This is a genomic window from Janibacter sp. YB324 (assembly GCF_014217915.1).
In the GTDB taxonomy this organism is placed as follows: domain Bacteria; phylum Actinomycetota; class Actinomycetes; order Actinomycetales; family Dermatophilaceae; genus Janibacter; species Janibacter indicus.
In genome coordinates this window covers 112,899-167,643 of the sequence record NZ_CP060120.1, presented here as the reverse complement: position 1 = coordinate 167,643, position 54,745 = coordinate 112,899, and the positions used below count along the sequence as shown (strand labels likewise).

General features: G+C 72.3%; 59 protein-coding genes (2 of these 59 only partly in view). 37 read left to right on the top strand and 22 right to left on the bottom strand.

Going from position 1 to position 54,745, the window contains the following annotated elements:
- A protein-coding gene (gene gdhA, locus H7A72_RS00860; RefSeq protein WP_223277717.1) for an NADP-specific glutamate dehydrogenase crosses the window boundary here: on the bottom strand, positions 1-115 show its 5' portion. The gene continues 1,241 nt to the left of window position 1, outside the view; only the first 115 of its 1,356 coding nucleotides appear in the window; it begins with the start codon at positions 113-115; its stop codon lies off the left edge, out of view.
- A 107-nt stretch (positions 116-222) separates the two neighbouring features.
- Between gdhA and H7A72_RS00855 the strand changes: the two genes are divergently transcribed.
- Genes H7A72_RS00855 through H7A72_RS00835 form a run of 5 tightly spaced genes read left to right on the top strand, consistent with a single transcriptional unit; the run spans position 223 to position 3,095 of the window.
- A complete protein-coding gene (locus H7A72_RS00855; RefSeq protein WP_185221322.1) occupies positions 223-537 on the top strand; it encodes a GNAT family N-acetyltransferase in 315 nt (104 codons plus the stop codon).
- Positions 538-539: 2 nt separating this feature from the next.
- Entirely contained in the window at positions 540-1,451 is a 912-nt protein-coding gene (locus H7A72_RS00850) for an exodeoxyribonuclease III (protein ID WP_185222241.1), read from the top strand.
- Positions 1,452-1,504: 53 nt separating this feature from the next.
- Positions 1,505-2,383, top strand: a complete 879-nt coding sequence (locus tag H7A72_RS00845) for a bile acid:sodium symporter family protein (protein ID WP_185221321.1) — start codon at positions 1,505-1,507, stop codon at positions 2,381-2,383.
- Positions 2,384-2,392: 9 nt separating this feature from the next.
- Entirely contained in the window at positions 2,393-2,749 is a 357-nt protein-coding gene (locus H7A72_RS00840; RefSeq protein ID WP_072623427.1) for an ArsC/Spx/MgsR family protein, read from the top strand.
- 25 nt (positions 2,750-2,774) lie between these two features.
- Entirely contained in the window at positions 2,775-3,095 is a 321-nt protein-coding gene (locus tag H7A72_RS00835; protein ID WP_035903762.1) for a putative quinol monooxygenase, read from the top strand.
- Positions 3,096-3,175: 80 nt separating this feature from the next.
- Here H7A72_RS00835 and H7A72_RS00830 read toward each other — a convergent pair whose 3' ends face one another.
- A complete protein-coding gene (locus tag H7A72_RS00830) occupies positions 3,176-4,420 on the bottom strand; it encodes a hypothetical protein (RefSeq protein WP_185221320.1) in 1,245 nt (414 codons plus the stop codon).
- 89 nt (positions 4,421-4,509) lie between these two features.
- Here H7A72_RS00830 and H7A72_RS00825 point away from each other — a divergent pair, with 89 nt between their 5' ends.
- Both H7A72_RS00825 and H7A72_RS00820 read left to right on the top strand, forming a co-directional pair.
- Positions 4,510-5,577: an App1 family protein gene (locus tag H7A72_RS00825; protein WP_185221319.1), complete on the top strand. Its 1,068-nt coding sequence runs from the start codon at positions 4,510-4,512 to the stop codon at positions 5,575-5,577.
- Positions 5,570-6,430: an Fpg/Nei family DNA glycosylase gene (locus H7A72_RS00820; RefSeq protein ID WP_084450777.1), complete on the top strand. Its 861-nt coding sequence runs from the start codon at positions 5,570-5,572 to the stop codon at positions 6,428-6,430. Before H7A72_RS00825 ends, H7A72_RS00820 begins: the two co-directional genes overlap by 8 nt.
- A gap of 3 nt (positions 6,431-6,433) precedes the next feature.
- Here H7A72_RS00820 and H7A72_RS00815 read toward each other — a convergent pair whose 3' ends face one another.
- The gene (locus H7A72_RS00815) at positions 6,434-7,162 is read right to left on the bottom strand and encodes a FadR/GntR family transcriptional regulator (RefSeq protein ID WP_223277716.1); all 729 of its coding nucleotides are present in this window, start codon (positions 7,160-7,162) and stop codon (positions 6,434-6,436) included.
- Between the two features lie 173 nt (positions 7,163-7,335).
- On the opposite strand from H7A72_RS00815, the gene H7A72_RS00810 reads away from it, so the two are divergent.
- The 4 genes from H7A72_RS00810 to H7A72_RS00795 are packed head-to-tail and all read left to right on the top strand — an operon-like array spanning position 7,336 to position 11,943.
- The gene (locus H7A72_RS00810) at positions 7,336-9,066 is read left to right on the top strand and encodes an L-lactate permease (RefSeq protein ID WP_185221317.1); all 1,731 of its coding nucleotides are present in this window, start codon (positions 7,336-7,338) and stop codon (positions 9,064-9,066) included.
- Complete coding sequence (locus H7A72_RS00805; RefSeq protein ID WP_370543546.1) at positions 9,051-9,827, top strand: (Fe-S)-binding protein; 777 nt, start codon at positions 9,051-9,053, stop codon at positions 9,825-9,827. The genes H7A72_RS00810 and H7A72_RS00805 overlap by 16 nt, the downstream gene beginning before the upstream one ends.
- Positions 9,824-11,293, top strand: a complete 1,470-nt coding sequence (locus tag H7A72_RS00800; protein WP_185221316.1) for a LutB/LldF family L-lactate oxidation iron-sulfur protein — start codon at positions 9,824-9,826, stop codon at positions 11,291-11,293. The genes H7A72_RS00805 and H7A72_RS00800 overlap by 4 nt, the downstream gene beginning before the upstream one ends.
- On the top strand, positions 11,290-11,943 hold the full coding sequence (locus H7A72_RS00795) for a lactate utilization protein C (RefSeq protein ID WP_185221315.1): 654 nt from the start codon (positions 11,290-11,292) through the stop codon (positions 11,941-11,943). Before H7A72_RS00800 ends, H7A72_RS00795 begins: the two co-directional genes overlap by 4 nt.
- 60 nt (positions 11,944-12,003) lie before the next feature.
- Here the strand turns inward: H7A72_RS00795 and H7A72_RS00790 are convergent, their stop codons facing one another.
- The 7 genes from H7A72_RS00790 to H7A72_RS00760 all read right to left on the bottom strand — a co-directional run bounded on the left by H7A72_RS00790 (position 12,004) and on the right by H7A72_RS00760 (position 19,136).
- Positions 12,004-12,852, bottom strand: a complete 849-nt coding sequence (locus tag H7A72_RS00790) for a hypothetical protein (RefSeq protein WP_185221314.1) — start codon at positions 12,850-12,852, stop codon at positions 12,004-12,006.
- A gap of 2 nt (positions 12,853-12,854) precedes the next feature.
- A complete protein-coding gene (locus H7A72_RS00785) occupies positions 12,855-13,547 on the bottom strand; it encodes a response regulator transcription factor (RefSeq protein WP_185221313.1) in 693 nt (230 codons plus the stop codon).
- Positions 13,544-14,833, bottom strand: coding sequence for a sensor histidine kinase (locus H7A72_RS00780; RefSeq protein ID WP_185221312.1), 1,290 nt, complete (start codon positions 14,831-14,833; stop codon positions 13,544-13,546). The genes H7A72_RS00785 and H7A72_RS00780 overlap by 4 nt, the downstream gene beginning before the upstream one ends.
- A gap of 85 nt (positions 14,834-14,918) precedes the next feature.
- Positions 14,919-15,698, bottom strand: coding sequence for a fructosamine kinase family protein (locus H7A72_RS00775; RefSeq protein WP_185221311.1), 780 nt, complete (start codon positions 15,696-15,698; stop codon positions 14,919-14,921).
- A 103-nt stretch (positions 15,699-15,801) separates the two neighbouring features.
- Positions 15,802-17,277 carry an NAD-dependent malic enzyme gene (locus H7A72_RS00770; RefSeq protein ID WP_185221310.1) on the bottom strand — a complete coding sequence of 492 codons (1,476 nt, stop codon included), beginning with the start codon at positions 17,275-17,277 and terminating at the stop codon, positions 15,802-15,804.
- A 43-nt stretch (positions 17,278-17,320) separates the two neighbouring features.
- On the bottom strand, positions 17,321-18,118 hold the full coding sequence (locus H7A72_RS00765; protein ID WP_084450795.1) for a nucleotidyl transferase AbiEii/AbiGii toxin family protein: 798 nt from the start codon (positions 18,116-18,118) through the stop codon (positions 17,321-17,323).
- The gene (locus H7A72_RS00760) at positions 18,090-19,136 is read right to left on the bottom strand and encodes a type IV toxin-antitoxin system AbiEi family antitoxin (protein ID WP_185221309.1); all 1,047 of its coding nucleotides are present in this window, start codon (positions 19,134-19,136) and stop codon (positions 18,090-18,092) included. The genes H7A72_RS00765 and H7A72_RS00760 overlap by 29 nt, the downstream gene beginning before the upstream one ends.
- Positions 19,137-19,251: 115 nt before the next feature.
- Here H7A72_RS00760 and H7A72_RS00755 point away from each other — a divergent pair, with 115 nt between their 5' ends.
- From H7A72_RS00755 to H7A72_RS00735, 5 genes are all read left to right on the top strand, one after another.
- Entirely contained in the window at positions 19,252-20,466 is a 1,215-nt protein-coding gene (locus tag H7A72_RS00755) for an ATP-binding protein (protein ID WP_084450799.1), read from the top strand.
- Positions 20,463-21,092 carry a hypothetical protein gene (locus H7A72_RS00750; protein ID WP_084450801.1) on the top strand — a complete coding sequence of 210 codons (630 nt, stop codon included), beginning with the start codon at positions 20,463-20,465 and terminating at the stop codon, positions 21,090-21,092. Before H7A72_RS00755 ends, H7A72_RS00750 begins: the two co-directional genes overlap by 4 nt.
- Before the next feature lie 33 nt (positions 21,093-21,125).
- A complete protein-coding gene (locus H7A72_RS00745; RefSeq protein WP_223277936.1) occupies positions 21,126-21,728 on the top strand; it encodes a TetR/AcrR family transcriptional regulator in 603 nt (200 codons plus the stop codon).
- A gap of 12 nt (positions 21,729-21,740) precedes the next feature.
- Complete coding sequence (locus tag H7A72_RS00740) at positions 21,741-22,838, top strand: alcohol dehydrogenase catalytic domain-containing protein (protein ID WP_185221307.1); 1,098 nt, start codon at positions 21,741-21,743, stop codon at positions 22,836-22,838.
- Between the two features lie 69 nt (positions 22,839-22,907).
- Positions 22,908-23,492 carry a dihydrofolate reductase family protein gene (locus tag H7A72_RS00735; protein WP_185221306.1) on the top strand — a complete coding sequence of 195 codons (585 nt, stop codon included), beginning with the start codon at positions 22,908-22,910 and terminating at the stop codon, positions 23,490-23,492.
- A 174-nt stretch (positions 23,493-23,666) separates the two neighbouring features.
- Here the strand turns inward: H7A72_RS00735 and H7A72_RS16550 are convergent, their stop codons facing one another.
- The gene (locus H7A72_RS16550; RefSeq protein ID WP_223277715.1) at positions 23,667-25,265 is read right to left on the bottom strand and encodes an HNH endonuclease signature motif containing protein; all 1,599 of its coding nucleotides are present in this window, start codon (positions 25,263-25,265) and stop codon (positions 23,667-23,669) included.
- Between the two features lie 249 nt (positions 25,266-25,514).
- Here H7A72_RS16550 and H7A72_RS00725 point away from each other — a divergent pair, with 249 nt between their 5' ends.
- Complete coding sequence (locus tag H7A72_RS00725) at positions 25,515-26,354, top strand: sigma-70 family RNA polymerase sigma factor (RefSeq protein ID WP_084450807.1); 840 nt, start codon at positions 25,515-25,517, stop codon at positions 26,352-26,354.
- 76 nt (positions 26,355-26,430) lie between these two features.
- A complete protein-coding gene (locus H7A72_RS00720; protein WP_185221305.1) occupies positions 26,431-26,667 on the top strand; it encodes a hypothetical protein in 237 nt (78 codons plus the stop codon).
- 21 nt (positions 26,668-26,688) lie between these two features.
- On the opposite strand, the gene H7A72_RS00715 is transcribed toward H7A72_RS00720, so the two are convergent.
- Positions 26,689-27,054, bottom strand: a complete 366-nt coding sequence (locus H7A72_RS00715; protein WP_223277714.1) for a DUF2809 domain-containing protein — start codon at positions 27,052-27,054, stop codon at positions 26,689-26,691.
- A gap of 140 nt (positions 27,055-27,194) precedes the next feature.
- Between H7A72_RS00715 and H7A72_RS16980 the strand changes: the two genes are divergently transcribed.
- The gene (locus H7A72_RS16980) at positions 27,195-28,859 is read left to right on the top strand and encodes a GMC oxidoreductase (RefSeq protein ID WP_185221304.1); all 1,665 of its coding nucleotides are present in this window, start codon (positions 27,195-27,197) and stop codon (positions 28,857-28,859) included.
- A 52-nt stretch (positions 28,860-28,911) separates the two neighbouring features.
- Here the strand turns inward: H7A72_RS16980 and H7A72_RS00705 are convergent, their stop codons facing one another.
- From H7A72_RS00705 to H7A72_RS00695, 3 genes are all read right to left on the bottom strand, one after another.
- On the bottom strand, positions 28,912-29,538 hold the full coding sequence (locus H7A72_RS00705; RefSeq protein ID WP_185221303.1) for a maleylpyruvate isomerase family mycothiol-dependent enzyme: 627 nt from the start codon (positions 29,536-29,538) through the stop codon (positions 28,912-28,914).
- Positions 29,539-29,646: 108 nt separating this feature from the next.
- The gene (locus H7A72_RS00700) at positions 29,647-30,519 is read right to left on the bottom strand and encodes a hypothetical protein (protein WP_185221302.1); all 873 of its coding nucleotides are present in this window, start codon (positions 30,517-30,519) and stop codon (positions 29,647-29,649) included.
- A 60-nt stretch (positions 30,520-30,579) separates the two neighbouring features.
- Complete coding sequence (locus tag H7A72_RS00695; RefSeq protein ID WP_185221301.1) at positions 30,580-31,896, bottom strand: alpha-hydroxy-acid oxidizing protein; 1,317 nt, start codon at positions 31,894-31,896, stop codon at positions 30,580-30,582.
- A gap of 92 nt (positions 31,897-31,988) precedes the next feature.
- On the opposite strand from H7A72_RS00695, the gene H7A72_RS00690 reads away from it, so the two are divergent.
- From H7A72_RS00690 to H7A72_RS00680, 4 genes are read left to right on the top strand one after another with little or no spacing between them, the layout of a single operon-like run.
- The gene (locus H7A72_RS00690; protein ID WP_185221300.1) at positions 31,989-32,279 is read left to right on the top strand and encodes a hypothetical protein; all 291 of its coding nucleotides are present in this window, start codon (positions 31,989-31,991) and stop codon (positions 32,277-32,279) included.
- Between the two features lie 15 nt (positions 32,280-32,294).
- Positions 32,295-32,426 (top strand): putative transporter small subunit, encoded by a 132-nt coding sequence (locus H7A72_RS16540; RefSeq protein WP_223277713.1) that lies wholly within the window; start codon positions 32,295-32,297, stop codon positions 32,424-32,426.
- 33 nt (positions 32,427-32,459) lie between these two features.
- On the top strand, positions 32,460-32,927 hold the full coding sequence (locus H7A72_RS00685) for a GNAT family N-acetyltransferase (RefSeq protein WP_185221299.1): 468 nt from the start codon (positions 32,460-32,462) through the stop codon (positions 32,925-32,927).
- Between the two features lie 5 nt (positions 32,928-32,932).
- Entirely contained in the window at positions 32,933-34,081 is a 1,149-nt protein-coding gene (locus H7A72_RS00680; RefSeq protein WP_185221298.1) for a hypothetical protein, read from the top strand.
- Between the two features lie 83 nt (positions 34,082-34,164).
- Here the strand turns inward: H7A72_RS00680 and H7A72_RS00675 are convergent, their stop codons facing one another.
- Positions 34,165-35,403, bottom strand: a complete 1,239-nt coding sequence (locus H7A72_RS00675) for an MFS transporter (protein WP_185221297.1) — start codon at positions 35,401-35,403, stop codon at positions 34,165-34,167.
- A 164-nt stretch (positions 35,404-35,567) separates the two neighbouring features.
- On the opposite strand from H7A72_RS00675, the gene H7A72_RS00670 reads away from it, so the two are divergent.
- The 7 genes from H7A72_RS00670 to H7A72_RS00640 are packed head-to-tail and all read left to right on the top strand — an operon-like array spanning position 35,568 to position 43,948.
- Positions 35,568-37,028, top strand: coding sequence for an aspartate aminotransferase family protein (locus tag H7A72_RS00670; RefSeq protein WP_185221296.1), 1,461 nt, complete (start codon positions 35,568-35,570; stop codon positions 37,026-37,028).
- Positions 37,025-38,449: a lysine N(6)-hydroxylase/L-ornithine N(5)-oxygenase family protein gene (locus H7A72_RS00665; RefSeq protein WP_185221295.1), complete on the top strand. Its 1,425-nt coding sequence runs from the start codon at positions 37,025-37,027 to the stop codon at positions 38,447-38,449. Before H7A72_RS00670 ends, H7A72_RS00665 begins: the two co-directional genes overlap by 4 nt.
- Positions 38,446-40,851: a GNAT family N-acetyltransferase gene (locus H7A72_RS00660; RefSeq protein WP_185221294.1), complete on the top strand. Its 2,406-nt coding sequence runs from the start codon at positions 38,446-38,448 to the stop codon at positions 40,849-40,851. Before H7A72_RS00665 ends, H7A72_RS00660 begins: the two co-directional genes overlap by 4 nt.
- On the top strand, positions 40,848-42,704 hold the full coding sequence (locus H7A72_RS00655; RefSeq protein WP_185221293.1) for a penicillin acylase family protein: 1,857 nt from the start codon (positions 40,848-40,850) through the stop codon (positions 42,702-42,704). The genes H7A72_RS00660 and H7A72_RS00655 overlap by 4 nt, the downstream gene beginning before the upstream one ends.
- Complete coding sequence (locus tag H7A72_RS00650; RefSeq protein WP_185221292.1) at positions 42,701-43,213, top strand: GNAT family N-acetyltransferase; 513 nt, start codon at positions 42,701-42,703, stop codon at positions 43,211-43,213. The genes H7A72_RS00655 and H7A72_RS00650 overlap by 4 nt, the downstream gene beginning before the upstream one ends.
- A 52-nt stretch (positions 43,214-43,265) precedes the next feature.
- Entirely contained in the window at positions 43,266-43,442 is a 177-nt protein-coding gene (locus H7A72_RS00645) for a hypothetical protein (RefSeq protein WP_185221291.1), read from the top strand.
- Entirely contained in the window at positions 43,439-43,948 is a 510-nt protein-coding gene (locus H7A72_RS00640; RefSeq protein ID WP_185221290.1) for a GyrI-like domain-containing protein, read from the top strand. Before H7A72_RS00645 ends, H7A72_RS00640 begins: the two co-directional genes overlap by 4 nt.
- A 56-nt stretch (positions 43,949-44,004) precedes the next feature.
- On the opposite strand, the gene H7A72_RS00635 is transcribed toward H7A72_RS00640, so the two are convergent.
- Entirely contained in the window at positions 44,005-44,856 is an 852-nt protein-coding gene (locus H7A72_RS00635) for an SDR family oxidoreductase (protein WP_185221289.1), read from the bottom strand.
- A gap of 12 nt (positions 44,857-44,868) precedes the next feature.
- Positions 44,869-45,183 (bottom strand): hypothetical protein, encoded by a 315-nt coding sequence (locus H7A72_RS00630; RefSeq protein WP_185221288.1) that lies wholly within the window; start codon positions 45,181-45,183, stop codon positions 44,869-44,871.
- 134 nt (positions 45,184-45,317) lie between these two features.
- Between H7A72_RS00630 and H7A72_RS00625 the strand changes: the two genes are divergently transcribed.
- Both H7A72_RS00625 and H7A72_RS00620 read left to right on the top strand, forming a co-directional pair.
- Positions 45,318-46,496, top strand: coding sequence for a thiolase family protein (locus tag H7A72_RS00625; protein WP_223277712.1), 1,179 nt, complete (start codon positions 45,318-45,320; stop codon positions 46,494-46,496).
- Positions 46,496-47,245, top strand: coding sequence for an enoyl-CoA hydratase/isomerase family protein (locus H7A72_RS00620; RefSeq protein ID WP_185221287.1), 750 nt, complete (start codon positions 46,496-46,498; stop codon positions 47,243-47,245). Before H7A72_RS00625 ends, H7A72_RS00620 begins: the two co-directional genes overlap by 1 nt.
- Before the next feature lie 87 nt (positions 47,246-47,332).
- Here the strand turns inward: H7A72_RS00620 and H7A72_RS00615 are convergent, their stop codons facing one another.
- Positions 47,333-47,839, bottom strand: coding sequence for a DUF4395 domain-containing protein (locus H7A72_RS00615; protein ID WP_185221286.1), 507 nt, complete (start codon positions 47,837-47,839; stop codon positions 47,333-47,335).
- Positions 47,840-47,913: 74 nt separating this feature from the next.
- Between H7A72_RS00615 and H7A72_RS00610 the strand changes: the two genes are divergently transcribed.
- Positions 47,914-48,306, top strand: coding sequence for a hypothetical protein (locus tag H7A72_RS00610; protein ID WP_084450834.1), 393 nt, complete (start codon positions 47,914-47,916; stop codon positions 48,304-48,306).
- 10 nt (positions 48,307-48,316) lie between these two features.
- Positions 48,317-48,784 carry an aminoacyl-tRNA deacylase gene (locus tag H7A72_RS00605; RefSeq protein WP_084450835.1) on the top strand — a complete coding sequence of 156 codons (468 nt, stop codon included), beginning with the start codon at positions 48,317-48,319 and terminating at the stop codon, positions 48,782-48,784.
- Between the two features lie 133 nt (positions 48,785-48,917).
- Here H7A72_RS00605 and H7A72_RS00600 read toward each other — a convergent pair whose 3' ends face one another.
- Positions 48,918-49,676 carry an SDR family NAD(P)-dependent oxidoreductase gene (locus H7A72_RS00600; RefSeq protein ID WP_185221285.1) on the bottom strand — a complete coding sequence of 253 codons (759 nt, stop codon included), beginning with the start codon at positions 49,674-49,676 and terminating at the stop codon, positions 48,918-48,920.
- Between the two features lie 80 nt (positions 49,677-49,756).
- On the opposite strand from H7A72_RS00600, the gene H7A72_RS00595 reads away from it, so the two are divergent.
- The 3 genes from H7A72_RS00595 to H7A72_RS00585 all read left to right on the top strand — a co-directional run bounded on the left by H7A72_RS00595 (position 49,757) and on the right by H7A72_RS00585 (position 52,687).
- Positions 49,757-50,716: a 5,10-methylenetetrahydrofolate reductase gene (locus H7A72_RS00595; protein WP_223277711.1), complete on the top strand. Its 960-nt coding sequence runs from the start codon at positions 49,757-49,759 to the stop codon at positions 50,714-50,716.
- 169 nt (positions 50,717-50,885) lie between these two features.
- Positions 50,886-52,049: an LLM class flavin-dependent oxidoreductase gene (locus H7A72_RS00590; protein ID WP_084450839.1), complete on the top strand. Its 1,164-nt coding sequence runs from the start codon at positions 50,886-50,888 to the stop codon at positions 52,047-52,049.
- On the top strand, positions 52,046-52,687 hold the full coding sequence (locus H7A72_RS00585; protein WP_185221284.1) for an FMN reductase: 642 nt from the start codon (positions 52,046-52,048) through the stop codon (positions 52,685-52,687). The genes H7A72_RS00590 and H7A72_RS00585 overlap by 4 nt, the downstream gene beginning before the upstream one ends.
- A 146-nt stretch (positions 52,688-52,833) precedes the next feature.
- Here the strand turns inward: H7A72_RS00585 and H7A72_RS00580 are convergent, their stop codons facing one another.
- Both H7A72_RS00580 and H7A72_RS00575 read right to left on the bottom strand, forming a co-directional pair.
- Positions 52,834-54,318 (bottom strand): hypothetical protein, encoded by a 1,485-nt coding sequence (locus tag H7A72_RS00580; protein WP_185221283.1) that lies wholly within the window; start codon positions 54,316-54,318, stop codon positions 52,834-52,836.
- Positions 54,319-54,349: 31 nt separating this feature from the next.
- A protein-coding gene (locus H7A72_RS00575) for a nitronate monooxygenase family protein (RefSeq protein ID WP_185221282.1) crosses the window boundary here: on the bottom strand, positions 54,350-54,745 show its end. The gene runs 525 nt beyond the window's last position; the window shows 396 of its 921 coding nt (coding positions 526-921); its start codon lies beyond the right edge, outside the window — the gene reads right to left on this strand; it ends in the stop codon at positions 54,350-54,352.

The window sequence follows — 54,745 nt, the reverse complement described above, 5'->3', positions numbered from 1 at the left end:
ACAACGACTGCATGACCTCGTAGACGGCCTGGTGGAACTCACGCTCACCGGGGTTGCGCGCGATCACCTCGTCGAAGTGCCCCTGGAAGTTGGGGTGCAGGGCCTGGGTGGTCACAGCCGATCTCCTTCGAAGGGGGGTGGGTCGCCTCACGCTAACCGGCGGGGGCGGGTGCAGGCCGAGCTGTCTCAGCGTTGTCCCCGTCACGTGCGAGGCTGGGTGGCATGAGCGCATCCGTGAGCAGAGAGACCGGGCCCGACCGCTTCGAGGTGAGCGCCGACGGCGTCGTCGCCGGCTTCGCCCAGTTCGTCGACCACGACGGCCGCCGAGTTTTCTTCCACACCGAGGTCGGCGAGGAGTTCGGCGGGCACGGCCTGGCCGGCATCGTCGTCGAGGAGGCCGTGCGGGCCACCCGCGAGGAGGGCCTGACCGTCGTGCCGGTCTGCCCCTACGTCAAGAAGTGGCTGACCAAGCACACCGACCACGGCGCCACCATCGCGCAGCCGACCCCCGACGACCTGGCCGCGATCCCGCAGTGACCCTGCGCGTCGCCACCTTCAACGTCAACGGCATCCGGGCGGCGCAGCGCCGAGGCTTCGAGGCATGGCTCGCCGAGCGCGAGCCCGATGTCGTCGCGCTCCAGGAGGTGCGCTGCCCGCCCGCGCAGCTGCCCCCTGGCGTCTTCGGTGACCACCACCTGACATACGAGCCGGGCCAGATCGCTGGCCGCAACGGCGTCGCCGTGCTCACCCGCACCCGCCCCGCGGCGGTGCGCACCTGGGACGGCGAGGTCCTCATGCGTGCACCCGGCGAGGAGCACCTGCACACCGAGCCGTCCCCGCCGGGCACGATGGCGCGCGGGTTGTCCCCCTTCGCCTCCGAGGGGAGATACGTCGAGGTGGACCTCTCCGACCAGCCGCTCACCGTGGCCTCGTTGTATCTGCCGAAGGGAGGTCTGCCGGGCCACCTGCAGAAGCCCGGCGGGCGCGAGGCCCCCGACGGCGGGGCGAAGTACGAGCGCAAGATGGGCTTCCTCGCCTCCTTCGCCCGCCAGCTCGACCGCTCCCGCAAGGCGGCACGGGCGGCGGGGCGCGAGTTCCTCCTGCTCGGCGACCTCAACGTCGCGCACACGCAGCTCGACGTCACCAACTGGCGGTCCAACCAGAAGTCCGAGGGCTTCCTGCCCGAGGAGCGCGAGTGGTTCGACTCGATCGTCTCGCCGCGCACCCTCGTCGACGTCGTGCGGCGCATGCACCCCGACACGACCGGCCCGATGTCCTGGTGGTCGTGGATGGGCGGTGTCTTCGACCGCGACACCGGCTGGCGGATCGACTACCACCTCGCCACCCCCGGCCTGGCGAAGCGCGCAGTCACCGCCGGCACCGACCGTCCGGCCAGCGGTCCGGAGCGGGTGAGCGACCACGCGGCCGTGGTGGTGGAATACGCCGACTGACCGTCCGGCGCGAGGGTCTACCACCGACGCCTACCGGCCGGTAACCTCCGCGCATGGACCAATCGCCGGCCCTGACCATCGGGCTCCCCATCGCCATCGGCATCGTCATGCTCGGACTCGGCCTGTCGCTCACCAGGGCCGACTTCACCCGGGTGCGCGAGGCCCCGCGCGCGGTGATCGTCGCCCTGGGGCTGCAGATGCTCTTCCTGCCGCTGCTCGCCTACGGGCTGATCCGGCTCTTCGACCTCGCGCCGCTCCTCGCGGTCGGCGTCATGCTCCTCGCCGCCTCGCCCGGTGGGACGACGGCGGGGATGTTCAGCTACCTCTTCCGCGGTGACGTCGCGCTCAACGTCACGCTCACGGCGGTCAACTCGGTGCTGACGATCGTCACCCTGCCCCTCATCACCGGCTGGGCGGTGAGCCACTTCAACGCGGAGAGCGAGGGGGTCGGCGTCCAGCTCGGCAAGTTCGGCGGGGTCGTCGTGCTCGTGCTGCTGCCCGTCGCCATCGGCATGTGGCTGCGCTCGGTCCGCCCGCAGATCGCCGAGCGCGCGGAGCGTCCGATCAAGGCCTTCGCCATCGTCTTCCTCGTCGTCGTCGCCTTCGGGGCGATCGTCGCCGAGCGGGACAACATCGTCGAGTACACCCGCTCGGCCGGACTGCTCGTCACCATCCTGTGCGCGCTGGCCCTGAGCGTCGGCTACGCCGTCGCCCGCGGTCTGCGCCTCGACCGCGCCCAGGGCGTGGCGGCCGCCTACGAGGTGGGCATCCAGAACACGACCCTGGCCATGACCCTCGCGCTCAGCGTCATGGGCAGCACCGAGATCGCCATCCCGGCCGCCGTCTACTCGATCGTCATGAACATCTTCGGCTTCGCCTTCGGCGTCGCGCTGGGCCGGATGCCCGAGCGGGCCGTGGCCCCGGCCGTCTAGGTTGACCCCATGAGCGATGTCACCGTGCTGCACAACCCGAAGTGCTCGACCTCCCGCGCCGCCGTCGAGACGATCGAGGGCGCCGGGGTCGCGGCCGAGGTGCACCAGTACCTCAAGCAGCCCCTCGACGAGGCGGCGCTGCGCGAGCTCATCGGCAAGCTCGAGGACGAGCCGACCGACCTCGTGCGCCGCGACTCCTTCTTCAAGGACCAGGGCCTGACCGACGCCGACGTCGCGACGGTCGACCAGGTCGTCGCCGTCCTCGTCGAGCACCCGCGCCTCATGCAGCGCCCGGTGGTCGTCAAGGGCGACCGGGCGATCATCGGCCGGCCCAAGGACCGGGTCGCTCCCTTCGTCCGGGGCTGACGCGTCCGAGGACTAGAGTGCAGTCATGATCCTCATCGTCGTGAAGTTCCGTACCAAGCCCGAGTACACCGAGCGGTGGCCGGAGATCGTGGACGAGTTCACCCGGGCCACGCGCGCCGAGCCGGGCAACATCTTCTTCGAGTGGTCGAGGAGCCTGGAGACCAAGGACGAGTGGGTGCTCGTCGAGGCCTTCCAGGACGACGCCGCCGAGGCCCACGTCGGCAGCGACCACTTCGCGGCGGCCATGGAGTCGATGCGCCCGGCGATCACCGAGACCCCGCGCGTCATCAGCCGCACCGTCGAGGGCAGCGGCTGGGACGAGATGGGCGAGCTGAAGGTCGACTGACCACTCAGCAGGACCTTCCCCGGCCTCGCAGGAGCTTCATCCTCGTGCGAGGCCGGGGATTTTTTTGCGTGACCCGGACGTCAGGGGGCGGGTGAGGCGACCCGCCGCAGTGCCCCGTGGTCGATCAGGTCGGCGACCGCCGCGCCCACGATCCGGTCTGCCTCGGGGTGCTCCCCGAGTTCCGCGACGACGGTCGTGGTGAGGTCGGCAACGGTGACCGGTTCGCGCGCAGCCCGCCAGGCCACGGCCCCCGGACCGGCCAGGCGAAGGGGGCGCGGCCCGGCGAGCACCAAGACCTCGCCGTCGCAGGCGATCGCGTCCGACCACGACGCCCGGACCACCCGGGGCGGGGCCTGATCCGTGCGCATTCCCCCGGGGGAATGCGGAGTCCGGGGGGTGGGCTCGGGTGCGGAGCCCTCGTCGTCGCGGGGCAGGCGCTCGTGCGCGGCCGGGGGCAGGTGCTCCCAGGTGGGTGCGGCGGGCGCGGCCTGCGCCAGGTGCTCCGCGACGAGCTCGTGGCAGGTGGCGACCTCGGCGTAGACGAGGCGGGCGGGGACGCCGCCGGCCGTCACGGCGCGGGCGAGCCAGTCGAGGCCGTCGTCGAGCCACCACGTCGACGAGGTCTCCGGGAGCACGGCGAGCAGCTGGTCGAGCAGGCCGACCGGCTCGATCCGCGGGTGCGCCTCGTCGGGGTCTCGGGCGAGGGTGAGCAGGGCGGCGATGCGCGGGGCGGCGGGCGTCGGCCCCAGCCCCACCTCGTCGGGCGCCGGCTCCGCCTTGTGCCACCGGTCGGCCGGGTCGATGACGAGCGAAGGGGGCTTGGGGTGCGGCGCGATCCGCCCGTCGGCGAGCAGCACGACCGACTCGTCGGTGACATAGCCCAGCCGTTCCCCGAGGACCCGCGTGGCCGTCGACTTGCCCCCTCCGGAGGGGGCGACGAGGACGACCGCACGCCCGTCGGCGTCGGTGAGCGCCGCGGCGTGCAGCAGGCTCGCGCGACCGCGCAGCCGGGTCAGGCCGAGCCGGGTGATCTCACGGGAGAGGACATAGGGCAGGCGCTCCGGGTCGCTCGCGGTGACGACCGACCCCACGACGCCCGACCCGGCCGCCTCGGTCGCGGGCAGGTCGCCGAGACCGACGCGCAGGGTCGTCGGCTCCTCGTCGAGGCGGATCGTGCCGGGGTCGATCGCGAGGTCGACGCACCGCGCCCACCGGTCACGGGTCTCGTCGGCGAGGCGGGCGTCGAGCGCGGTGAGGTCGAGGGTCCAGGCGCAGCCCATCGTCACGAGGTCGACCACCCCACCGCCAGCCACCTCGTCAACCACCGCGTGCGCTCCCTTCGCCGGGCGCCACTCTGCCAGAGGAGGGCCCGGTGGGGCACCGCACGCCCGCGACCGCGGACTAGGCTCGCCCCATGCCGAGACCGCACGCCGCCGCGATCTTCGAGGACGCCTGGAACCGTCAGGTGGCTGGCGCCATGCGCCGCCGGGGCTGGGGCACCCGCGTGCTCGCCCACACCGGCTACGGCAGCGCCGACCGCGTCCGCGTCCTCGGCCGGGTCCTGATGACCAGGCGCCCCTACGCCCCGGCCGCCGCCGATGCCCGCGCCACCTGGCTGGAGCTGCGCACCGCCGACAGCGAGCGAAGGGGGTGGCGCGTCTTCTTCACCACCCCGGCAGCGGGTGAGCCGGTGACGGTGACGATCGGCGAGCGCGAGTTCCGCACCCGCGTGGACCGCTCCGGTCTGCTCGACCTGACGATCACCGGTCACGGGCTCGAGCCGGGCTGGCACGACCTGCAGATCTCCTCGCCACGCGCCGCCGACACGACCGCCGCGGTCTTCATCGTCGCGCCGGACCAGACCTTCGGCATCGTCTCCGACATCGACGACACGATCATCACGACGACGATGCCGCGACCGATGATCGCCGCGTGGAACACCTTCTTCCGCCACGAAGGAACCCGCCGCGCCGTGCCCGGCATGGCGACGATGTACCGCGAGCTGCTCGCCGAGCACCCGGGCGCGCCGATCGTCTACGTCTCGACCGGCGCGTGGAACCTCGTGCCCGCCCTCACCCGCTTCCTGCGCCGCGCCGGCTACCCGCTCGGACCGATGCTCATGACCGACTGGGGGCCGACGAACACCGGGTGGTTCCGCTCCGGGCAGGACCACAAGCGCGCCGCGCTGCACCGGCTCGCGCGGGAGCTGCCCGAGGTGCGCTGGGTGCTCATCGGCGACGACGGGCAGCACGACCCGAGCCTCTACGGCGAGTTCGCCGAGCAGCTGCCCGAGCGGGTGCGCGCCATCGGGATCCGCGTGCTGTCGACGACGGAGCAGCTGCTCAGCCACTTCACCCCGATCTCGACCGACGACTTCGAGCAGCACGTCGGCGTCGAGCTGCCGATCTGCCGGGCCAACGACGGCTGGACGATGCTCGAGCAGATGCGCGAGGCACTCGGGACGGACCGGGCCCGTGCCTGAGCTGCCCGAGGTTCAGGGACTCGTCGACTTCCTCGGCGAGCGGATGGCCGGGCTGGCGGTCGAGTCGCTGGAGCTCGCGTCCTTCTCCGTGCTCAAGACCTTCGACCCGCCACCGCAGGCCCTCGCCGGCGCGCCCGTCGACGGGGTGACCCGCCACGGCAAGTGGATCGACATCGATTGCGACGGCATCCACCTCGTGCTGCACCTGGCCCGCGCCGGGTGGGTCCGCTGGTCGGAGGAGCTGCCGCGCACCGTGCTGCGGCCCGGCAAGTCACCCATCGCGCTGCGGGTGCGGCTCGTCGACGGCTCGGGCTTCGACGTCACCGAGGCCGGCACGAAGAAGAGCCTCGCCGCCTACCTCGTGCGCGACGTGCAGGCCGTGCCGGGCATCGCGAGCTTGGGACCCGACCCGCTCGCCGACGACTTCACCCGCGAGGCCTTCGGCGAGCTGCTCGCCGGCCGCTCCGCCCAGATCAAGGGCGTGCTGCGCGACCAGTCGGTCATCGCGGGGGTGGGCAATGCCTACTCCGACGAGGTCCTGCACGTGGCAAAGCTGTCTCCCTTCGCCAAGGCGTCGACCCTGACCGACGAGCAGGTGGACACGCTCTACCAGGCCCTGCGCTCGACCCTGACCGACGCCGTCGCGGCTGCCTCGGGCAAGCCGGCGAAGGAGCTCAAGGACGCCAAGCGGGCCGGGATGCGGGTCCACGGACGCACTGGCGAGGCCTGCCCCGTGTGCGGTGACGTCGTGCGCGAGGTGAGCTTCGCCGACCGGTCGCTGCAGTACTGCGCCACCTGCCAGACCGGCGGCAAGCCCCTCGCCGACCGACGGACGAGCAAGTTCCTCAAGTAGCCGTCAGTCGGTGGTGATCAGCCGCCATGCCGAGCGGATGTGCTCCTCCGTGGCCGCCGCCGCGAGATCACCGTCGCCGGCCGCGATCGCCGCGTGGATCCGCCGGTGGTCCGCCCGCAGCTTGTCGGCGACCTCGTCCCAGTCGCCGACGGTGCGGAAGGCGTCGAGGATCGGCAGCCGCATCGACTCACGGATGGCTGCGGTGACGTCGCGAGCCAGCTGGTTGCCCGCGGCCTCGGCGAGCGCGACGTGGAAGGCGGTGTCGTGGTCGTTGAACCGCTCCCGGTCGATCCCCGGGGTCTCCATGAGGTCGAGCAGCCGGGTCATCTCGGCCAGCTGCTCCGGTGTCGCGTGCGCCGCGGCCAGGCGCACGCTCACCGTCTCGAGAGCCACCCGCACCTCGAGCACGTCGGGCAGCGGGAAGTTGGCGAGCGCCACGTGCAGGCGCAGCAGACGGGCGAGGGCGCCGCTGGGCACCGCGGTGATCATCGTCCCGCCGGCGCCACCGGCCCCGACCGACGAACGCACGACCCCCTGGGCCTCGAGCGTGCGCACCGCCTCGCGCACCGCAGCACGACCCACCTCGAGCATCCGGGCCAGCTCGCGCTCCGCCGGCAGGGTGTCGCCGACTCGCAGCCGACCGTCGAGGATGCGCTCGTCGACCCAGGCGAGCACGACCTCGTAGGCCTTGAGGCCCGCGCCGGGCCTCGCGGGGCTGGGATCTTCGCGCACGAGCACAGGATGGCACGGCCTCCCGGTGGCCGGGAGAAGTGGTCGGACCATTGCCGGTTCTTTTGGTCCGACCATTGACGGGATGGCCTCACCGGGTCTACGGTCGAACCTCGACGCAATGGTCCGACCATTACGTCGATCCTCCCGCCCGACGACGTGCACCCGGAGCCACGATGACCCCCACCGCCGTACCGATGGACTTCACACCGGAGATCGCTCCGGTGCTCGACAGCCTCACCGTCTCAGCCCTCGTGGCCCTCGTGCCGCTGGTGACGATCTTCGTCACCCTCGGCCTGCTGAAGTGGAAGGCGCACTGGGCCGGCCTGACCGCCGTGGCGGTCGCGATCCTCGTGGCGGTCGTCTTCTTCGGGATGCCAGCCCACCTCGCCGCGCTCGCGGCGACCGAGGGCGCCGTCTTCGGCCTCTTCCCCATCATGTGGATCGTCTTCACCGCGATCGTCCTCTACGAGGTCACGGTGCGCTCGGGTCACTTCGAGGACCTGCGCGCGACCTTCCGGCTCATCTCCGACGACCCGCGGATCCAGGCGATCATCATCGCCTTCTGCTTCGGCGCGCTCCTCGAGGCCCTCGCCGGCTTCGGCGCCCCCGTGGCCATCACCGGCGTCATGCTCATGGCGGTGGGCTTCGCCCCCCTTCGCGCCGCCACGGTCGTGCTGCTGGCCAACACCGCCCCCGTCGCCTTCGGGGCCATCGCCATCCCGATCCTCACCGCCGGCAACCTCACTGGCATCCCCTACGAGGAGATCGGTGCCTACGTCGGCCACCAGGCACCGATCATCGCCATCTTCGTCCCGCTGCTCCTCGTCTTCATGGTCGACGGGCGAAGGGGGGTCCGCCAGACCTGGCCGGCCGCCGTCGTCATCGGCCTCGCCTTCGCCATCACCCAGTGGGTCTCGGCGACGTGGATCTCGGTCGAGATGACCGACATCATCGCCTCCCTCGTCGCGCTCGCCGTCGCCGTCGCCTTCCTGCGGACCTGGCAGCCGACCGGCGGTGACGAGGCCACCGAGTCGCTCCAGGTCGAACGGGAGCAGCAGTTCGCGCTCGCCGGGGCCGACGGCCCTACAACCGGCGGCGGGTCGGCCGACGCCTACCAGATCACGCCCGAGGAGCTCGACTCCCAGGCCCGCGCCCTCACGCCGCGCCGCATCGCCTGGGCGATGTTCCCCTACGTCCTCGTCGTCGCCGTCTTCTCGATCGCCAAGCTCGTGCCGGCCGTCGACACCTGGCTCACGGGGACCAACGTCAAGATCCCCTGGCCCGGTCTGGCCGGTGAGGTGCTCACCCACGACGGCAGCGTCAACGCCTCGGCGACCTACTCCTTCTCCTGGCTCTCCTCCCCCGGCACCATGCTCCTCGCCTGCGCCGTCGTCGTGGCCCTGGCCTACGGGATCGGCTTCTCCGGCCTGGCCGCCGAGATGAAGGAGACCGCGGTGAAGATGCGCTGGGCCTTCGTCACCGTCGCCTCGGTCCTCGCCCTCGCCTACGTCATGAACCTCTCCGGGCAGACGATCACCATCGGCGCCTGGATCGCCGGGACCGGAACCGCCTTCGCCTTCCTCAGCCCCTTGCTCGGGTGGCTCGGCACGGCGGTCACCGGCTCGGACACGAGCGCCAACGCGCTCTTCGCCACCCTGCAGCAGAGCGCCGCCGAGCGGGCGGGGATCGACCCGACCCTGCTCGTCGCGGCCAACACCTCCGGAGGAGTCGTCGGCAAGATGATCAGCCCGCAGAACCTCACGATCGCGGCCACGGCCGTCGGTCTCGTCGGCCAGGAGTCCGCCATCCTGCGCAAGGTGCTCCCCTGGAGCATCGGACTCATCGTCGTCATGTGCCTCATCGTCGGCCTGCAGTCGACGGTCCTGTCGTGGATGCTCCCGTGACCGCGCCGGCCCGCACCGACCTCAAGGTCGCCCTCTTCGCCACGTGCTTCAACGACACGATGTGGCCGGAGACGCTCAAGGCGACCGTGCGGCTGCTCGACCGGCTCGGCTGCCGGGTCGACTTCCCGATGCAGCAGGCGTGCTGCGGCCAGGCCCTCACCAACACCGGTTACGGGCGCGACGCCGTCCCGATGGTGCGCCGCTTCGTCGACGTCTTCGAGGGCTACGACGCCGTCGTCGCCCCCTCGGGGTCGTGCGTCGGGTCGGTCCGCGAGCAGCACGCGACGATCGCCCGGCAGGCCGGTGAGGACCGGCTCCTCGGCCGGGTCCAGCAGGTGGCGCCCCGGGTCCACGAGCTGTCCGAGTTCCTCGTCGACGTGCTCGGCGTGACCGACGTCGGCGCCTGGTTCCCGCACCGCGTCACCTACCACCCGACCTGCCACTCCCTGCGCATGCTGCGTGTCGGCGACAAGCCGCTGCAGCTGCTGCGTGCGGTGCGGGGGATCGAGCTCGTCGACCTGCCGGGGGCGACGGAGTGCTGCGGCTTCGGCGGCACCTTCGCGATGAAGAACTCCGACGTGTCCGTCGCCATGGGGGCCGACAAGTGCCGCAGCGTGCGAGCCACCGAGGCGGAGGTGCTCGTCGCGAGCGACAACTCCTGCCTGGCCCACATCGGCGGGATGCTCGGGCGGCAGCGCTCCGGGGTGCGCCAGATGCACCTCGCCGAGATCGTGGCGTCGACCGAGGAGGACCCGTCATGAGCACACGCACCCCCGGTGGCCCCGTGCAGGCGACCTCGCCGACCTTCGTCGGCATGCCCGCCTTCCCGGAGGCCGCACGCGGCGCGCTCGCCAACACCCAGCAGCGCAAGAACCTGCGCCACGCGACGCACACGATCCGCGACAAGCGCGCCGCAGCCGTCGCCGAGGTCCCGCAGTGGGAGGCCCTGCGGGTGGCCGGTGCCGAGGCCAAGGACGAGGCCCTCACCCACCTCGGCGACTACCTCGAGCAGCTCGAGGCATCGCTGACGGCCCCGGGCGCGACCGTCCACTGGGCCCGCGACGCCGCCGAGGCCAACCGGATCGCCCTCGAGGTGGTGCGGGCCAAGGAGGCTGACGAGGTCGTCAAGGTCAAGTCCATGGCGACCCAGGAGATCGAGCTCAATGAAGCACTCGAGGAGGCCGGGGTCCACGCGTGGGAGACCGACCTCGCCGAGCTCATCGTCCAGCTCGGCCACGATCGCCCCAGTCACATCCTCGTCCCGGCGATCCACCGCAACCGCAGCGAGATCCGTGAGATCTTTCTCCGCGAGATGGCTGCGGTCGGCCGCCCCGCGCCGGAGGAGCTCACCGACGACCCGGCGGCTCTCGCCGAGGCCGCCCGGCTGCACCTGCGCGAGAAGTTCCTGCGCGCCCGCGTGGGGATCTCGGGGGCGAACTTCGCCATCGCCGACACGGGCACCCTCGTCGTCGTCGAGTCCGAGGGCAACGGCCGCATGTGCCTGACCCTCCCCGAGACGCTCATCACCGTCGTCGGGATCGAAAAGGTGCTGCCCACCTGGGACGACCTCGGCCCGATGATGCAGCTGCTGCCCCGCTCGAGCACCGCCGAGCGGATGAACCCCTACACGACGATGTGGACCGGAGCCCACGAGGGCGACGGCCCCCAGGACGTGCACGTCATCCTGCTCGACAACGGACGCAGCCACGTGCTCGCGGACACCGTCGGCCGAGAGGCGCTGCGCTGCATCCGCTGCTCGGCCTGCCTCAACGTCTGCCCGGTCTACGAGCGCACCGGTGGCCATGCCTACGGCTCGGTCTACCCCGGCCCCATCGGCGCGGTCCTCAACCCACAGCTGCGCGGCACGACCAGCGAGGTCGACCAGTCGCTGCCCTACGCCTCGAGCCTGTGCGGTGCGTGCTTCGACGCCTGCCCGGTGCGGATCAACATCCCGGAGCTGCTCGTGGAGCTGCGGGGCCGGGTGACCGAGCAGGAGGGACACGCCGCCGAGTCCGCCGCCATGCGCGCCGCCGCGTGGGTGCTGTCCGACCCGCGCCGCCTCGCCGGGGCGCAGCGAGCCGCCGGGCTCGCCGGTCGTCTCATCGGCGACCGCACGGTCCGATCGGTCCCGGGGCTCGGCGCGTGGACCGACGCCCGCGACCTGCCGACACCGCCCACCGAGTCCTTCCGGCACTGGTGGGCCCGCGAGAGGAAGGACGAGCGATGAGCGCCCGCGAGGAGATCCTCGCCCGCGTCCGCGGGGCCACCGCCGACGTCACGACTGCGGCGGCATCCACGCCCCGCGAGCCGATGCGCGACCGGGGGTCCGTCGACGCCCACGGCCTGACGCAGTTCGCCGAGACGGTCGCCGACTACCGCGCCGAGGTCGTGCACGCGACCCCGGCGGGCGCAGCCGAGGCGATCACGACGGCCCTGACCCGGCACGGCTGCAACAGCGTCGTCGTCCCGACCGGCCTCGAGGCCGAGTGGGTCGACGCGATCGCCACGGTGGCGCAGGTGCACCGAGAGGCCGAGACCCCGACCCATGCCTCCCTCGACACGATCGACGGCGTCGTCACGGGCGCCGCGCTCGGGATCGCCGAGACGGGGACCATCGTGCTCGACCACGGGCCGGCCCAGGGCCGGCGCGCGATCACCCTGGTGCCCGACACCCACGTGTGCGTCGTGCGGGCCGACCAGGTCGTCGCCGACGTGCCCGATGCCGTCGCGCGTTTGCGCCCCGGCGCCGAAGGCTCCCGGCCGCTCACGTGGATCAGTGGCCCGAGCGCCACGAGCGACATCGAGCTGCAACGGGTCGAGGGTGTGCACGGCCCCCGCACGCTCGTCATGGTCCTCGTCGCCGACGCGCCGGACTGAGCGGGCCGGGGCGCCACACCCGCGTGGCGCCCCGGCCCCGCCGTGCTCGGGCAGACCCGCTCAGCTCGGGTCGACGCGCACCGCGCCGACCCCGGACTCGAGGATGATCCGGCGGCTCGCGCTCGGGTCGCTGCCGAGGGAGTTGGCCACCTCGGCGGCGCCGTTGCCGGTGTCGACGCGGTAGCGCACCGTGTCGGGCACCCGCACGACGAGCTCACCGACCCCGACCCTGGCCTCGACGACGCGCGGCGGCTCAACGGCCTCGTACTCGAGTGCGCCGACCCCGACCTCGGCCTCGAAGCGCTCCCCCGTGGCCTCGGTGACGGTCACGTCACCGACGCCGACCTGCACGTCGAGGTCACCCGAGGCGCCCTCGACGGTGACCTGCCCGACGCCGTGCTCGATGTCGAGCTCGGTGTCGGCCGGCACGACGATGAGCCAGTCGACCTCGCACACCGTCCCGAGACCGGGACTCGGGCAGTGCGACGTCACCCGAGTCGCTCCGCCGGAGGTGCGCACGGAGTTGCGCGGTTCGCGCAGCCCCCAGGTGCTCGTGGCGACCGCCCGGGGCGACTCACCCGGCTCGGCGGCCCGCACCCGCACGTCACCGACGGCTCCGTCGAAGTCGAGCTCACCTGCCGCGGAGAGCTGGTAGTCGGTCGTCTCCGACTGCTTGAGCATCGGGCCGAGCAGGCTCAGCCCCGCCCCGGCGACGAGGACGGTGGTGACGAGGAGGGCGATGACCCGGATCGCCCCGACGGGCGTGCGCGAGGGCGCCGGCTCCGCCGCGAGCCGGACGGACTGGACGCGGCGCTCCTCGCGCTCGCGGGCGGCATCGGTCAGGTAGCGATCGCGCAGCTCGGGGTCGGTCGGCTCGCCCGGACGGGGCGGTAGCGGCGTGGTGGTCATGGTCAGTCCTCCTGGTCGAGCCAGCGGGGGACGGCGAGCACCCGACGGTGGTCGCCCTCGGCCGGCGGCAGGTCGAGCTTGGTGAAGATCGACGTGACGTGCTTTTCGACCGCCCCGTCGGAGACGTAGAGCTGCTTGCCGATCGCGGAGTTGGTCCGCCCCTGGGCCATGAGGTCGAGCACGTCGCGCTCCCGCGGCGTGAGCGCGGCGAGCGGGTCGGCGTGCCGGGCTCGGGTGAGCAGCTGGGTGACGACCTCCGGGTCGAGGACGGTGCCGCCGCCGGCGACGTCGCGCAGGGCGGCGATGAAGTCGCTCGTGTCGGCGACGCGGTCCTTGAGGAGGTACCCGACCCCCTTCGACCTCGCCGCGACGAGCTCGGTGGCGTACTGCTCCTCGACGTACTGCGACAGGACCATGACGGCCGTCTCGGGGTGCTTGTCGCGCACCGCGAGCGCCGCGACGATCCCCTCGGAGGTGAAGGTCGGGGGCATCCGCACGTCGACGACGACGAGGTCGGGCCGGTGCTCGTCGACGGCTTCGATGAAGCTGTCGGCGTCGGGGCAGGCGGCCGCGACGTCGAAGCCGGCGGACGTCAGCAGGCGCACGATCCCGTCGCGCAGCAGGACCGAGTCCTCGGCGAGCACGACCCTGGTCGCGGGCTGGGTGGTCTCGAGCTGGACCGTCTCGTCGGTCATGACAGGCTCCGTCCGGTGCGAAGGGGGAGGGTCGCGGTGAGCGTCGTCGGCCCGCCGCTCGGGGAGGTCACCTCGAGGGTGCCGTCGACGGCGGTCACCCGCTGGCGCAACCCGGTCAGCCCGGTGCCGCGGGTCGGGTCGGCGCCGCCGCGACCGTCGTCGGTGACGGTGGCCGTGAGGCGCTCGTCATCGGTGCCCACGACGACCTGGGCGTGCTCGGCACCGGAGTGCTTGGCGACATTGGTCAGGGCCTCGCTGACGACGAAGTAGGCGATCGCCTCGGTCGTCGGGTCGAGGCGACCGACGTCGTGGACCTCGACCGAGACGGGCACGGCCGAGCGGGCGGCCAGGGCCGGCAGCGCCGCCTCGAGGCCGCGGTCGGCGAGGATCGGCGGGACGATGCCGCGAGCGACGTGGCGCATCTCGACGATGGCCTCCTTCGCCGAGCGGTGGGCCTCGTCGACGAGGACGGCGGCGCCCTGCGGGTCACGGTGGATCGCCTCCTTGGCCATGCCGAGGGTCATCGCGATCGAGACCATCCGCTGCTGCGGCCCGTCGTGCAGGTCGCGCTCGATGCGGCGCCGCTCGGCCTCGACGGAGTCGACGGCCTCCCGGCGCGACTCGCTGAGCGTGTCGACACGGGCGGTGAGGTGCTCGACGACCTTGCGCTCGTCACGGCCGAGGAGCCAGCGGGCGAGCATGACGTCGACCGAGGTCAGGCCGTGGGCGACCAGGGGCATGAGCAGGAGGGTGACGAGCGAGATGGTCCACGCGGTCGCCATCGCGATGACTCCGTCGACGGGGATCCAGCCGAAGAGCGAGATCCCGCTGTCGGGCAGGCGGTTGCCGAGCAGCGGCACGAGGAGCATGAGCAGCGCCTGGGCGAGGACGAGCAGCGTCAGCCACCCCATGAAGGTGCCCCACAGGCCGTGCAGCGCGAGGTAGGCGGTGCTGCGCCAGGAGTGGACGTCGAGGAAGAGCCGGCGCCACCACGGCTGCACCCGCCGCGCCGGCGGCTCGACGCGGCGTCCGGTCAGCGCGACGATCCGGTGCCGCTCCACGTGACCGAAGACCCCGCACAGCCACACGAGCGGCACGAGCAGGACGAGGCCGATGCCGCCCGCCGTCACCAGGACGAGGGCGGTCAGGACGAGGCTGACGAGGACGATGGCGCCGATCGAGGTCAGCGTGCTCGTCACGAGGAGCAGCACGCTGCCCCAGCCGGCGAGCCACCGCCGCGGGAGGCTGATCCGTTCGAGGGGCGGGGAGATGGTCTGCGTGGTCACCTGACCAACCTAGGGATCCGCGGCGTCGCGGTCTGCCCAGTCCTCCCCCGAGACGAAGGGGGGACATCCCCCCTTCGCCCGCGGATCAGGCGTAGGAACGGGCGATCTCGACGCTCTGGCTCACGTAGTCGCCGCCGAAGACGATCGCGTGGACCATGACGGGGAAGAGCTGGTGCAGGCCGACGCGCTCCTGCCAGCCGTCGGCGAGCGGCGCGGCCTCGTCGTAGGCGGCGATGATCCGGGCGATGTGCGGCGCCGTGAAGAGCAGCAGCATCGCCAGGTCGGTCTCGGCGTGGCCGCCGTGCGCGGCCGGGTCGATGAGGACGGGGCCCTCGCGGGTCCAGATGATGTTGCCCGCCCAGAGATCACCGTGGAGACGGGCCGGCGGCCGACCGTCGTCGAACTCACCGGCCACGAGACGGTCCGCAACCCGCTCGAAGAGGGCACCGTCGTCCTCCCACAGGCCCTTGGAGCGCCCGAGCTGCAGCAGGTGTCGGATGCGCTGCTCGCCGAAGAACTCACCCCAGCGCTCGGTCGGCTCCAGCGGCATCGGCAGCGGGGAGTCGGCCGGGCCGATGAACCCGTGGCTCGTCCACCGCGCCGGCGGCGCGCCGAAGGCCGGTGCCCCCGCCGCGTGCGTCGCCGCGAGCGCCACCCCGAGCCCGTCGGCGTGGAAGTTCGTCGACGGCCCCGCGTCGTACTGCAGCAGGTCGATGTGGTCGAGGTCGACGTCCTGCAGCTGCGCGATGCGGGCCCCGCCCTGCTCCTGCGCCTCGGCGAGCCAGAGCAGCCCGGCCGCCTCCCACGAGGAGTAGCCGCGCGGGGCTGCCGAGGTGTCCTTGCGATAGGTACGGGGAGGCTTCACGGGTCAAGGGTGCCACCCTCGCCCTTCGCTCCCTCACCCCGGCGCTCCCGCTCCGGACGAAGGGGGATGCCGGCGCACATCCCCCGTCGTCCTGCGCCGGTGCTCAGCGCAGGCGCGGCAGGGCCCCGGTCTCGTCGACGGGTGCGGCCGTCGAGCGGGAGCCGACCTTGATCGGGCCGGTGGCGCCGGCGGAGGTCTTGCCCTCGCCGGCGATGGCGACCGCCACCGCGTCGGCGACATCGGGGTGGAAGACGCTCGGGATGATGTAGGAGGGGTTGATCTCCTCGTCCTTGACCACCGCGGCGATCGCGTCGGCGGCGCGGATGAGCATCTCGATCGTCACGTCCTCGGCGTGGGCGTCGAGCAGCCCGCGGAAGACGCCGGGGAAGGCGAGGACGTTGTTGATCTGGTTGGGGTAGTCACTGCGACCGGAGGCGACGACCTTGGCGAACTGCGCCGCCTCGGCCGGGTCGATCTCGGGGTCGGGGTTGGCCAGCGCGAAGACGATCGGGTCCTCCGCCATGTTGTCGCGGATCCACTCGGCCTTGAGCAGGTTGGGCGCGGAGACGCCGATGAAGACGTCGGCACCCTGCAGGCCGTCGGCGAGGTCGCCGCGGACCTGGCGCGGGTTGGTCCGCTCGGCGAGCTCGCGCTTGGCGCCGGTCAGGGACTCGTCGTCGGACGACAGCAGGCCCTCGCGGTCGTAGACGACGACGTCCTTGGCCCCGGCGGCGAGCAGCAGCGTGACGATCGCCGAGCCGGCGGCGCCACCGCCGGAGACGACGATGCGCACCTGCTCGAGCCACTTGTCGACGACGCGCAGCGCATTGCGCAGGGCGGCGAGCACGACGATCGCCGTGCCGTGCTGGTCGTCGTGGAAGACCGGGATGTCGAGGCTCTCGCGCAGCCGGCGCTCGATCTCGAAGCACCGCGGGGCCGCGATGTCCTCGAGGTTGATGCCACCGAAGCCGGGCGCGATCATCTCGACCGCGCGGATGATCTCCTCGGTGTCCTGCGAGGCCAGGCAGATCGGCCAAGCGTCGATGTCGGCGAACTGCTTGAACAGCGCCGCCTTGCCCTCCATGACCGGCATCGCGGCCTCGGGCCCGATGTTGCCCAGGCCGAGGACCGCCGAGCCGTCGGTGACGACGGCGACGCTGTTGCCCTTGACCGTCAGGCGGCGGGCGTCCTCGGGGTGCTTGGCGATCGCCGACGAGACCCGGCCGACGCCGGGGGTGTAGGCCATCGACAGGTCGTCACGGGTCTTGAGCGCGACCTTGGAGTTGACGGCGATCTTGCCGCCGAGGTGGAGCAGGAAGGTGCGGTCGGAGACCTTGTGCACCTTGACCCCGTCGATCGCCTCGACGGCCTCGACGAGGTCGTCGGTGTGGTTGACGTCGAAGCCGGAGCAGGTCGCGTCGATGACGAGCCGGTCGTGTCGCGAGTCGGCGATGTCGACGGCGGTGACGATGCCGCCCTGCTCGGCGATCGCGGTGGCGATGCGGCCGACGACGGCATAGTCCGGCGAGGTGTGCAGGCGGATGGTGATGGAGTACGACGAAGGGGTTGCTGCGGGCATGTGAGCAGTGTCTCACCGCTCCCCGCTCCTTCATCGCTCGGCCTCAGGTCAACGGGTGGGCGCCCCTGCGGAACCCGCGCGCGTACGCGTCGAGCAGCTCACCCGACGACAGGTGCGACATCTGGGTCCCGAGCCTGGCGAACACGACGGGGTCGTCGAGCACGCCGGCCACCGCTCGCGCACGAGCCGCGGTGAAGGCCCGGCGTGACAGTGCACCCAGGCGATAGGCGCCGGCCAGGTCGAGCACGTAGTCACAAGCCTCCAGCGCCGCCAGGTCGCCCCACGCCTCCTCCTCGTAAGGGCCACGAGACCCCGCGGCCAGGATCTCGTGGAGGTCCACGGCGTCCTTCGCGTTCTGGACGTGCCGATCGCGCCACGCGAGGACCTTGAGCGCTGCCTGCATCTCGATGCTGGCGACCTTCACCGTCACCCCCTCAGCCAGAGCGACCACGTCCGGCCCCCGCATCGCCTCCGCGAGACCGACGACGTCCAGCACGCTGCCGTCCCCGAAGGCCACCCGACCGTCCCGTTCCACGCCCCCGAAGGGGACGACGTCGACCTCGACGCCGTGGATGACCACGGTGTGCACGCGCCGCGCCCTCTCGAAGACCGACAGGAACTCCGCGAGCGCCTCTCCCCGCGGCACGGCCACCGCGATGTCGACGTCGTGCGTGGCCCGGGGTGGACGCTCGCCCAGCGGTGCATGGACGCACAGATCTCTCGCGGCGGCGCCGATGAGGACCATGGGCAGCGAGAGCTCCCGCGCCCTGTTGTCGAGGACCTGCACGACGTCCACGGGGACGTCGTGCTGATCACGTCCGAGGCTGAAGACGCGTGCCATGCGACCGCCACTCCTCGGCGAGGTGCTCGCCCCTCGGGTCCTGCAGCGCGAGCAGGTCCGCGTAGACCACCGGGCCGGGCGCCAGCCGGTGCGTCGGTCCGCCCCTCCCGAGCTCACGCTCGGAGCCGGGAGTCCAGACCGGGCGCCGCACCGTCACCGTCCCGTCCGGGTCAGGGCGGAGCCTTCCGGCCGTCACAGCGGGACCCACCGAGTCACGGACGTAGAGGTCGAGCGTCACCGGGGCGATGTCGTACCCGGCCGCTCGCGCGGCGCTCTCGCCCGACAGGGTCACGTCGCCGTCGGCGAGCGCACGCACGACGTCGTCCGGGCGCAGGCGCGTCGAGTACCGCCCGACGAGCGCGTCGTCCCGGGGCCCGGCCAGGTAGGCAGCCACCCAGCCGTCGTACAGCCGGCGCCACCGGCCTTCGTCCGGGGTGTCACTCGCCCGGTAGCCCTGCTCACGCAGGTGGGCCATGACCTTCTGGACGCTGCCCAAGGACACCGTCGTGCGGGCTTGCACCTCGCGGAGGGGCGCCTCGATCAGCCGGGGCTCCTCGAGGACGGCGAGGACGACGGGCAGGCCCGCTCTGGTGAAGAGCGGCGACGCCTTGCGGACCGATCGCGCCACACCCTCGCGAGCACGTCGACCTCGGACGTCGACGAGGACACCCGCCCCCCTCAGATGGGCATTTCCCGCGCTGTCGACGTATTGGACACCGCGCGCTCGCAGGAGATCCCCGACGGCTGGAGAGATGTGGTCGCTGATGAGGAGGCCCTCACCCACCTGTGCCGCCAGGAGCGCGGCCGTGGAGGGCCGCAGCCCACGCTTGACCTCTACCGGGTACCTGACCTCACGGCCATCGAGCCGCACCACGGCATACCCATCCGGCCGGAGGTCGCCACGCTGCTCCCCCGCCGACGGGGGCTCGACCTCCAGAGCGACGCCGAGCTCCCGCAGCGCGACCACCGTCGCGTCGACGACCTCACGCTCCCAGTGCCCGGCGTTCAGAATATTCATGTGTTCACGCTACGCGAAACCCTCCTCAATGTGAACATTATGGCGGGGCGGCGCGCCGATCGCCGAATCTGGCGAGATATCCCCCTTCGCCTAGACAGCCGGATACGGTCGCATCGTGGACCCGATCACCAACCCCTACGCCCCCGGCGCCGGCCAGCGCCCGCCCGAGCTCGCCGGCCGCGACGAGCAGCTGACGCGCTTCGACGTCGTGCTCAAGCGGATCGTCGCCGGCAAGCCGGAGCGCTCGCTCGTGCTCACCGGTCTGCGCGGGGTCGGCAAGACCGTGCTGCTCAACCAGCTGCGTTCCGCCGCCGTCCGTGCGAAGTGGGGCACGGGCAAGCTCGAGGCCCGCCCTGACCAGGGGCTGCGCCGCCCGCTCGCCAGCGCGCTGCACCAGGCGGTCCGCGAGCTCGGCCACACCCAGGCCGAGGAGGTCGAGCACGTCCTGGGCGTCATCAAGTCCTTCGCCCAGCGCGACGCCAAGCCGGGCACCAAGCTGCGCGAGGTGTGGAACCCCGGCATCGACGCCCCGGCGATCAAGGGACGCGCCGACTCGGGCGACATCGAGATCGACCTCGTCGAGCTCTTCACCGACGTCGGGGGGCTGGCAGCGGACCTGGGGCGCGGCGTCGCGGTCTTCATCGACGAGATGCAGGACCTCGGCCCCGAGGACATCTCGGCGATCTGCGCGGCCTGCCACGAGATGAGCCAGACGGGTCTGCCGCTCATCGTCGTCGGCGCCGGCCTGCCGCACCTGCCGTCGGTGCTGTCGGCGAGCAAGTCCTACAGCGAGCGGCTCTTCCGCTACCAGCGCATCGATCGGCTCGCCCGCGAGGAGGCCGACCGGGCGCTCACCGCGCCGGCCGCCGACGAGCTCGCGGAGTACGAGCAGGCCGCGCTCGACGCGCTCTACTACGCGACCGGCGGTTACCCCTACTTCATCCAGGCCTACGGCAAGGCGGTGTGGGACCAGGCACCGCAGTCGCCGATCCGCGCCGAGGACGTGCGCGTCGCCTCCCCCGAGGCCGAGTCCGAGCTGGCCGTCGGCTTCTTCGGCTCGCGCTACGAGCGCGCCACGCCCGGTGAGCGCGAGTACCTCAAGGCGATGGCCGATGTCGCGGCCGAGATCGCGGCGAAGGGGGAGGAGAGCCTCGACGACATCGAGTCCGTCCTCACCTCGGCCGTGGCCACCTCGCTCGGCAAGAAGCCGCAGTCCCTCTCCCCCGCCCGCGACGCGCTGCTGAAGAAGGGGCTGATCTACTCGGCCGAGCGCGGCCGGATCGCCTTCACCGTCCCGCACTTCGGGCGCTACCTGCGGGATCAGACGTGACCGAGCGTGGGCGCGGCACCGAGCCGGAGACCGTCTTCGAGGCACACCCGGGGCTGCGGGACTTCGCTCGTCTCGGAGGGTGCGTCACCCGACCAATCGGGTTCATCGTCGGGGCTTTCTTCATCGTCCTCGGGCTGACGGGCGTCATCCCCTACGACCCCCTGCGCGACTGGTGGTGGACCCTCCTCATCCTGGCGGGCGCGGTGGTGATGGCGACCGTCATCCCGAGGTCCTTCATGCAGACGGCGGAGCTCAAGCTGCGCCAGCCCTTCGTCGAGATCCACCCGGACGCGATCTCCTACGTCGGCAGCCGGATCCCGGACTTCGCCATCCGCGCCGTGCTGCGGGCGGACCTGAACGAGTACCTGGGCGATCACTCGCGCTGGCAGCGGGGCGACACCTTCTACGTGCTCGTCCGTCGCGAGCAGCTGGGGTTCACCCGCGACGACGGCATCATGCGAACCAAGAGGGGCCAGATCGACATCGCCATCGACGAGGCGCTTGACCCGGTCCGCATGTCCCGGGCGGTCATCGCCCACCTCGAGGCGACGGGCACCCCCTTCGTCGACTGCGGCACCGACCTCGGCCAGCTCGTCGACGCAGCCAAGCGCTACGACCGGTCCTGACCCACCGCCGACGAAGGGATCGCCGTGCCCAACATGCCTGCCGCCGAGCGCCGGGCGAAGCTGCTCGAGGCCGCCTACCGCGTCATGTCCGAGGGCGGGGTGGCCGCGGGGACGACGCGGGCCATCGTGCAGGAGGCGGGGATGTCGCTGGCGGCCTTCCACTACTGCTTCGACAGCCGCGAGGAGATGCTGCGCGCGCTCATCGTCGACCTGTCCGAGCGTGAGCGCGGCTCGGCCCGGCTGGCCCTGGCGGCTGCCGAGGCAGGCACCGTCACCGACCTCGCCGGCACGGTGCGGATGGCGCTGCTCGGCTACCTCGACCACCTCGAGCAGCGCTCCGGCGAGGAGCTGCTCCTGCTCGAGCTCAACCACCACGCGCTGCGCACGCCGGCCCTGCGGGAGCTCGCGACGGAGCAGTACCGCGGCTACTACGACGGGATCCAGCAGCTGCTCGTCGGCATGGCCGAGCAGACCGGCGTCCGGTGGCGGGTGGGCCCCGAGCAGGTGGCCCGCCTGGCCGTCACCCTCACCGACGGCCTGACGACGACCTGGCTGGCCGACCGGGACTCCGCGGCCGCACGGGAGACCATCGAGACGATCGCCGAGATGGTCGCGGGGCTGGCGGCGCCGGCCTGACAGGATGGCGCCGTGCGCGCCGTGGTCATCGAAGACGTCCGAGCCCAGCCCGAGGTCAGGGAGGTGTCGGCCCCCTTCGCCCCTGACGGTGGGGTGGTCGTCGACGTGCGGGCGACCGGCCTGTGCCGCAGCGACTGGCACGCCTGGGCCGGCCACGACGACGCAATCACCTGGCCGCACGTGCCGGGTCACGAGCTCGCCGGCGTCGTGAGCGAGGTGGGTGTCGGTGTGCAGCGGTGGCGGGTCGGCGACCGGGTGACCGTGCCCTTCGTCTGCGGCTGCGGACGGTGCTCGTGGTGCGCCGACGGCGACGCGCAGGTCTGCCCCGACCAGGAGCAGCCCGGGTTCACCCACTGGGGGTCCTTCGCCGAGCAGGTCGCGCTGCACGCGGCCGACACCAACCTCGTCGCGCTGCCGGAAGGGGTGGACTTCGCGACCGCGGCGAGCCTCGGCTGCCGCTTCGCCACCGCCTACCGGGCCCTCGTCGCCCGCGCCCGCCTGACGAAGGGGGAATGGGTCACCGTCGTCGGGGCCGGCGGCGTCGGTCTGAGTGCGGTGATGATTGCCCGGGCGCTCGGTGCGCGGGTCGTCGCGGTCGACCGCAACCCGGCGGCGCTGGCCGTGGCGGCCGAGCTCGGGGCGGAGCACACCGTGGTCGCTGTCGGTGCCGGGGTCGGGGCCGGGGTCCGGGGCGGTGACGCGCGTGAGGCCGGCGCAGACGGCACGGACGTCGCGTCCACGGTCATGGAGCTGACCGGCGGCGGGGCACACGTCGCCGTCGACGCCGTCGGCAGCGAGCAGACCTGTGCCACAGCGCTGCTCAGCCTGCGGCGGCGCGGTCGGCACGTCCAGGTCGGGCTGCTGCCGCCGGTCGACGGTCACCCGCGGGTGCCGATGGCGCGGGTCATCGGGTGGGAGATCGACGTGCTCGGCAGCCACGGCATGGCGGCCGTCGACTACCCCGGAATGCTCGCGCTCATCGAGTCGGGCGCCCTGGCGCCGAAGCGCCTCGTCGAACGGGTCGTCGGGCTCGAGGAGGCGGCGGCGCTGCTGCCCGGCTTCGACACCGCGAGCGTCGCGGGGATGACGATCATCGACCCGTCACGCTGAGGCGCGGACGAAAATCGCTGCGACACGGCCCCCTTCGGCCCGTAGCGTGCGCCCAACGGAAGGGGCACCATGCGCACACTCACCTACTACGTCGCGTCGACGCTCGACGGCTTCATCGCGGGACCGGACGGCGGTGACCCGAGCACCGAGGACTTCATGGCGGTGACGCCGGACCTCGTCGAGTTCATCGCGACCCACTACCCGGAGACGCTGCCGGGGCCGGCCCGCGACGCGATGGGCCTGACCGAGCCCGGCCGGGTCTTCGACACCGTGGTCGAGGGGCGCCGCTCCTACGAGATCGGGCTCGCCGCCGGCATCGACGACGCCTACCCCCACCTGCGGCACCTCGTCGTGTCGACGACGCTCGGTGAGGCGCCCGCGGCGGCGGTCGAGGTCGTCGCGGGTGACCCGCTCGCCCGGGTGCGCGAGCTCAAGACCGAGGAGGGTCTGGGCATCTGGCTCGTCGGCGGCGGCCGGCTCGCGCACGCCCTCCTGCCGGAGATCGACCGGCTCGTCATCAAGCTCAACCCCTCGGTCATCGGCTCGGGGGTCCCGCTCTTCGACGGGGGCTTCACGCCCACGCTCTTCGAGACGGTCGACGTCACCTCGCTGCCCGGTGGGGTGCAGGTGATCACCTGCGAGCGCAGGTCGTAGCCCGCCTCGACGGAGGGCCCCACATCCCGCATTGCCCTACGGCAATGCGACGTCACAGGCCCCCGACCCTGCATTGCCGTAGGGCAATGCGACATCACCGGCCCCCACCTCAGGGCCGCAGGGGGCATGCCGCGGCGCCCGACCCGGACGAGGGTCGGGCGCGGGGCGCGACCGCTACAGGTGCCAGGTCACCCCGTCGTCGCGGACCGTGCACGACAGCTCCTGCGCGTGCACCCGCGTGTGGTGCCGCTCGCACAACAACGCCGCATTACCGATGTCGGTGCGGCCACCCAACGACCAGTACTCCACGTGATGGGCATCGGTCCAGTGCGCGGGCATCGTGCACCCCGGGAAGGTGCAGCCCCCGTCACGCAGCCACAGCAACCGCTTCTGCCCCGGGGTGAAGAAGCGCGTGGCGCGGCCGAGCTCCAACGGCTCACCGTCGCTGCCGAGCATCACCGGGATCACCCCCGCCTCACAGGCCAGCCTCCGCACGCTCGACGGCGAGAGCACCGCCCCCGAGGCCGTGACCCCACCCGCGTGACCGCCACCGGCCACACCACCAGCACCCAGACCCACCGCGGCCGGGCCACCCGCACCGTCACGGTCGGGAGCGGGGTCCGTCGAGCGGTACCCGAAGGGATGCGCGTCGCTGAGGGGCACGCCCGTCGGCCCGAACGCACCGCCCGGGCGTCGTGAGCCGCACACGCCACACGTGCCATCGGTGGCGGTCAGCAGCGAGGACATCGAGATGGTCACCATCACCTGCGCCTTGTCACTCGTGCCCACCTCGCCCGGGCTGGACACCCCACGACCCACGATCGAGACCAAGGCATCGGCACGACGCCGCGCCGGCGGCCTCGGGTCACGCTCGCCGTCAGGACCCTTGACCGGCTTCGACAACCCCGCCACCGCCGCGTCGATGATCGCCGCGCCCTCCGCATCGAGCACCAGCTTGTAGCGCGTCAACCCACTCGCGTCCGTGTGACTCGTCAACGACCGCGCCGACCGCGCCCGCTCGTCATCCGCCGCCAGATCCTTGGCCGGACGCAACATCCGCGTCGTCTGCGTGATCGCCGCCGCCAGCTTGCGCTCGTCGAGCCCCGGGAGGCGGCTCGAGATCCGCCCACCCGGCCCGGTGCGCACGACCTCGTCACGGGCCGCACCGAGCAGGACCCCCAGGTCCGCCTCCAAGAGCTCGGGGTCAGCGACCCGGCACACGCCCTCGTGGAAGCGCACCAACTGATCAGCCTTGCCCACCGACAGTTGGCCGCCCTCGACGCAGGCGAGCACCCCGGCGAGGCCGACCGGCTGCGGCCGCTCACCCCACTCCCCCGCGGCTGGCTGCGTCTCCCCGGCCACCTGCTCAGGCGCGTCCGGACGAAGGGGGGCGCCGCCCCCTTCGTCATCGTGCGTGGTGTCGACGAGCGCGGACCCGGCCCGCAGACCCGCCCTGGCCACCCGCACCACCGCAGCGACGTCCCGCACCGCCGGCCGCGGAGCGGTCCGCCCCTCGCTCACCCCGACCCAATCGGCCTCCGACCACGACTCCTGCCCCGGCACACCCCGCGAGATGCCCTCACGCACCAACGCCACCTCGGCCGCCTCGAGCACCGCCCGGGCCCGACCGATCGCCGCCAACCCCTCCGCCAGTTCCTCGTCCGGCGCCTGCCACAGCCGCGGCGCCTCCAGCGAGGCCATCGTCATCGCGCGCACCGAGTCCCGCAGGCCCGACACGAGCCCCAGACCCTCCCACTGCGTCGCCACTGACATGCTTCGATCATACGTTCGAAAGACCCGACTCGGGAACCCCCTGAGCCCTGTGAATTCAAGGAACTTCGCCGCTGGTCTGGGGAGAAGTCGGCCACCGGTCGGGCGGTCGAGAACGGCCTCACCCGAGCAAGGGTGCGCAGCGGCGCACCGGTGTCGACGTGGACCCGACCACCCATCCCGTCACGCTGTCACGCCGGCGCCGCCCGGGTCGTCAGATGGGTGACAGCATCGACAGCAGAGGTGAGGGACATGGACCCAGCACAGCAGGCAGAGGACTTCGAGGCGGAGCGCCCACGGCTCGTCGGCCTGGCCACGCGCATCCTCGGCGACCACGCCGAGGCCGAGGACGTCGTTCAGCAGGCCTGGCTGCGGCTCCACGGCACGGACACCGACATCAAGTCCCTCCCGGCATGGCTCACGACGGTGACGACCCGCCTGTGCCTCGACCGGCTCAAGTCACGAGCTCCGGTGCAGCACAGCGACATCGAGCCGGGTCAGGTCACGCCGGACATCGCTGACGACGTCGTCCTCGCGGACACCGTCGGCGTGGCGCTGCAGGCCGTGATCGACCGCCTGACCCCCGGCGAGCGGGTCGCCTTCGTGCTGCACGACAGCTTCGGCTTCGACTTCGCGACGATCGCCGCGATCCTCGACACGACGCCGGCCGCGGCACGCAAGCTCGCCTCGCGGGCCCGGGGCAAGGTGCGGGGCCAGGGGGCTGAGAGGGCAGACTGGGCGGTCGTCGACGCCTTCATGGCGGCCGCGCGCGAGGGCGACTTCGACTCCCTGCTGCGGCTGCTCGCACCAGACGCCACGATCACCGCCGACGCCGCCGCCGTCGCGAGCGGCACGCCCGAGCGGGTCGACGGGCAGCGGGAGATCGCCGAGTTCTTCAACGGCAGCGCCCACGCGGCCCTCGCCGTGCTCGTCGACGAGCGGCCCGGCGCCGCGTGGTTCCACCGCGGCGAGGCCAGGGTGCTCTTCGACTTCGACGTCGTGGACGGCGTCGTGCAGGGCATCACCTTCCGCGCCGAGCCCGAGGTGCTCGAGCGGGTGCACCGCCGCGAAGACACCCGGCGCTCGTCCTGAGGTGCGAGGCCCCTTGTCACATCCGCACTCCCCCGATCGTCAACCCCACGAGACCCACACACGAGAGGATCACCCCATGAAGACCATGACCTGCCAGCAGCTCGGCGGCCCCTGCGACCTCGCCCACCGCGGCGAGACGCACGACGACGTCATCAACGCCCAGGACCAGCACCTCAAGGAGATGGAAAAGGCCGGCGACGCCGCGCACCAGCCGGCCCGCGACGAGATGAAGAAGCGCTGGCGTCGCCCCCGCAAGGCGCTCGGTTGGTACAACGAGATGAAGCAGACCTTCGCTGCCCTGCCGGAGGACTGAGCCGGCCCGGCCCGGCCTCCCTCAGGGGCGCGAGCGCCCCACCAGCACCATCGCCCCGGCGCCTCCCAGTGCGCCCACCGCGTACCAGAGGAGGTCGACCGGGGCGAAGGTCGTCCCGAGCACCCAGCGCAGCTGCGGCACCCGCGCCGGCAGACCGGTCAGCTGGGCCAGCTCGACGACCACGCACAGCGCCAGGGCCACCCCGGCCACGACGAGCGGGCGCGGCGTCTCACGACTCGGCCACAGCACGCGAAGGGAGAAGACCGCCGCCATCGCGTAGAGGACGCTGCCGGCCGCGTCGGTCCACGCCAGATGGCGGAATCCCTGCAGCGCCAGCCCGATCGCCACGACGACGGCCAGCAGGACGAGGGCGGGGAGGCGGCGCACGGCGCCACCCCAGCACACCGGGCTGGCATCTCACTGTGAGGCCTCGCCCTGCACGGTCGACTACCCGCGAGTAGGTTCTGCGCCATCGGAACACCAATGGCGGTGCGCCCCGGGGTGGCACTCCGTCGAGGAGGCACTCCATGTCCGCACAGCCCACCCGCCGCGCCGTGATCGCCGGGGCAGGAGCCGCCAGCGCACTCACCGCGCTGCCGGCCGCGACCGCCCACGCCAACCCGACGACCCCCGGCACCGGGGACACGTTGCCCACCGATCGGCTCGCCCACGCCAAGCACCGCCTGGCCGCGCCCGAGATCTTCCGCGCACCGAAGAAGATCGCCTCGCACACCGACGTCATCGTCATCGGAACCGGTTTCGGCGGCAGCGTCGCCGCCCTTCGTCTCGGCCGGGCCGGCGCCGACGTCGCGATGCTCGAGCGCGGCTCCCGCTGGCCCCATGACCCGTGGCGGCGCATCAACGCCGGCGACATGGCGCTCGACGGGCGCGGCATCTGGCACAAGCGCTCCTTCACCAACCTCGTCGGGATCCCGCAGCCTGTCGACCGCTTCGGCGGCGTGCTCGACGACACCACCTACGAGCACCTGCGGGTGTGGCGGGGCGCGGCCGTCGGCGGCGGCTCGATCGTCTTCACCGGCGTGCTCCTCGAGCCGCCCACGGAGTACTTCGAGCACCTCTTCGGGGACACGGTGAGCCAGACCGAGATGCACCGCACCTGGTACCCGAGGGCCCGCAGGATGCTCCGGGCCTCGCCGATGCCACGTGACATCTACGGCAGAGCGCCCTTCGGCCACTCCCGGCGCTGGGACGCGAATGTCCGCAAGGCCGGCTATACCCCCGAGCCGCTCGACGGGATCTGGGACTGGGACGTCGTGCGAGCCGAGCTGCAGGGCCGCTCGCGGCGCTCGGCCACCATCGGCGAGAGCAACTACGGCAATGCCAACGGCGCGAAGTGGGATCTCACGCTCAACTACCTGCCGCAGGCCGAGGCCACCGGCAGGGTGACCGTGCACCACTGGCACGTCGTCGACCGCATCGGCCAGGACGCCCGAGGCCGCTACACCGTCGACCTGCGCGTCGTCGACCCCACGGGCGAGGTCCTCGAGACCCGGACGGTCACCTGCGACCGCCTGGTCCTCGGCGCCGGCAGCATCGGCACCTCCGAGCTGCTCGTCCGCGCCCGGGCCGAGGGCACCCTGAAGCACCTGGACGACTCCGTCGGTGAGGGCTTCGGCACGAATGGTGATGCCGCGATGGTGCAGTTCATCTCGCTGTCCAAGGGGCTGTCGCAGGGATCACCCTCGGCGTCGACCATCCTCGACGCGAGCCTCGACATGCCCGCACGGATGGAGAACTGGTACGCCCTCGGCGTCCAGGTCAACGCCGGCATCATCGGGTCGCTCGGCATGGTCATGGACCCGCAGCGCGCGAGGTTCGTCCACAGCGCCGCCAAGGACGACGTCATCGTCGACTGGCCGAAGGACGGCAACAAGGCGACCGAGGAGGTCCTGCGCGAGATGCGGAACAAGATCGCCGAGGCTGCAGGCGTCGGGGTGGGGGTGCCCGTCCTCGGTGTGCCGGACGTCGGGACGAGCTTCACCGCGCACCCGCTGGGCGGCGCCGTCATCGGCAGGAGCACCGACGCCTACGGCCGGGTCAAGGGCCACCCCGGTCTCTACGTCATGGACGGCGCCGGCATCCCCGGCAGCACTGGCACGGCCAACCCCTCGCTGACCATCACCGCGCTCGCCGAGCGCAACATCGCGAGGATCATCGCCGACGGGCGGTGACGCCTCGCGTCGGTGACCGACTCGCGGGGTTCGGTTACGCCTCGCGGGTCGGTCACGCCTCGAGCAGAGCAACTCCCGGGCCCTCGAGGTCGGCCGTCGCCACGTCACGCCCCGAGATCGCGAGCAGCAGCGCGAGGGCCGACCCGCGGACCTCAGGCCCGTCGCCCAGGGTGAGGTCGAGGTCGGTGGCCCGCAGCGTCACCCGCTCGGCGGTCTCGCGCGAGCCGCCGACCGAGGCCGGGGTCCGCGCCTGGTAGCGCAGCGCGCCCTCGATCGCCTCGGCGGAGTAGTCGTGCCAGATGCCAAGCGGCCGGCGGATGTCCTCGCCGTGAACGACCTCCTCGACGAGCCGGCTGTCGAGGGGAGCCAGCCGGGTGGGCGGCCCGGTGCGGCGCGCAGCGACCTCGCGCAGGCTGCTCAGGGTCTCGCGCGGCGTCGCCCCGCGGTGCCGGTCGACGCCCTGCTGGGTCATCCGCTCGAAGTCACCCCGGGCCCGCACCATCCCCATCACGAGGCCGAAGGGCGTGGCGAGCGCGTTGGCGACGAGGTGCGCCGCGACGTCGTGGACGCTCCACCCCTCGCACAGCGACGCCGTGCGCCACTGCTCGTCGTCGAGCCGCTCGAGGTCGGCGGCGAGCGCCGCGCGCTCCCCGTGGACGAGGTCCCACACATCGGTCATGGCCTCACCCTGACACGGCACCCGACAGCCTCCCCGGACCCCGGCCCCTGACGAAGGGGAGGTCCCGCGCCGAGCGCAGGACCTCCCCTTCGGCAGGTGTGGTGCGGGTCAGGCCGGGGCCGGGGTGACCGGACGGCCCTGCAGCACCCGCCACGTGTAGGCCGCCGCGATGGACAGCACCGGGACGGTGACGAGCAGCGCTAGGCCGAGGGTGCACAGCGAGACGATGATGATGAGGATGGCGAGGAGCGCCAGCAGCAGCGTCGGGCCGACGTTCTTCGTCGTGAAGTTGAAGCTCGCGACGATGCCGTCGACACCGGACTCGCCGTCGAGGACGGCCATGTTGGTGTAGTAGAGCAGGTAGGCCGCGACGATGCCGGGCAGGATGCACATGAGGGTGCCGACGAAGGTCACGATCATGACGATGATGCCCGCGAGCAGCGCCTGACCCCACGGGATGCGGGTGAACATCGCCCCCAAGTCGGTGCGTCCGGTGTCGACGACGTCGAGCGCTCCGCGCACCAGCGCCAGGCCGAGCACCCAGCTGATGAGGCCAGAGACGAAGCTCGTCATCAGCGAGATCAGCTGGTGGAGCAGGTAGTTCTCCGGCAGGCCGGTCACCGGGTCGATGGTGCTGCCGGTGCCGAGGAGGCTGCCGGTCGTCGCGAGGTTGGTGCCGAAGCTGATCGCCATGCTGATGACGAGCATCACGGCGGTGATGATCATGAAGGGGCCGACGTTCTTGGTGAAGAGCTGCCAGCCGTAGGTCAGCGCGTCCATCGGGCTGTACGGGGGCTGCATCCCGCCGAACTGGGGCGGCATGCTGCCACCGCCGTAGGGCTGCTGGCCCGGCTGGCTGCCGTAGGGCGACTGCGACCCGTAGGGCTGGCCGCCCTGCGGCTGGGAGCCCCCGTAGGGCGGCTGGCCACCGGATCCGGGCGGGGGCGGCGGCTGGTCGGGCGGGTACGGAGGCTGAGTCATGGCCCCACCCCATCGCATGTGGCGCAGCGCGGCAAGCAGCGACGCGGGGGAGGACTCCCCTCACCCCTCGACGAGCAGCTCCCGGGTGACGTCGGCGATCGTCGCCGCGCCCACCAGACCCATCGTCAGGTCGAGCTCGGCGAGCACGTTGTCGACCACCGCGCTGACCCCGGCCGCACCGTCGAGCGCCAGCCCGTAGACGTGCGGCCGACCGAGCAGGCAGGCATCGGCACCGAGGGCGAGTGCAACGAAGAGGTCCGCCCCGGAGCGCACCCCGCTGTCCATGAGCACGGTCGGCTCGGGCCCGACCGCCTCGCGCACGCGGACCAGCGCGTCGAGCGCCGCAATCGACCGGTCCACCTGCCGCCCACCGTGGTTGGAGACGACGACGGCGTCGACACCGGCGTCGAAGGCCCGCCGCGCATCGTCCTCGTGGAGGATCCCCTTGAGCACCACGGGCAGCCTGGTGCGCTCGCGCAGGGTCGCGATGTGCTCCCACGACAGCGCCGGGTTGGAGTAGATGTCGAGGAAGGTCTCGACCGCCGCTCGCGGCTCCGGCGAGCGCAGGTTGTCGCGGACCCCGCCGGGGTGCTCGCGGCTCATCGAGAGCAGGGTGCCGACTCCCCCCTTCGCCGCACGGGCCGCCTGCAGGGGCCGGCGCGGGTCGATCCCGAGCGACTGCGCGGCGCGCGCCCCGGCGGCGAGCCGCTCGCGGACCAGCTCCATGAAGCGGGGGTCGGACGTGTACTGGGCGATGCCCTGGCCACGGGCGAAGGGGAGCGACCCCAGGTCGAGATCCTGCGTGCGCCACCCGAGCATCGTCGTGTCGAGCGTGACGACGAGCGCCTGCGCCCATGCGGTCTCGGCCCGGCCGATCATCGAGTCGACGAGCTCCTCGTCGGTCGACCAGTAGAGCTGGTACCAGAAGGGGGTGCCGTCCATCGCCTGCGCCGTCTCCTCCATCGGCGAGCAGCCCTGGCAGGAGAAGACATAGGGCACGCCGCTGGCGTGCGCCCCCCGCGCGATGAGCAGGTCGGCGTCGTCGGTGACGAGCCCGGCGGCACCGACCGGGGCGAGGAGAAGCGGGGCGGCGAGCTCGGTGCCCAGGACCGTCGTCGTCAGGTCACGCGTCGTCGTCGCGTGGAGCATCCGCGGCACGACCTGCCAGCGGTCGAAGGCGGCCCGGTTGGCGCGCATCGTCGCGCCTCCCCCGGCTCCACCCGCGATGTAGGCCCAGGCCTTGCGGCTCAAGGCTGCTCGTGCGCGGCGCTCGAGCTCGTCGACGTCGGTCGGGACGGTGGGCGCGATGCCGAGGGCGCCGGGTCGGTAGATCGCGTCCTGACGGGCACGGCCGGGGGTGGGCTGGGGAGTCGTCATGAGCGCAGGCTAGGGCCCCGAAGCGGTGAGATCGGCCACAGCGAGGACCCCGTCCGGACCCTGACCTTTCGTTGACCTCATGGGCTTCTGGGGTGGTCGGCTTCTTCGGTGCCCGGGTGGGGATCGCCCTCGGTACGGCCTTCGCGGTGGGGGTCGTCCCCTTCGCCATCGGGGTCATCTCGCAGTACCCGGCACTGTCCGGCTCGCTCGCCGCTTACGCCGTCTCGACGATCGTCTGCGTCGTCATGTCGCTGGCCTCGCGCGAGGAGCCCTTCGACTTCGCCCTCATCTCCCGGCGGACCGGTGACTTCACCGACGACGAGTCGGCCGACGCCCAGCCCGCCGGCGACGACGACCCCGACCTCGAGCCCGCTCGCGCCTGACCCGGAAGGATCCACATGTCGATCTCTGCACTGACCCTCTACATCCTCGTCTGGCCCGTCATCGTGGCCGTGGTCCTCGCCGTCATCTGCGTGGCCTTCTACAAGGAGTGGCGCGCCGCCAAGGACGAGGGGCGCCGGATCATCTGACCGGTGGGGTGCTCGGCGCGCCACACTGGTGGCATGGCAGCGACGACGCGACCCGCCGTACCGGCCGACGCCTACCTCGTCGGGCGGCTGCTCCACGACTTCAACGTCGAGTTCAACGAGGAGACGACACCGAGCGCCGCAGACTTCGCCGGGCGCTTCGAGCACCTGCTGGCCCGCGACGACGTGCTCGTGCTGCTGGCCGAGGAGGGCGCTGCGCCCACGGGGTTCGCGTACCTGACGCTGCGCCCGACGCCCTACTACGACGGGCTGCTCGGCCAGCTCGAGGAGCTCTACGTCGTGCCGGAGCTGCGCGACCAGGGCATCGGCACGGTCCTGCTCACCACCGCCGTCGAGCGCATCGTGGCGAAGGGGGCCGCTGAGCTGCACATCAACGTCGACGAGGTCGACGTGGACACGCGCCGCTTCTACGAGCGCCACGGCTTCGTCAACGTCCACCCGGGCGCCGACTACCGCATGCTGTGCTACCTGCGCGAGCTGTGACCCCCGTGCGCTCGTCGGTCGTAGGGCTCGTCGCGACGATCGCGCTGACCCTGACCGCGTGCACCAACCCCGCGCCGGAGGCCGACCGGTGGCAGCCGGTCGACCTCCCCGGGGCTGGGCGGGTGGTCACCCTGACCGGGGCGGATGACGGGCTGCTCGTCGGCCGCTACGACGACAGCGCGCAAGAGCGGGCGTCGCTCACGGTCGTCGGGCCGGACGGCAGCAGCCGCCCGGTCGCGATGGAGACCCGCTGGGAGTGGGCCGGGCGGGAGGCGGAGCTGCTGTCCGTCAGCGAGCGCGAAGGGGAGGTCGTCGCCGTCGGCGGTCACCGCGCCGGCGCGCACGGCAACGTGCGCTGGACCGTGTGGAGCGGCGACCTCGACGAGGTCGTCGAGCAGCCGCAGCGGTTCGAGGTCTTCGGCGGCTGGGACGCTGGCGGGCTCACGGGCACGGCTCTCTCGCAAGCCGGTCCGGTGATCCTCGGCAGCTGGGCGGCGCGGAGCCGGCAGGGCCTCGACGTGGCCGTCTGGACCCGCGACGGCGACCGTTGGGCCCGACCGACGCGTCCGGGGACTCCTCTGGCGGCGACCGCCACCCGCCAGCCCTCCCCCGGTGCGGTGACCGACCTACCCGGCGGCGGCCTGCTGGCCGTGGGCTGGGTGACGGTGCTCGGCGACCGCATCCGTGACGAGGCGGTCCTGTGGACCGCCGCCGAGCCGGCCGGACCCTGGCGTGAGGTCTCGCTCCCTTCGACGGGGGCTGGGACCCAACGACCGATGGCGGTGGACTGCGCCGCCGACCACTGCGTCGTCGCCGGCAGCAGCGACGAGGACGTCGTCCTGTGGCGGGTCGCCCTCACCGACGACGGGCTGGCCCCGGCGCGGGCGCGGACGGTCCTGCCCGATGCCGTGCACTCTCCGGCGCCGACGATCCGGGCGGCGGCCGGAGACGTCGACACGGTCGCGCACGGCGAACCCGCGCGAGGCGAGCAACCCGGGACCACGCGGGTCGTGCGGGTGGGGACAGGCCCCGAGGAGCTGTCGGTCACGGAGCTCCCGGGCCGGCTGGCCGCGATCGCCACGGAGCCACGCGGCGCCGTCGTCGTCGCGACGACGACCGACGACCGCACCCGCACCTGGCGCCGCGCCCCCTGACCTCTGCATTGCCCTACGGCAATGCGGCCTGAGGGGTCGGGAGGCTGCATTGCCGTAGGGCAATGCAGAGTTGGGGCGGCCGGTCAGGCGGTGACGCCGTGGCGGCGCTGGTGGCGCAGACCGAGGGCTGTGCCGAGCAGGACGAGCACGATGGACGCGACGAGCACGCCCTCGTAGCCGATCCACGCGGCGGCGGTGAGCGCGATGGCGGCCGCGACGAAGGAGATCGCGAGCGCGAAGGAGGTCAGGGTCGTGAAGTCGCTGCCCGCCGAGTCGGGCCGGGCGAAGTCCATGTTGATCGTGTAGACGACGACATTGGCCACGGCATAGGCCGCCATGAAGGCGCACAGCGCGACGGTCGTCCACACCGTCGAGGTCTCGCCGAGGGCCAGCGGGAGCAGGCCGAGGGTCGCGACCGGGAGCAGCGCACCCCCGAGGACGAGCACCCGACGACGACCCCAGCGGGTGATGAGCGCGCCGGCACCGAGGGCGGCGAGCACCGCCGGGGCCGAGGCGATCGCGCCGGAGACGATGCCGATCTTGGTCAGGGACCAGCCGGCGTCGACGAGCGCGGGCGAGACGATCGCGTAGCCCACGGCGGCGCCGATGTAGTACAGCGGCACGACGACGAGCACCCAGCTGCGGCAACCGGGCTGGCCGAAGACCGTGAGCAGCTCGCGCAGCCCGGCGCGGCGCACGAGCACTTCGCGCTCCGGCTCGCGGAAGGCGATGACGACCCCGAGGGCCGTGGCGGTGAGCAGGGCGAGCAGCAGGATCGCCGGGACCCAGCCCCACTGGTCGTAGACGACGACGGCCAGACCGCCCCCGACGACGCTGCCGAGGTAGTTGCCGCCGACCTGGATGCCGTTGCCCAGCCCCCGGTCGCCGTCGCCGAGCAGGCGCACGGTGAGCGCGTCGGCGGCGATGTCCTGGGTGGCGGAGAAGACGACGAAGAGGGAGCAGATCGCGATGACCGGACCGAGGTGGTCGGCCGGCGTGACGAAGGGGGTGAGCGCCAGGAGCGTGATGACCAGCCCCAGCTGGAGCGGGACGAGCCACGAGCGGTAGTGACCGAAGCGGCGGCTGCCGAAGCGGTCGACCAGCGGGGCCCAGAGGAACTTCAGCGGCCAGATGAGCCCGATCGTCTGGATCAGGCCGAGCGTGGCGAGCGAGGTGCCGCCGTCGCGGAGGATCGCGACGAGCCCGATCGTGAGGAAGCCCACACCGAGGTACTGGGTGAAGTAGAGCGCGGTGATGAGCCGAAACCGCTCTGCGCCAAGGGATTCGGCGCCTCGGGTGACGGTCGGGGCAGTGGTGGTCACGGGGTTCTTCCTCGCGCTCGTGGGCAGGCGCCCGGGTAGGGGTCATCGCGCATCGGCAGTGATGCGCAGCGCCGCGGAACTCGACGAGCGAGGGCGACGCACGGCGGTTATGTTAGGCCAGCACTACCTAAGTTAGGTATCCCTTACTTCTAGGAGCATGCACGGTGAACCCCCACCTCCTGACGCACGAGACCGCCGACGACTACGTCCGCGGCATGGCGCGCGTGACGCAGCTCGTCGCGCAGCACCTCGCCGCGGACGCCCCCTCGACCGGGGCGACCGTCGCCGACCTCACCCCCGCCGTGGAGGGTGTCGATCTCGACCGGCCCGCTGCCGACCTCGACGCGGCGCTGGCCGAGGTGACCGACATCTACCTGCGCGACGCGATCTGGTTCCACCACCCCTCCTACGTCGCCCACCTCAACTGCCCCGTCGCCCTCCCCGCGGTGCTCGCCGAGGGCATCATCGCGGCGGTCAACACCTCGGTCGACACCTGGGACCAGAGCGCCGGCGGCACGCTCGTCGAGCAGCGCCTCATCCGCTGGACCGCCGGGCGCATCGGCTTCGGCGAGGGCGCGGACGGCGTCTTCACGAGCGGCGGCACGCAGTCCAACCTCCAGGGCCTGCTCCTCGCGCGCGGCGAGGCGGTCCGTCGAGCCGGGAGCGACGCCACCCTTCGAGTGCTCGCGACCGAGCACAGCCACTTCAGCGTCATCAAGGCCGCCCGGATCATGGGCCTGCACCCGAGCGCCGTCATCGCCGTGCCGACGGACGAGACCGGCGGCATGAGCACGGCCGCCCTCGCGGCCGAGCTCGACGGCATCCGGGAGCGCGGCGAGACGGCGATGGCCGTCGTCGCGACCGCGGGGACGACCGACCTCGGGGTCATCGACCCGATCTCGACGATCGCCGACCTGGCCGCAGCGCACGGCACCTGGCTCCACGTCGACGCTGCCTACGGCGGGGGGCTGCTGACCTCCCTTCGTCGTCGTCACCTGCTCGACGGCATCGAGCGCGCCGACTCGGTGACCGTCGACTTCCACAAGACCTTCTTCCAGCCGGTGAGCTCGAGCGCGATCGTCGTGCGCGACGGCGCCACGCTCGGCCACGTCACCCACCACGCCGACTACCTCAACCCGCGGACCGCGGTGACGCCCAACCAGGTCGACAAGTCGCTCCAGACCACGCGGCGCTTCGACGCGCTCAAGCTGTGGCTGACGCTGCGGGTCACCGGTGCCGATGCCGTCGGCGAGATGTTCGACGAGGTCATCGACCGCGCCCACCGGGTGTGGGAGGTGCTGCGCGACGACGAGCGCTTCGAGGTCGCCGTCGAGCCCGTGCTCAGCACCGTGCTCCTGCGCTACCGGCCGAAGGGAGTCGGCGTCACCGAGGCCGACTCGCTCAACCCCCGCATCCGGCACGCCCTCCTCGACGACGGCTCGGCCATGGTCGCCGGCACGACGATCGACGGTCGGGCCTGGCTGAAGTTCACCCTGCTCAACCCGCAGACCTCGCTGGCGCACCTGCGCGAGATCATCGAGACGATCGCCACCACGGGTGAGGCGCTGCTGGCCGAGGACGCCCTCGACGAGCTGAGCCTCGCGGAGCTGGAGGTGGCGCGATGAAGGTGCACGACTTCGTCGGCATCGGCCTGGGGCCCTTCAACCTCGGGCTCGCCGCGCTGACCCACGACCTGCCTGACCTCGACGGGGTCTTCCTCGAGGCGCGCGACGAGTTCTCGTGGCACCCCGGGATGATGCTCGAGGGTGCGACGATCCAGGTGCCCTTCATGGCCGACCTGGTGACCATGGCCGACCCGACGAGCCGCTTCGGCTTCCTCAACCACCTCAAGCAGATCGGGCGGCTCTACCCCTTCTACATCCGGGAGAGCTTCTACCCCCTGCGCGCGGAGTACGACCAGTACTGCCGGTGGGTCGCCGACCAGCTCGACACGATCCGGTGGGGCCACGACGTGACCGCCGTCGAGCGCGAGGCCGACGGCACCTACCTCGTCACGGCCCGCCTCGGCGACGGGACGGTGACCTCCCTTCGCGCTCGTCATGTCGTGCTCGGCATCGGGACCGAGCCGACCGTGCCGCCGGTCGCGGAGGGACTCGCGGGGCCGGTGACCCACTCCGGCCACTACCTCGAGCACCGGGCGGCCCTGCAGGACAAGGAGTCCGTGACGATCATCGGCAGCGGGCAGTCCGCCGCCGAGATCTACCTCGATCTGCTCGCGGGGCTCCCCGAGCACGGCTACCACCTGACGTGGATCACCCGCTCGCCGCGGTTCTTCCCGATGGAGTACACCAAGCTCACGCTCGAGATGACCTCGCCGGAGTACGCCCGCTACTTCCGCGAGCTGCCGATGGAGCGGCGCGACGTGCTGCTGCGCGAGCAGCGCAACCTCTACAAGGGGATCAGCGGCGACCTCGTCGACCAGATCTACGACACGCTCTACCGGATCCGGGTCGAGACCGGTGCACCCGTGCCCACCACCCTGCTGACGAACAGCGAAGTGCGAGAGGCGAGCTGGGACGCGACCACGGGTCGCTACCTCCTCGGCGTGCACCACGAGGAGCAGGACGCCGCCGTCGAGGTGAGCAGCGAGGGCCTCGTCCTCGCCACCGGCTACCGTCCGCGCACCCCACACTTCCTCGCGCCCGTCGCTGACCGGATCCGGCGCGACGCCCGCGACCGCTACGACACCGGGGCCGACTACAGCGTCGACCTCGACGGAAGGATCTTCGTGCAGAACGCCGAGGAGCACACCCACTCCGTCCTCGCCCCCGACCTGGGCATGGGCGCCTACCGCAACTCCGTGATCATCAACGCGATCACGGGCCGTGAGGTCTACCCGGTGGAGGAGCGCATCGCCTTCCAGCACTTCGGTGTCGGGGAGATCGAGTCGCCGGTGGTGCGTGGCTTCGCGGCTTCCTTCGAGGCTCCTTCGTCGCACCTCAGGACACCGCCTTCGTCGCACCTCAGCCAGCGGGCGGCCTCCCCACTCGACGACCGGGGGACGGCGGAGGTGATGGCCCGATGAGCGACTTCGCGATGATCACGCCCGTCGGGCGGGTGACGATCGAGCCGGTCGTCCCCGCCGAGCACATCGAGCTGCTGCACGCGTGGGTGACGCACCCGAGGTCGGCCTTCTGGGGGATGCAGGGCTTCACCCTCGAGCAGTCGCGCGCGGCCTTCGACGAGATCGACGCCGACCCGCACCACGCGGCGTGGCTCGGCCGGGTCGACGGCGTCCCGACCTTCCTCACCGAGACCTACGACCCCGTCCACTCGGTCCTTGCCACCCACTACCGCGTCGAGCCCGGGCAGCTCGGCATGCACGTGCTCGTCGCGCCGACGGACGCCCCGGTGCACGGGATGACCTCGCAGGTCTTCCGCGCGGTGATGCACTTCTGCTTCCGCGACCCCTCGGTCACCGAGGTGGTCGTCGAGCCGGACGTGCGCAACCAGGCGATCCACGCAAAGAACGCCGCCGCCGGCTTCGTCGTCGATCGCCGAATCACCTTGTCGGACAAGGAGGCCCTGCTGAGCTTCTGCACGCTCGAGGCCTTCGCCGGCAGCGAGCTCGAGCGCGGGGGTGAGCGCCTCCCTTCGCCCGACGTCGCCCACCTCGAACCCGAGGTCATGGCGCGGGCCCACCGGCACGTCGCCGCCAAGGCGATCGGCGAGCTGACCCACGAGCGGGTGATCGCGCCCGAGCCGACCGCCGACGGGCGGTGGACGATCGCGGCGGGGGCGGCGACCTACACCTTCGCCGCGACCCGGCACGCGCTCGAGCACTGGCGGGTCGACCCGGCGAGCATCGAGCGCACCGTCGGTGGGCGGGTCACCGAGGTCGACGCCCTCGGCGTCGTCTCCGACCTGCACGAGGTGCTCGGCATCCCCGACCACCTGCGCTCGACCTATCTCGAGGAGCTGAGCGGCACGTTGGCGAGCTTGGCGCACAAGTGGCACCACGCGCGGCACACGAGCCGCGACCTCGTCGACGCCGACTTCCAGACGATCGAGTCCGCGATGACCGAGGGCCACCCCGCCTTCATCGCCAACAACGGCCGGATCGGCTTCTCCGCCACCGACCACGCGACCTACTCCCCCGAGGCGGCCGCCGACGTGCGACTGGAGTGGATCGCGGTGCGGCGCAACGTCGCCCACCTCTCCTTGGCCGAGGGTATGACGGAGGAGGACCTCTACGCGGGCGAGCTCGACCCTGCGGACCGGGAGCGGTTCTCCCTTCGCCTGGAGATGCTGGGGCTCGACCCCGCGGACTACCTGCTCATGCCGGTCCACCCGTGGCAGTGGGACCACAAGCTCGCGGTGACCTTCGCCGCGGACATTGCCCGGCGCGATGTCGTTCACCTCGGCCACACGCGGGACCGCTACCGCGCGCAGCAGTCGATCCGGACCTTCTTCAACACCGACCGTCCCGAGCGGCACTACGTCAAGACGGCGCTGGCGATCCAGAACATGGGCTTCCTGCGCGGGCTCTCGCCGAAGTACATGGAGGCGACGCCGGCGATCAACGACTGGGTGGCCGACGTCGTCGCCGGCGACCCGGAGCTCGCCGACTGCGGCTTCCGCGTGCTGCGCGAGGTCGCGGCGATCGGCTACACCGGCGATGCCTACCACCGCCTCGGGGTGCCCAACCCGCACACCAAGATAGTGGCCGCACTCTGGCGCGAATCGCCCGTGCCGAAGCTCGCTGCGGGACAACGGATCCAGTCCCTCACCGGGCTGCTGCATCGCGACGCCGAGGGCGCCGCGCTCATCACCGAGCTCATCGCAGCGAGCCCCATCGGCGCGCGCGAGTGGGTGCGGCGGATGCTGCGCGCCTACCTGCGGCCCGTCGTCCACTGCCTCGGCGTGCACGACCTGGCCTTCATGCCCCACGGCGAAAACCTCATCCTCGTGCTCGAGGACCACGTGCCCACCGGCGTCTTCATGAAGGACATCGGCGAGGAGGTCGTCGTCATGTCCGACCGCGAGCTGCCGCCCGAGGTCGAGCGCATCCGGCACGTCCTCGACCCGCAGGTGCAGTCGTTGTCGGTGCTCACCGACGTCATCGACGGGGTGCTGCGCTTCGTCGCCGAGATCCTCGCCGACGACGAGGTGCTCAACGGTGAGGACTTCTGGGCGCTCGTCGCCGAGTGCATCGCCGAGCACGCGGCCGACCACCCGCGGGCCGCGCGGCTGGACCTGCTGCGGGAGAGCTTCGAGCACTCGTGCCTCAACCGGCTGCAGCTGCGCAACACCCTGCAGATGGTCGACCTCACCGACCCTGAGGGCTCGCTCATCCGGGTCGGCGACCTCGCCAACCCACTCCACGCGCATTGCCCTACGGCAATGCACAGTCTTGACGTCGAAGGACTGCATTGCCGTAGGGCAATGCAGAGTTCTGGGGCCGGCGAAGGGGGCGTGGCCGGGTGAGCCGACGCTGGCGGGTGGAGCGGGATGCCCTCGGCATCCCGCTCTGCTGGGGGGAGACGCTCAACGACCTCGCCTACGCGCAGGGGCGCTCGGCGGCGATCGACCGGGCCTGGCAGATCGAGGTCGAGCGGCGGCGGTCCGAGGCGACCTCGGCGACGCTGCTCGGACCGTCCGACTGGGACGACTTCGCCGAGCGGGCCGACCTGGCCGGCATCGCGCGGGCCGCGGTCGCGGGTCTCGACGACGAGACGCTTGCCTGGGTGGACGCCTACGTCTCCGGGGTCAACGACGGTCTGGACGAAGGGGGTTCCCGCGCACCGGAGTTCGCCGCCACCGGCACGCAGCCGGAGCGCTGGGAGATGTGGTCACCGGCAGGCGTCTTCCTCGTCCAGCACGTGCTCATGGGCAACTTCGGTCACCTGCTGTGGCGCCGCCACGTCCGCGCGCAGCTCGGCGAGGACGCGCTCGACCTGCTGAGCCACGAGGGCGTGCCGCTCGGCGGCAGCAATGCCTGGGCGCTCACCGGGGCGCGCACTGCCACGGGCGCGCCGATGATCGCCGCCGATCCGCACCGCGTGCTCGAGGCCCCCGGGATCTACCAGCAGGTGCGTCTGGCCACGCCCGACATCGACGTGTCCGGGCTCGCCTTCGCGGGTGTGCCGGGGGTGCCGCACTTCGGTCACGCCGGCTCGGTCGCGTGGGCGGTGACCCATGCGATGGCGGACTACCAGCAGATCGCCCCTGACGCGGACCCTGTTGTCCCCCACCCGATCTCGCCCGCGGGCGTCGACGGCGACATCGGGCTGGCCACGATGCGCCGACTGCTCCTGGCGCGGACGGTCGACGACGTCGACATGGCCCTCGACGGCTGGGTCGAGCCGGTCAACGCCGTGGTCATCGCCGGCGCCGACGGTCGGGTCCGCGAGCGCGTCGCCGGCCGCCTCGTCACCATCGAGAGTTCGCATTCCCCCGGGGGAATGCAGATTCAGGTGGGGACGGTGGCGGCGCCGGCGGCCCGTCGGGACCTGGCGGACGGCGAGGTCGTCGTGCACGCCAACGACCGGCGCGCCTCGGTCGCGGCGCTCGGTGAGGAGTTCGCCGCGCCGCACCGAGCGCACCGGATCACCGAGCTCCTCGGCGGGCGCCCGACCTGGGACGTCGCCGGCCTCGCGGAGATCCAGACCGACACCCGGCTCGGCTCCTGGCCGACCTTCCAGACTCTCCTCGGCGGGGTCGCGGCCACCGGCCCCGCCGAGGAGCTGCGCCTGTGCCTGCTCGCCTGGGACGGGCACATGGACGCCGGCAGCCACGCCGCGGCCCTCTTCGCGGCCTGGCGCACCGAGCTCGTCCTCGCCGTCGCGGCCCACCCCCTGCTGGCCCCGATCCACGAACCCCCCGGTCTCGCAGCGCTCCTCGCGCCCTGGGTCGACCCCGTCGCCCGGGTCGGCGCCGGCATCGAGCGGATCGTGCACGTCGGGCCCGACTGGGGGCTGCCGCTCGACGAGCTCGCCGTACAGGCCCTCGTGCGCGTCGCGCAGGCCCCTGCCGACGACCGGACGTGGGGGGAGCGGCATGTCGCCCCCTTCGTCCGGGCGGCGCACACCGGCACGCCACCCAGCGGGCCGCTCGGCGGCGACGGCGACTGCGTGCTGGCCACGGCCGCCGCGCCCGGCCTGAGCGACCTGTGCTGGCGCGGGCCGGCCGCCCGACTCGTGTGGTCGCTCGACGGACCGAGCTCGTGGGTCGTGCCGCTCGGCGCCGACGGGCCAGCCGACTCACCGCACGCCCACGACCAGCACGACACCTGGTGCGCGGGCGACCTGCACACCCTGACCGACAAGGAGACGACATGACTGACCTGACCTTCCGCCCCCTTCGCCCGGAGGAGGACGCGCCCCTGGTCCACGCGTGGGTGACGCAGCCACGGGGACGCTTCTGGGGCATGGGCGACAAGAGCGTCGAGGAGGTGCGCGACATCTACGCCTTCGTCGACTCCCTCGAGGCGCACTGGGCGTGGATCGGCGAGAGCGAAGGGCGGCCGGTGGCGCTGGTGCAGACCTACGAGCCCGAGCACGACCCGGTCGCCGAGGCCTACGACGTGCAGCCGGGGGACGTGGGTGCGCACGTCTTCGTCGCGCCGGGCGAGGACGCGGCCGCGGTGGGGGTGGGCATCTACGAGTGGATCTTCAGCGACCCCGCGGTGCGCCGTCTCGTCGGTGAGCCCGACGCCGCCAACCGCGCTGTCCTGCACCGTCTGGAGCAGATCGGCTTCGAGCTCGGCGAGCGGGTGCGCGTGGGGGACAAGGACGCTCGCATGGTCTACCTGACCCGTGAGCGCTTCGAGTCGCTGGTGGGGGCCTGACTCCCGACCGTCGGTCATGGACAGCGCCCGCGTCCCCCGGCAGACTCACCGCATGGGGACACGCACACCCGCGCTCATCGCGGTCATCATCACCATGGCCTTCGGCCTCGGCTTCGCCTTCTTCGACGAGGTGCCACGGTGGTACCCGGTCGGGGGAGGCATCCTCGTCGCGGCCGCTTGGGTGGCCGTGGGCATGATCAACAACCGCGGCCCCAGGAGGGACCCATGAGCCAGCCGAGCTATTTCGCCCCGCCCCACACCGCCGTCACCTACCTGTCGAGCCCGCACGTGCCGACCGTCGTGCGCCTGGCCAAGGACGTCGCGCCCGACGGGATGCCGGCGATCTTTGACGAGACCTTCACCGCCCTCGTGCCGGCCCTGGCCGAGCAGGGCATCGAGATCGCCGGCCCGGCCTTCTCGCTGCACCACCGCATGCCGGGGGCGACGATGACCTTCGAGGTCGGCATGCCCGTGGCCGCGCCGCTCGACGGGGAGCTCGAGGCGGGCGGCATCACCTTCGTCCCGTCACAGCTGCCGGCGGCCGAGGTCGCGACGATCTCGCACCTCGGCGGCTACGACGGGCTCGGCGGGGCATGGGGTGACCTCATGCAGCGAGTCGCCTCCGACGGGCGTCAGCCGGGGCTGCCCTTCTGGGAGGTCTACGTCACCGAGCCCTCGCCCGACATGGACCCGAGCACGCTGCGCACCGACTTGGTGGTTCCCTACGGCGCCTGAGCCTGGGCTGCGAGGCTTCTGCGTCGCACCTCAGCCAGCGGGGAGGCCGTCGCACCTCAGCCAGCGGGGGCGAGCACCTCGCGCAGCGGCGTCGCCGGGTGCCCCGTGAGCGCCTCGACGTCGCCGGTGACCGCGGCGTGCTCGCCGGCGGCGACCGCCGTGTAGGTCGAGATCCAGCCGGCGACCTCCCAGTCGGGAGCGCCGTAGCCGGCACGTGAGGCCCGAGCCTCATCGAGCGTCTCGTCGACATAGCGCACGTCGCGCCCGCTCGACTCGCCGACGATCGCCGCGATCTCGTTGAAGGACAAGGCTGCCGGTCCGGTCAGCGTGTAGGTGCGCCCTGCATGTGCTGCCGGGTCGAGGAGCACTGCGGCAGCCGCATCGGCGATGTCGTCCTGGGCGACGACGGCCACCCGGCCGTCCCCTCCCGGGCCGCGGATCACCCCGTCGTCACCGACGAGCCCCGGCATGAAGTCGGCGTAGAAGCTGTCCCGCAGGAAGGTCCACGCCATCCCCGAGGCCCGGATCGCCTCCTCGGTGACCGCGTGGTCGCGGGCGAAGGTGAAGGTCGACTCCGGGCTCGCCCCCTGGAAGGACAGGTAGACCAGGTGTCGCACCCCGGCGGCCGCGGCCGCCTCGACGAAGGTCACGTGCTGCTGGACCCGGTCGGCCGCCTCCGAGGCCGAGACCATGAAGGCCGTCTCGACCCCCGCGAGGGCCGCGCGGACCGCATCACCATCGGCGAAGGGGGCCACGACCGGCGTCGCCCCCGGCAGGTCCGGTGCCCGGTCGGGGTCGCGGACGAGTAGGCGAAGGGGGACCCCCTTCGTCGCGAGGCGTGCGGCCACGCGGCCGCCGATACGGCCGGTGGCGCCGGTGAGGGCGGTTTCGAGGCTCCTTCGTCGCACCTCAACCCCCGGCTAGCGGCGGTCGGACAGGGCGTAGGACGCGGCGGCCGACGCGGCAGCGACGCCGAGGACGGCCGGCCAGGCACCGACCTTCTTGGCCAGCGGGTGGGAGGCGCCGAAACCGCCGAGGTAGATCGCCGAGAGAGCGGCGGTCGTCGCCGGGTCGGTCTTCGCCAGCCAGCTGCGACCGGCGAAGAGGCCCGCGGCGCCGAGGACGACCCCGCCGAGCGGACGGATGCCGCTCTCGCGGGCGGTGAGGTAGCCGCCGATCAGCCCGAGGGCGGCGACGGGGGCGGTCTGGACGCTCTCTGCGCTGCGAAGTGCCATACGTACAGGCTACGACCGCCCTTCGAGACGGTCGCGGGGCGACCGCCCACGCGGAACGTGGGACCCACTCAGGGACTACGAGGAGGTGGTGGGATGCTGACCCCCGAACGCACCCACCGACCACGGAGCAGCTGATGAGCACCGAGAAGATCGTCGTCGTCGACGGCGCCCGTACCCCGACCGGAAGCTTCGGCGGGATGTTCAAGGACACCCCGGGCTTCGAGCTCGGCGCCGAGGCCAGCCGGGTGGCGCTGCAGCGTGCCGGCGTCGCCGGTGAGGACATCTCCGAGGTCGTCATGGGCTGCATCGGCCAGGTCGGCCCCGACGCCTACAACGCGCGTCGCGTCGCCGTGACCGCCGGCCTGCCGACCAATGTCCCGGCCTACACGGTCAACCGCCTGTGCGGCTCGGGCCTGCAGGCGATCTGGTCCGCCGCGATGGAGATGCGGTGGAACGACCTCGACTTCACCCTCGCCGGCGGCGACGAGTCGATGACCCGGATGCCCTTCTACGACTTCGGTGCCCGCAGCGGCTACAAGCTCGGCAACCGCCAGCTGCAGGACGGCACCGTCCTCATGCTCACCGACCCCTTCCACGACATCCACATGGGCGTCACGGCGGAGAACGTCGCGAAGAAGTACGGCGTCTCCCGCGAGGAGCAGGACGAGTTCGCCCTCGAGTCGCAGCGCCGCGCCGCCACCCCCGAGGCGCAGGCGGCCTTCGCCGAGGAGATCACCCCCTTCGAGGTCGGTGGCCGCAAGCCCTTCACCGCCGACAAGGACGAGCACCCCAAGCCCGACACCACGCTCGAGACCCTGGCCAAGCTGCGCCCGGCCTTCGCCAAGGACGGCACGGTCACCGCCGGCAATGCCTCCGGCATCAACGACGGCGCCGCCTCGGTCGTCCTCGGCCGCGAGTCCGCCGTCGCCGAGCGCGGCCTCACCGGTCTCGTCAGCCTCGAGGCCGTCGCCACCGCCGCGATGGAGCCGGAGCTCATGGGCTACGCACCGACGCACGCGCTGCGGGCCCTCTTCGACAAGACCGGCACGACGCCCTCCGACATCGGGTCGATCGAGCTCAACGAGGCCTTCGCCTCGCAGGCCGTGGCGGTCATCCGCGCCACCGAGCTCGACCCCGCTCGGGTCAACCCCTATGGCGGCGCGATCGCCCTGGGTCACCCGGTCGGTGCGACCGGCGCGATCCTCACCCTGCGCCTGGCCAAGGACATGGTCCGCCGCGACCTCGAGCTCGGCATCGTGACGATGTGCATCGGTGGCGGTCAGGCCCTCGCCGCGATGTTCCGGCGGATCTGATGGCGGCCGTCGAGTACACCTTCGCCGACGGGGTCGCCCACATCGAGCTCAACCGACCGGAGTCGGCCAATGCCCTCGACCTCGCGCTCGGCGTCGGCCTGCGCGAGGCCGCCGAGCGGGCTGCCGAGGACGAAGGGGTGCGCGCCGTCGTCCTCAGCGGTGCCGGCAAGCGCTTCTGCGGGGGCGGCGACATCGCCTCCTTCGCCGACTCGCAGGACACCGCCGCGGACCTCTACGAGCTCGCCGTCGCCGGGGACGCGGCCGTGGCCGCGCTCGAGGCGCTCGCCAAGCCGGTGGCCGTCGCCGTCCACGGAGCCGTCGCCGGCGCCGGGCTGGGCATCATGCTCGCCGGAGACGTCGTCATCGCGGACGAGGGCACGAAGTTCGTCGTCGCCTACCCGAAGATCGGGCTCAACCCCGACTGCGGCACCTCGACCCTGCTGCCGCTGGCGATGGGGCGGCAGCGGGCGCTCGCCTTCGCGCTGCGCGACCAGCCGCTGTCGGCCGACGAGGCCCGGGACCAGGGCCTGGTCGCCGAGGTCGCCGCCGACCCGCTCGCCCGGGCCCGTGAGCTCGCGGCCACCTGGGCCGCCGGACCGGCCGGCGCCTACGGCCAGACCCGACGGCTGCTGCGCGCTGGCTCCCTTCGCTCTCGTGAGGAGAGCGGTCGGGACGAGGCGGAGACGATCCGCGCCCGGGCGTCACTGACCGAGACGCAGGCGCTCTTCGACGCCTTCCTCGGGCGCTGACGGCCGAAGGGGGCATCACGCCCCTGAGTCGAAGAAGAAGCGCCCGGATCTCCGGGCGCTTCTTCTTCGAAGGAGGGGGGAGGCAACTCAGGCCGTCGTCACCGGCTCCTCGACAGCCGGGCGGCGACGGGTGATGTCGGCGCAGGCCTCGCAGGTCTCCTCGGGGATGACGCCCAGGCGCATGAGGTGACCGAAGGCCCAGCAGCCGGCGCAGAAGCCGAGCGCCGCCTCGAGGGTCGCGAAGACGACGAGCACGCCGAGCATGATCCCCGCGGCGGTCTGCAGGCCGAGACCGAGGGCGAGGACCGCTGCGGTCGTCGAGAAGGCCAGGCCGATGCCCTGGGCGAAGCGCTTCGGCGGCCCCGGGGTGAGCACCGGCTCGCCGAGGCGCGGCGCGACGACCCGCATCGCCAGCCAGCCGAGGGGGCTGAGCCGGGGCCCGGCGAGGACCCGACCGAGGAAGCCCAGCGCGAGCGGCACGAGCAGCCACCACCAGCCGGTCACGAGCGTCAGCACGCTGATCGCGACGACACCGGTGGCGACCGTGCGCGCCGCCTTGTCGTTGACCGGGTTGGGGAAGGTGAAGAAGGCCATGCGTCCAATCATAAGCCTGCGTTTGGGTATTCATAACGTCATGTGATGTGTGCGTGCTGGCAGGATGAACCGTCATGGACTCCGTGACTCGCTTGCTGACCGTCGTCGACCTCGACGGTGGCACCAACGGCCCCCGGTCGATGTCCGTGTCCGCGCTCCACCTGGCCGTCCTCGACGACGGCACCCGGCGGGTCCTGCTCACCGACCGTGGCTGGACCACCCAGGGCCCCGACGACCTCTGGCAGCACACGACCGTCGAGGAGATCGCCGAGACGGCTGTGACCGTGGTCGGCCCGGACGAGCCCGACGAAGACCTCACGGCTGACGACATGGCACAGGCCCACTGGGAGTCCCTGGCGGAGCACCTGCGGACGCAGGGAGTGGCTGCTCGCGCCACCGAGCTCAGCCGGCTCCAGCACGACGTCGAGCTGAGCCAGCGCCTGAGAGCGCGACTCGGGCGGCCGTAGGCTGCTGACCATGGACGGTGGCACCCGAGCGGCACAGGCCCTGGTCGACAGCGGCATCGAGCACACGATCACCCGGCACGGCAGGGTCCGCTCCCTCGAGGAGGCGGCCGCGGCCCGCGGGGTCGAGCCGCGCGACATCATCAAGACCCTCGTCGTGCGAAGGGGGGAGGGCGACCACCTCTTCGTCCTCGTCCCGGGCGACCGGCAGATCTCCTGGCCCAAGCTGCGGGCGCTGCTGTCGGTCAACCGAATCTCCTTGCCCGACAAGGAGATCGCCCGCGAGGTGACCGGCTACGAGCGGGGGACGATCACCCCCTTCGGCTCGCTGCGGGCCCTGCCCGTCGTCGCCGACGAGACCGTCGCCGGCCGCACCGTCTCGATCGGCGCCGGCGCCCACAGCGTCGCCGCCACCCTCGACGCCGACGCCATGCTCGCCCACCTCGACGCCACCGTCGCCGACGTCACCGACCCCGCCTGACGCGCGCCCCCTGCGGGTGAAATACACAGCGCGTGAGCGATCACGCGCCGTGTATTTCACTGAGGACCGGCCTGACGTGACGGCCTCGCGGAGCGGACGCAAGCGAGGAGTCGCTGCCGAGGGGGACCGACACTCAGCGAGGAGCCATGCGCAGCGAGCCGTCCATGCGGATGACCTCACCGTTGAGGTAGTCGTGGTCGATGATCGACAGCGCGAGCTGGGCGTACTCCTCGGGGCGGGCGAGGCGCTGCGGGAAGGGAACTCCCTTGGCCAGGCCCTCGCGGAACTCCTCGGAGACGGTCGCGAGCATCGGGGTCTCGACGATGCCGGGGGCGATGGTCATGACCCGGATGCCGTGCTGCGCGAGGTCGCGGGCGGCGGGCAGGGTGAGGCCGACGATGCCGCCCTTGCTCGAGGAGTAGGCGGCCTGGCCGATCTGGCCGTCGTAGGCGGCGATCGAGGCGGTGTTGATGATGACGCCGCGGGCGCCGTGCTCGAGGGCCTCGGTCTGGGAGATCTTCTCGGCGGCGAGGGTCAGCACGTTGAAGGAGCCGATGAGGTTGACCTGGATGATCTTGGCGTAGAGGCCGAGGTCGTGCGGACCCTTCTTGCCGAGGATGCGCATCGACGGGCCGATGCCGGCGCAGTTGACGACCGTGCGCAGCGGGACGCCGGCACCGGCGGCGGTGTCGACCGCGGCCTGGACCTGCTCGGGGTCGGTGACATCGACGGCGACGTACTCGATGCCGTCGACCTGCGGGGCGCCCTCGATGGCGGCCGGCAGGTCGAAGGCGAAGACCCGCGCGCCGCCCGCGGCGAGCGCTGCGGCGGTCGCGGCGCCGAGGCCCGAGGCTCCTCCGGTGACGATGGCGGCGGTGTCGGTGATCTGCACGGTGCTCTCCTCGAAGGGGGACGGTGTCCGGGTGTCGGGCCGAGCCTAGCCAGTGGCCGATCGCCGGTTACGGTGCCCGCATGAGCGAGCTCCCTCCGGAGGAATCCAAGGCCCCTTCCCCCGGCGACTTCCCCGCCGCGGTGCGCAACCCGCGCGAGGTCCTGCTCTTCGGCATCACCCCACCCCGCGCCGAGACCGCGCCCGATCGGATCAGCGAGATCGCCGCGCGGACCCTCGCCCGCGTCGAGGCCCTGCCGGTCGACGCCCTCGTCCTCTACGACATCACCGACGAGGCCGACCGCAACGCCGCCCCCCGCCCCTTCCCCTTCGCCTCGATGCTCGACCCGGGCGACTACCTCGACCGCCAGCTCGCGGGCTGGGACCGGCCGGCGATCGTCTACCGGGCCGTCGGCAAGTACCGCGAGGACGAGCTCACGGAGTGGCTCGCCGCCGCACCCGACAACGTCCTCACCGTCTTCGTCGGCAGCTCGAGCAGCGATGCCGAGGTGAGCACGACGCTGCCGCGGGCGCTGGAGCTGCACCGCGAGGTGCGGCCGAGCCTGCCCCTGGGTGGCGTGACGATCCCCGAGCGCCACTCGAGTCGCGGCGACGAGCACGAGCGCCTCCTGCGCAAGCAGCACGGGGGCGCCGGCTTCTTCATCAGCCAGATCGTCTACGACATCGGCGCGGCCAAGAACCTCGCCTCCGACTACCGCTATGCCGTCGTCGAGGACGAGCTCGACCCGGCGCCGCTGATCTTCACGCTGTCGCTGTGCGGGTCGGACAAGACGCTGAGCTTCCTCGAGTGGCTCGGCGTGCGCGTGCCCAGCTGGGTGCGCAACGAGATCGTCCACGCCGACGACCCGCTGAAGTGGTCCCGCCAGCACTCGCTCAACGCGGCCCGCGAGCTCACCGACTTCTGCCGCTACCTCGGCATCCCCTTCGGCTTCAACATCGAGTCCGTCTCCAGCCGACGGGTCGAGATCGAGGCCGCCGAGGAGCTGACCCACGAGGTCGCGGCCCTGCTCGAACGGGACTGACCGAGGGCCCGGACGGCAACTGAGCAAGAGAAACTGCCCCTTCGCAAGGGTTTCAAACCCTTGCGAAGGGGCAGTTTCTCGGGTCACCCGGAAATCTCGGGGCCTACGGGAATGCATCGTCACCCCCTGCCGCTAGAATAGTTGAGGATTCAACAAAATGGAGGCGGCAATGCAGTTCGGACTCTTCTCCGTCGGCGACGTGACGATGGACCCCACGACCGGCCGCACGCCGAGCGAGGGCGAGCGGATCAACGCGATGACCCAGATCGCGCTCAAGGCCGAGGAGGTCGGGCTCGACGTCTTCGCCACGGGTGAGCACCACAACCCGCCCTTCGTCCCCTCCGCGCCGACGACCCACCTCGCCTACATCGCCGCCAAGACCGAGCACCTCAAGCTCTCGACCGCGACGACCCTCATCACGACGACCGACCCGGTGCGCATCGCCGAGGACTACGCCTTCCTCCAGCACCTGTCGGGCGGGCGCGTCGACCTGATGATGGGCCGCGGCAACACCGGCCCGGTCTACCCGTGGTTCGGCAAGGACATCCGCCAGGGCATCCCGCTGGCGATCGAGAACTACCACCTGCTCCGCCGCCTGTGGCGCGAGCAGAACGTCACCTGGAAGGGCCAGTTCCGCACGCCGTTGCAGGGCTTCACCGCCACCCCTGCGCCACTGGACGGCGTCGCCCCCTTCGTCTGGCACGGCTCGATCCGGTCCACCGAGATCGCCGAGCAGGCCGCCTTCTACGGCGACGGGTTCTTCCACAACAACATCTTCTGGAACATCGAGCACACCGCCCAGATGGTCGGCCTCTACCGGCAGCGCTTCGAGCGCTACGGCCACGGCGACGCAAGCCAGGCGATCGTCGGGCTCGGCGGACAGGCCTTCATGGCCGACAGCGAGGCCGAGGCCAAGCGGATCTTCCGGCCCTACTTCGACAACGCGCCGGTCTACGGGCACGGGCCCTCGCTCGAGGACTTCACCCGCCAGACGCCGCTGACCGTCGGCACGCCCGAGATGGTCATCGAGCGCACCCTCTCCTTCGCCGACCACGTCGGTGACTACCAGCGCCAGCTCTTCCTCATGGACCACGCCGGCTTGCCGCTCGAGATGGCCCTCGAGCAGGTCGAGATCCTCGGTCGCGAGGTCGTGCCGGTGCTGCGAAGGGAGTTCGAGGCACGTCGTCCCGAGGGCGTGCCGAGCGAGCCGCCGACCCACGCGTCGCTGGCGGCGGAGGGGCCCGACAGCCCGCACCGTAAGGTCGTCACCAGCCCAGTCGCCATCGCCGAGCAGGAGGCGGCAGCGCAGCGCGAGGAGGTCGCCACCCGATGAGCAGGTCCGTCGTCGTCATCACCGCTGGGCTGTCGTCGCCCTCGAGCACCCGGCTGCTCGCCGACCAGCTCGCCGACGCCACGCGCGCTGCCGTGGGCGGGCGCGGCGAGTCGGTCGACGTCGAGTTCGTCGAGCTGCGCGAGCTGGCCGTCGAGATGGCCCAGACAATGGTCTCGGGCAACCGGCCGACGCCCGGCCTGGAGACCGTCCAGGCCAAGGTCGTCGCCGCCGACGGCTTGATCGCCGTCACGCCCGTCTTCACCGCGAGCTACTCCGGCCTCTTCAAGACCTTCGTCGACCTGCTCGACAAGGACGCGCTCATCGGCAAGCCGGTGCTCATCGCGGCCACCGCCGGCACGCCCCGGCACAGCCTCGTGCTCGAGCACGCGATGCGCCCGCTCTTCGCCTACCTGCGCGCGGTCGTCGTGCCGACCGCGGTCTTCGCCGCCACCGAAGACTTCGGTGGCGAAACCGACCTCGAGCGGCGCGTGCACCGCGCGGCGGGCGAGCTCGCCGCCCTGGTCGTCGCCGAGCGCACCGGCGTCGCCGGCTTCGCGCCCACGGGTGACGAGGCGAGCGGCACGCTGGGCCCGGTGACCGACTTCAGCCAGCTGCTGCGCGGGCACGACGGGAGCTGATCCCCCTTCGTCCGGCTGGCGGTCACCTCACGCGCCACACGAATATCGGGTCACCCGGAAAACTGCCCCTTCGCCAGGGTTTCAAACTCTTGCGAAGGGGCAGATTCTCGGGTCACCCGTAAATCATGAGGCGAAGGGGGCACCCCTCACCCCCGCAGCCGCCGACGAAGGGAGCCGGGCAGTCCGGCCACGGCGGCGACCCCGAGCGCGGTCTTGGGCTCGTAGCCCACGCGCCACAGACCACCGTGGGCCGCGGCCTCGCTGAAGAGCTCCTCCGGGTGCGCCCGCTGCGGGGTCTCCCGCACGAGGTCGCGCACGAGCAGCGCCGCCATGAGCGGGCGCACCGTCTCGGGGCGGAAGACCTCGACCCCGAAGTGGTGGGCGCCGCCGTAGGCCGCGCCGAGCACGGGGTTCTTGGTCACCGAGCGGGTCCACGTCGCGGGCGCGACGTTGAAGGAGACGGTCTGGCCGGCGCCCTCGCCCGCAACGCCCCGCCAGCGCTGCAGCCGCTTGGCCACCGCGTAGTTGGGGCCCTGCTGCGGCACGAGGACGTCGGCGATGCCGGACTCCCCCGCGCGGGCATCGCGGTAGGCCGGGGCGAAGAGCCGCCCGCGGCCCAGTGCGCGGGCCGGCGCCTGCACCCCCTTGAGCGCGAATCCCCGTGCGGCCCAACGGCGCCGGGACTCCTCGACGACCTCCGGCGGCACGACGAAGGCATCGGTCGGCGTCGCCAGCCAGGCGAGCGCGGTCCGCGCGTCGTCGTCGGTCAGCTCGCCCATGAGCAGGTCCATCGCGGCGCTCACCCGCACGTGCACCCCCGAGTCGGCGTAGGCGTGCATGCCGACGGCCAGCGGCTCGTCGCCGCGCACCCGGCGCACCCACTCCAGGACCTGGCCGGGCTGGTGGACGACGTCGGCGCCGGAGTCGCCCGCGGCGTCGACGGGGAAGGTCAGGGTGCCGGCACCTCGACTGGCGAGACCCTTCTTGTAGCGCCAAGCACGGCTGCGCGGCAGGTCGATGGCGAGCACGTCGGCGCCCCACGACAGCAGCGTCTCGAGCGGCCCCATCTCGGCGCCGGCCCCGACGAGCAGCGCGCGGTGTCCGGGCAGGGCGAGCCACTCCGGGTGGTCGATGACCTCACCGACCGCCTCGGCGAAGGAGGGCTCCACGAGCCCGGCGTCGACCCAGGCCCCGAGCTGACCGCGCAGCTCCTCGCCGGCGAGCTCGCGACCGCCGACGGGGACGCGCAGCTCGGTGACCGGCTCGGCCGTGCCGCGGACGCTCTCGGTGCCGAAGGGGGCCGCCCCGGTGGGCATCTCCGCGTGCGCCTCGTCGAGGGGCACCTCGCTGCCGGCGTCGTCGACGAGGACCATCCTTCGGCGCATCGAGGCGAGCCCGTCGGCGGCGATCCGGCTCGCGGCCTCGGGCGAGCGGGCGCTGGCGGCGGTGACGTCGTGGACGAGGTCGACGTAGTCGGTGCGCCACTCGCGGGCGCCGTCGATGCGCTCGGCGAGCGCGGGGTCGACGGCGCGCACCGAGTCCGCGAGGACCCCCTTCGTCGTCGTGGTCGTCGACCGCTTGCCCCGGTCGTCGGCCGGGAAGTGCACACCCGCGCTGGTCTCGTCGCTCATGCCCTCATCCTGTGACGGCGATCACGTCAGATCAAATGCCGTCCACGAGGGACCGCACGACGCTCGCTGCGTCGGTCTCGGCGGTGAGCCGGTCGACACCCACCCCGGCGTAGAGCGGGGTGTAACCGGTGTCGCCGCGCTCCCGGCCGTCGGCGTGCTCGGCGCGGGCGGCGTCCGTCATCGCGTCCTCGTCACCGGCCCACCGCTGGACGAAGGGAGTGTCCACCGCCCGCCCGCCGAACTCCCGTGGCCACGCGAGGCCCTGCGCGACGTCGTGCACGCGCGAGTAGCGGGTGGCGTCGGCGGCAACGAGCGCGGCCCTGGCTGCGGGGGTGTTGTCCGCCTCGACGCAGGTGAGGAAGGGGGTGCCGCACCACACGCCGGCAGCGCCGGCACCCATGACGCGGGCGACGTCGGCGGCGGTCGT

What these genes read in the sequence shown, in the direction of transcription:
- H7A72_RS00855 (WP_185221322.1), top strand. Translation starts at nt 223, where the DNA reads ATGAGCGCATCCGTGAGCAGAGAGACCGGGCCCGACCGCTTCGAGGTG.
- H7A72_RS00845 (WP_185221321.1), top strand. Translation starts at nt 1,505, where the DNA reads ATGGACCAATCGCCGGCCCTGACCATCGGGCTCCCCATCGCCATCGGC.
- H7A72_RS00840 (WP_072623427.1), top strand. Translation starts at nt 2,393, where the DNA reads ATGAGCGATGTCACCGTGCTGCACAACCCGAAGTGCTCGACCTCCCGC.
- H7A72_RS00835 (WP_035903762.1), top strand. Translation starts at nt 2,775, where the DNA reads ATGATCCTCATCGTCGTGAAGTTCCGTACCAAGCCCGAGTACACCGAG.
- H7A72_RS00825 (WP_185221319.1), top strand. Translation starts at nt 4,510, where the DNA reads ATGCCGAGACCGCACGCCGCCGCGATCTTCGAGGACGCCTGGAACCGT.
- H7A72_RS00810 (WP_185221317.1), top strand. Translation starts at nt 7,336, where the DNA reads ATGACCCCCACCGCCGTACCGATGGACTTCACACCGGAGATCGCTCCG.
- H7A72_RS00800 (WP_185221316.1), top strand. Translation starts at nt 9,824, where the DNA reads ATGAGCACACGCACCCCCGGTGGCCCCGTGCAGGCGACCTCGCCGACC.
- H7A72_RS00795 (WP_185221315.1), top strand. Translation starts at nt 11,290, where the DNA reads ATGAGCGCCCGCGAGGAGATCCTCGCCCGCGTCCGCGGGGCCACCGCC.
- H7A72_RS00790 (WP_185221314.1), bottom strand. Translation starts at nt 12,852, where the DNA reads ATGACCACCACGCCGCTACCGCCCCGTCCGGGCGAGCCGACCGACCCC.
- H7A72_RS00785 (WP_185221313.1), bottom strand. Translation starts at nt 13,547, where the DNA reads ATGACCGACGAGACGGTCCAGCTCGAGACCACCCAGCCCGCGACCAGG.
- H7A72_RS00770 (WP_185221310.1), bottom strand. Translation starts at nt 17,277, where the DNA reads ATGCCCGCAGCAACCCCTTCGTCGTACTCCATCACCATCCGCCTGCAC.
- H7A72_RS00765 (WP_084450795.1), bottom strand. Translation starts at nt 18,118, where the DNA reads ATGGCACGCGTCTTCAGCCTCGGACGTGATCAGCACGACGTCCCCGTG.
- H7A72_RS00760 (WP_185221309.1), bottom strand. Translation starts at nt 19,136, where the DNA reads ATGAATATTCTGAACGCCGGGCACTGGGAGCGTGAGGTCGTCGACGCG.
- H7A72_RS00745 (WP_223277936.1), top strand. Translation starts at nt 21,126, where the DNA reads ATGCCTGCCGCCGAGCGCCGGGCGAAGCTGCTCGAGGCCGCCTACCGC.
- H7A72_RS00735 (WP_185221306.1), top strand. Translation starts at nt 22,908, where the DNA reads ATGCGCACACTCACCTACTACGTCGCGTCGACGCTCGACGGCTTCATC.
- H7A72_RS16550 (WP_223277715.1), bottom strand. Translation starts at nt 25,265, where the DNA reads ATGTCAGTGGCGACGCAGTGGGAGGGTCTGGGGCTCGTGTCGGGCCTG.
- H7A72_RS00725 (WP_084450807.1), top strand. Translation starts at nt 25,515, where the DNA reads ATGGACCCAGCACAGCAGGCAGAGGACTTCGAGGCGGAGCGCCCACGG.
- H7A72_RS00720 (WP_185221305.1), top strand. Translation starts at nt 26,431, where the DNA reads ATGAAGACCATGACCTGCCAGCAGCTCGGCGGCCCCTGCGACCTCGCC.
- H7A72_RS16980 (WP_185221304.1), top strand. Translation starts at nt 27,195, where the DNA reads ATGTCCGCACAGCCCACCCGCCGCGCCGTGATCGCCGGGGCAGGAGCC.
- H7A72_RS00705 (WP_185221303.1), bottom strand. Translation starts at nt 29,538, where the DNA reads ATGACCGATGTGTGGGACCTCGTCCACGGGGAGCGCGCGGCGCTCGCC.
- H7A72_RS00700 (WP_185221302.1), bottom strand. Translation starts at nt 30,519, where the DNA reads ATGACTCAGCCTCCGTACCCGCCCGACCAGCCGCCGCCCCCGCCCGGA.
- H7A72_RS00695 (WP_185221301.1), bottom strand. Translation starts at nt 31,896, where the DNA reads ATGACGACTCCCCAGCCCACCCCCGGCCGTGCCCGTCAGGACGCGATC.
- H7A72_RS16540 (WP_223277713.1), top strand. Translation starts at nt 32,295, where the DNA reads ATGTCGATCTCTGCACTGACCCTCTACATCCTCGTCTGGCCCGTCATC.
- H7A72_RS00685 (WP_185221299.1), top strand. Translation starts at nt 32,460, where the DNA reads ATGGCAGCGACGACGCGACCCGCCGTACCGGCCGACGCCTACCTCGTC.
- H7A72_RS00665 (WP_185221295.1), top strand. Translation starts at nt 37,025, where the DNA reads ATGAAGGTGCACGACTTCGTCGGCATCGGCCTGGGGCCCTTCAACCTC.
- H7A72_RS00660 (WP_185221294.1), top strand. Translation starts at nt 38,446, where the DNA reads ATGAGCGACTTCGCGATGATCACGCCCGTCGGGCGGGTGACGATCGAG.
- H7A72_RS00650 (WP_185221292.1), top strand. Translation starts at nt 42,701, where the DNA reads ATGACTGACCTGACCTTCCGCCCCCTTCGCCCGGAGGAGGACGCGCCC.
- H7A72_RS00645 (WP_185221291.1), top strand. Translation starts at nt 43,266, where the DNA reads ATGGGGACACGCACACCCGCGCTCATCGCGGTCATCATCACCATGGCC.
- H7A72_RS00640 (WP_185221290.1), top strand. Translation starts at nt 43,439, where the DNA reads ATGAGCCAGCCGAGCTATTTCGCCCCGCCCCACACCGCCGTCACCTAC.
- H7A72_RS00630 (WP_185221288.1), bottom strand. Translation starts at nt 45,183, where the DNA reads ATGGCACTTCGCAGCGCAGAGAGCGTCCAGACCGCCCCCGTCGCCGCC.
- H7A72_RS00625 (WP_223277712.1), top strand. Translation starts at nt 45,318, where the DNA reads ATGAGCACCGAGAAGATCGTCGTCGTCGACGGCGCCCGTACCCCGACC.
- H7A72_RS00620 (WP_185221287.1), top strand. Translation starts at nt 46,496, where the DNA reads ATGGCGGCCGTCGAGTACACCTTCGCCGACGGGGTCGCCCACATCGAG.
- H7A72_RS00615 (WP_185221286.1), bottom strand. Translation starts at nt 47,839, where the DNA reads ATGGCCTTCTTCACCTTCCCCAACCCGGTCAACGACAAGGCGGCGCGC.
- H7A72_RS00610 (WP_084450834.1), top strand. Translation starts at nt 47,914, where the DNA reads ATGGACTCCGTGACTCGCTTGCTGACCGTCGTCGACCTCGACGGTGGC.
- H7A72_RS00605 (WP_084450835.1), top strand. Translation starts at nt 48,317, where the DNA reads ATGGACGGTGGCACCCGAGCGGCACAGGCCCTGGTCGACAGCGGCATC.
- H7A72_RS00595 (WP_223277711.1), top strand. Translation starts at nt 49,757, where the DNA reads ATGAGCGAGCTCCCTCCGGAGGAATCCAAGGCCCCTTCCCCCGGCGAC.
- H7A72_RS00590 (WP_084450839.1), top strand. Translation starts at nt 50,886, where the DNA reads ATGCAGTTCGGACTCTTCTCCGTCGGCGACGTGACGATGGACCCCACG.
- H7A72_RS00585 (WP_185221284.1), top strand. Translation starts at nt 52,046, where the DNA reads ATGAGCAGGTCCGTCGTCGTCATCACCGCTGGGCTGTCGTCGCCCTCG.
- H7A72_RS00580 (WP_185221283.1), bottom strand. Translation starts at nt 54,318, where the DNA reads ATGAGCGACGAGACCAGCGCGGGTGTGCACTTCCCGGCCGACGACCGG.